Genomic DNA, 57,118 nt, shown 5'->3' on the forward strand with positions numbered 1-57,118 from the left:
GGAGCAGAGGAGGGAGCAGAGGAGGGAGCAGAGGAGGGAGCAGAGGAGGGAGCAGAGGAGGGAGCAGAGGAGGGAGCAGAGGAGGGAGCAGAGGAGGAAGCCGGGGAGGAAGCAGAGGAGGAGGCAGAAGAGGAGCTGGGGGGGGAAGCGTTCAGGGTCAAGGCCTCTCTCCTGGGGCGAGGGCGGGGACGTCGGCCGTGGGGACGGCGGCTCCGAAGGGCAGCGGATGGATGCGGCACAGGGCGGCCACCTCGGCCCGCACCCGGTCGCGCACGGCCGGGTCGGTGCGGAACTCGGTGTCCGACAGCACGGTGGTGGCGGTGAGCACCTCGTGCAGGAGACCGGCGCAGACCCGCATCTCGGCGGGCCCCATGCCGCGCTGCGCCAGGACGTTCGTGCCCAGCCGCAGGCCGCCGGCGACGAGCGGGGGCTTGTCGTCGCCGGGGATGCGGTTGCGGTTCGTGAGGATCGCGCAGTCCTCCAGGGCTCGTTCGGCGACCACGCCGGTCATGCCGTGCCCGGCCATGTCCAGCAGCACCATGTGGTTGTCGGTGCCGCCGGTCAGAACCCGGTGGCCGAGCCCCGCCAGATCGCCGGCGAGGGCCGCGGCGTCGTCGACGACCAGCCGCATGGTCTCCTTGAACGCCGGTTCCGCCACCGCCTTCAGGGCGTGCGCCTTGGCGGCGATCGAGGCCGGGCTCGGGGTGCCCTGCGACTGGGGGAAGACCGCGCGCTGCATCAGCCGGTCGAGCGGGGTGCGGCCGTCCGGGCCCAGGGTGCGGTGCTCCCGTCCGATGAGGATCAGGCCGCCGCGCGGGCCGCCCAGCTGCTTGTAGGTGCTGGTGGTGGTGATGTGGGCGAGGTCGATGGGGCTGGGGTGTTCGCCGGCGGCCACCAGACCGGCGATGTGCGAGATGTCCGCGACCAGAAACGCCCCGACGGAGTCCGCGATCGCCCGGAAACGGGCGAAGTCGAGCGTCCGTGGATAGGCGCTGGCCCCCGCGATGACCACGGTGGGGCGGTGGACCCGGGCCAGTTCGGCCGCCTGGTCGTAGTCGACGAACCCCTGCTCGTCCAGGCCGTAGTGGACCGCCCGGTAGTGGCGCCCGGTCACCGAGGCCGAGGACCCGTGGGTGAGATGACCCCCGGCGTCCAGGTCGAGGGCGAGCAGGGTGCCGCCCGGGGGAAGCAACGCGGCCAGCACGGCCTGGTTCGCCGAGGAGCAGGAGTGCGGCTGGACGTTGGCGTAGCGGGCGCCGAAGGCCTGCCGGGCCCGGTCGGCGGCCAGCCGCTCCACCCCGTCGAAGCGGCCCGCGCCGGGGTGGTAGCGGGCCCCCGGATAGCCCTCGGCCGTCACGTTCGACAACGCGGCGCCGCCCGTCGCCAGGACCGACGGGCTCGCGACGCTGGCGGACGCCACCATCGCCAGCGTCGCGGTCTGCTCCTCCACCTCCCGGTCGAGCAACCCCGCCAGCTCGGGATCGGTCCGGGTCAACAGCTCCGCCCCCCGCCGCAGCAGCAGAGCCTGCGCCGAGCCGGAGCCGGAGCCGGAGCCGGAGCCGGAGCCGGCTCCGGGGACGGTGTTGGGGCCGTTCTGTAGACGGCCCGGGGCCGCGGTTGCGGCCCGCGGGGTCTCAAGCATGCGTACCCGCCGCCTTCTTGGCCTGCGTCAGCCCGTCGACGGCCGAGGCGATGGTGGCGACCGTGGCCCCGCCGTACAGCAGACGGACGTTGACCTTGACGCCGAAGTGCTTGTTCAGCCGGCTCACCACACGCATCGCCTGCAGCGAGTTGCCCCCCAGCTCGAAGAAGCTGCCGTCCGCTCCGACCTGCTCCATGGACAGCACGGCGCCGAAGACCTCGGCCACCTTCTCCTCCGTGGCGGTCCCCGGGGCGACGAAACTCGCCGCGCCGTCCGTCGCGGACACCGGAGCGGGCAGCGCGCTCCGGTTGATCTTGCGGGCCGGGGTCAGCGGGAACTCCGCCAGCTCCACCCAGGCCGTGGGCACCATGTACTCGGGCATCGTGCGGCCCAGGTGCTCGCGCAGCTCGGCCACGGTCGGCGAGGCGTCACCGAGCACCGTGTAGTACGCGACGAGCTGCTTCTCCCCGCCGTCCTCCCGCAGCAGCACCAGAGCCATACGGATCTTCGGGTGCGTCAGCAGCCCCGACTCGATCTCGCCGAGCTCGATCCGCAGCCCGCGCAGCTTGACCTGGTTGTCCAGGCGGCCGATGAAGTCGATCTGCAGATCGCGCGTCCAGCGCACCAGGTCACCCGTGCGGTACACCCGGCCCTCGCCCAGGAACGGGTCGGGGACGAACTTCTCGTCCGTCATCTCCGGCAGGTTCAGATAGCCGCGGGCCAGGCCCTCGTCGCCGCCGATCAGCAGCTCGCCCGGCACGCCGACCGGCACCAGGTTGAAGTCCTTGTCGACCACGTAGTGCAGCCGGCTGAACTCGGGCCGGCCGATGGGCGGCGACGACAGCCACTCCTTGTGCTCACATAGATATTCGGTGGTCGCCACCGACGCCTCGGTCGGACCGTAGAGGTTCACGAACTTGCGGCCCGGCAGGTTCCACTTGTTGACCAGCTCGGCCGGCAGGGCCTCCGCACCGCCCATGATGTACTTCAGATCCGGGTACGGCCCCGCCTCGACCACGGAGAGGATCGCGGGCGACAGACCGGCGTACGTGACCCGCTGGTCCCGGATCAGCGCGCCCAGGGACTCCGGCGACGAGGCGTCCTCCGGCGCCACCAGCACCATCGCCGAACCGCTGATCAGACCGGCGAAGATCTCCCCCTGCGACATGTCGAAGGTCAGCGCCGGCAGCTGCAGCAGCCGGTCCTCGTGGGTCCACTCGCCGAAGCTGCGCCGGTAGGCCTCGATGAACATGCGCAGACCGCGCTGCTCGATCATCACGCCCTTGGGACGCCCGGTCGAGCCCGACGTGTAGAGGACGTACACCAGCGACGTCGGCTCCGCCCACTCCTCCAGCGGCACGTCGTCCGACTGCGCCTCGATGACATCCCAGTCGGCGTCGATCCGCAGGCTCTCCCAACCGCAACTGTCCGGCAGATCGCCCAGTGCGGCCTGCCGCGTGATGACCAGCGGTGTCGCGGTGTCCCGCAGCATGTGGTCCAGCCGGGCGTTGGGGTGCGAGGGGTCGATGATCGTGTACGCGGCGCCGGACACCATCACGCCCAGGATCGCCACCAGGGCGTCCAGGTCGCGGTCCATCGCGATGGCCACGACCTGCTCGCGGCCCACACCCCGGGAGCGGATGTACCGGGCGAGCTTCCCGGCCCGCCGCATCAGCTCGCCGTACGTCATCTCCACCCCGCGGCAGACCGCCGCGACCAGCTCCGGGTGCTCCTCGGCGATCCGCGCGATCGTCGCGTGCACCGGCTCCGTCGGGTACTCGAAGTCGGGGCCGCGTCCGACCGCGAGCAGCTCCTCGCGCTCGGCTTCGGACAGCAGCGGCAGCGCGGAGACCGGGGTGTCCGGGGCGTCCGCCGCGGCCGCGAGCACGGTCTCGAAGTGCCGGACCAGGGCCTCGATGCGCCAACGGTCGTACAGGTCGGTCGCGAACTCGACGATCAGCCGCAGCCGTTCGACGCCCTCGACGAAGCTGAAGGACACATCGAACCGGGAGCGCGTCCCGGCCACCGTGATCGTCTCGGCCGTCAGGCCCGCCAGCTGGAACGCGTCGCCGGTGGTCGTCTCGCCGAGCAGCTGGCAGGCGATCTGGAACAGCGGGTTGCGGCCCGCGTCCCGAACCGGCTGCACCCGGTCCACGACACGGTCGAACGGCACGTCCTGGTTGTCGTACATGTCGAGGTTGGCGTCGGTGATGCGCTCCAGCAGCTCGGCGAAGGTGACCCCGCCGGACAGGTCGGACCGCAGCACCGTCATGTTGATGAACAGGCCTACGACGTCCTCGAGTTCGGGGTCCGTACGGCCGAGCATGGGCACCCCGAGGGCGATGTCGTCCTGGCCGCTGTACCGGCTCAGCACGACGTTCAGCGCCGCGGCGACCACCATGTACAGGGACGCGCCCTGCTCCTGCGCCAAGGCGCGTGCCTTGGTGAGCAGTTCGGTGGGGAAGTCGACCACGAAGGTCTCGCCGCTCTGCGTGGGCTCCGCGGGCCGCAGCCGGTCGGCGGGCAGTTCGAGCGCCTCCAGACCGGCCAGCCGCTCCTGCCAGAACTTGAGCTCCTCCTCCCAGACACCGTCGGCCTGCTGCCGGCGCTGCTCCTGGACGTGGTCGCCGTAGCCGACTGTCAGCTCCGGAAGCGCGGGCGTGCGGCCCGCCGTCAGGTCCCCGTAGGCCTGGGAGATCTCACGGCTGATCACACCGCCGGACCAGCCGTCGGTGACGATGTGATGGAAGCCGAGGCACAGCACATGGTGGTCGGCGGCCAGCCGGAACAGCAGGAACCGGGAGACGGGCCCCGCCGTCAGGTCGAACGGCGTGTCGGCCTCGGTCTGCAGCGCCTCGCGCAGCGCGCTCTCCGCGTCTTCGGGGTCCGGCCGGGAGAGGTCGCGAAGCGGCAGCGGCCGGTCCTGCACCGGTGCGACGACCTGGTAGGGCACACCGTCCGCCGAGTGGAAGGTCACCCGCAGCTGCTCGTGGCGCGCCACCAGCACGTTGAGGGCCTGCTCCAGCGCGGGCACGTCCAGCGGACCGCGCAGCCGGTAGGCCTGGATGACGTTGTAGGTGGTCTCCCCGGGACTCATCTGGTCCAGGAACCACAACTGCTCCTGCCCGAAGGACAGTTGGATGCGTGACTCGTCGGGGAGCGAGGCGCTCATCGTCACAGGACTCCAATCGGCTGTTCACGGTGGTGTTCCAACGGGGCGTTACGGGGACGTCAGCGGTGCGGGCGAGTCGGTGGTGCGGGCGAGTCGGTGGTGCGCAGACGTGAGTGGTTCGCGTCAGTGGTTCGGGGGCGGTGAAGTCGTGCGGGCGTCGGGCCTGAGGACGCTCTCCACGCGGCGCAGTCCTTCGGTCACCGCCTCCGGGGAGCGCGCGAAACAGATCCGGAAACCGTCGCTGGCACCGAGGGTCTCGCCGGGCATCAGCAGAACCCCCAGGTCCAGCGCCCGGCGGCACATCGCCAGCGGCTCCTCCCCGGTCCGGAGCCAGAGCCAGGCGAACGGCGTGCCCTCCGGTTCCACGAGCTCCACCGCGTCCGCGTTGCGCCGGGCGAACTCCCTGACCAGGGACAGCCCCTGCCCGGTGAGCTCGTGATAGGACCGCAGATGGCGCTCACGGTCGGCCAGCACCTCGCGGGCCAGCGTCTCGCACAGCACCGAATTGGAGATGGTGGACAGGAACTTGCGCTCGGCACAGCCCGCCACCACGGACGGCGGACCGTACAGCCAGCCCACCCGCAGCCCCGGGAAGCCGTACACCTTGGACAGGCTGGACACGGAGATCACCCGGTCGCCGTCGAGCGCGGGGGAGCGGGACAGATCGAGCGCGTACTCCTCGTCGAGCAGCAGCCGAGCGCCCGTGCGCGAGGCGAGGGCCACCAGGGCGCGCAGGTCCCGCTCGGCCATGCGCCGACCGGTCGGATTGCACGGGCTGTTGGCCACGATCAGCTTCACGTCGGGCCCGGCGACGGCCTCGGCGGCCTCGACGTCGAAGCTCAGATCCGGACGGAACCCGACGAGATCGACCCGGCAGCCGAGCGCGGCCGGCACGTCCCAGGACTGCTGCCAGCCCGGCCGGAAACCGATCACCCGGTCCCCGGGGCTCAGCAGCGACGCGTACACGAGGTAGAGGGCCTGTTGGGCGCCCTGGGTGATGAGGACCGAGTCGGGCGACCCGCCGTACAGTCCCGCCACCGCCTCGCGCAGCGCGCCCAGGCCGTGGTCGTGGCCGTAGTCCAGCTCCAGGCCGGCCGGCAGGGTGAGGTCGTCGAGGTGTCCGGGGAGCATGTTGCTGTCGCCGAGGTCGATGTCGAAGCGCCCCGCGGCGTCCTCGAACACCCACCGCTGCATCGGGTAGTCGCGGGCGTGCTCGACGGAGACGGTCACAGGGCCGCCCCGGCCGTCGCGGCTCTGGCCCCGGTCGCCGTCGCCGTCGCCAGCCGGCCAAGTCGGGCGCGCAGCGCGGGCGCGAAGGCGCCGACGGCCACCTGCTCGGCGTCTCCGGTCATGGTGACCCGGCCGTCCGCCCCGACGCTGATCTCCACACTGCCCCCCGGCATCCTGACCTCCACCCGCTCGTCGCACAGTCCGAGTTCACGCGCCGCGGAGGCCGCGGCACAGGCGCTGCTCCCGGACGCCGTCACATAACCGGCGCCCCGCTCGAAGACCTCCAGCTCCATCACGTTCCGGCCCGCCATGCGCGCGAACTGCACATTGGTGGCCTGGGGGAAACGGGGGTGCCGGGCGATCTTCGGTCCGAGCAGGCGGGCCAGCCGCGGAGTCGGGTCGTCCACCAGCACCACGGTATGCGGGTTGCCGTTGTACACACAGGTGACGATCAGCCGATCCCCGTCCACCGTCAGCGGCACGGACACCGCCCGGCCGCGGTACGGCGTGTCGTCCTCGTCGAGCAGCGGCAGATCGGCCGCGTCGAAGCTGGGGCGGCCCATGCCGACCTCCACCCGGCCCGCGGCGGCGTCGAGGATCCGCACCGGACACTCGCCCGCGGCTGTGCGCAGCGTGAACTCCCGCCCGTCCGCCCAGCCGCCGGGCTCCTGCGCGGCCAGGTGCAGGGCGAACATCCGCAGTCCGTTGCCGCTGCGGCCGCAGTCGGAACCGTCGGAGTTGTACAGGGCGAGCGGCACCGGCGCCCCGGCGCGGGGCTCCTCCAGCGGCCCGTACAGCACACCGTCCGCCCCGATCCCCCGGTGCCGGTCGCAGACCAGCCGGATCGTCTCGGGGCTGACGGTGAAATCGGTGTGGCGCGGATCGATCACCAGGTAGTCGTTGCCCGCCGCCTGGTACTTGAAGAAGTCGGTCACGGCTGGTCTCCCTCCGCTGCTGGGCGCGGCGGAGCGCCGGGGCGTCGCGTCATGACGGCCCCGGGGCTCCACGGCGTTGCGGTCTACTTCTCGGCGAGGGCGGCGGCGTCGTGCTCCTCGCCGTACCACTTCTCCGCCCACCGCGAGAACGCGACGATGACGATGTCCCGGTGGCCCGGGCCGCCGTCGGCGGAGAGCACGTCGGTGACGTCGTGGGAGAGCGCCCGGTCGTCCAGCAGGACCGCCTGACCCGGTTCGAGCGTGCCCGTCCAGAAGGGTTGGTCGGCCCCCTCGTGCCACAGGCGGGTGGTGCCGCCGGCCACGTTCACCTTGTTGAGGATCGCGATCATCACGAACTCGTGCCCGTCGTGGTGCACGCCCTCCGGGGTGAGCGGGCCCGGCTTGCCGCCGTCCGCACGGGTCCGGTTCTGGTGGACGTTGATCTGCCAGTCCTCGGACCGGTCGAGGCCGAGTTCGCGGATGCCGGCCTCGATCAGCGGGGTGAAGTCCACCTTGATCGGCTCGTAGACCCGGCGGATGCCGCCGCCGACCGAGTTGAACTTCTTGTACGTCGTGTAGTCCCGGTGCGCGAGCCGCTCGAACGACCAGGCCTGGTCGCCCTGCGGGCTCAGCCGGTACTGGGAGAACCGTTTGAAGCGGGTGCCGTTGCCCATGTACTCGTCGACCGGGCAGTCGTCGTAGCTGGGCAGGATGTCGGCCGAGACATCCGGCAGGTCGATGATGACGAACCCTTCACTGCCGAGCGGCATGTTCTGTCCTCCAGACGGAGTGGGTGGTGGGCGTCAGGCGGCGGACGGCATGCGCTCGTCCAGGTATGCGGCGGAGGAGTTGAGCCGCCACAGGATGCCGCGCGCGATGGCGCGGCGCATGTGCGCCGATTCGGCGGCGGGCAGCACCACGTTGTGGAACCATCCCTGGGCGTGCTGGGAATCGATGGTGATGTGCAGCCGGTGGTAGGTGATGCCCACCTCCGGCAGACCGAGGCGCTCCCAGGCGTGCACGACCTGGACGAACCGGTCCGGCGCCATCCACTCGGTCATCCCCAGGAAGCCCACGGCCTCCGGGTACAGCGAGCGGTAGCGGCACAGCATGACCGCGAGGTTCCCGTTGAGCAGCGAGGTGGCGGTGAGCGAGCGCTCCAGCTCCTCCTCCGAGATCTCGAAGACCTCGAAGATCTTGTTGAAGAGGGTGGTGTGGACCTCGGCGGGCTTGCCGTTGCCCATCTCGTCCCAGAAGTTGGAGGCGATCTCCATCTTGGCCTCGCCAGCGGTGCCCACCTGCATCAGCGCCAGCAGGTCGTCGAAGCGGCCGTCGACCACCGACTCCTGCATCACGTAGTTGCGCAGGTCGCTCTCGGTCGCCGTGTTGCGGATGAACTCGTGGTAGTAGGGGTGCTTGTACACCCGGTGGCCACGGGCCATCTGCTTCAGCCAGGACAGGTACTCGCGCGGGTCCGTGGGCGCCTCGTCGAGCAGGGCCGGATCGATGAGCCGGTCCTGGGCCTCGGCGGTGGCGGTCTCCAGCAGCCGGCCTATCTCATAGACGGCGACGGAACCCTCGGCGTTCTCGCCCTGCGGGATCTTGGTGTGCAACTGGTAGATGCGGTCGAGCAGATACTGCTGCGCGTACAGGGCGCTTCGATCGCCCAGGGCAGCGGCTCTGTTGATGTCGGCGACCTCGCCGAGGACACGGTCCCGCTCGCTGCCCGACAGGACGGAGTCGACCTTCCCGGGTGCGGAACCGAGCCATGCGCCGATCGTGTCCACCGTGGACAGGAACGGGTCGCCGGTTGCCGCCCGACCCTTGGCGCTGCCGACTTGTGGCATGAGTTTCCCCTTGGATTCACTGGACGAATTAAGTTTCGTCATGAAGGCATTCACCGTCGTCCGGAAGGCAGCGGGCTCCCTTCCCCCTTTGTCACGCGTGTCGTTCACGTGACGCCGGCCTGCCGATCGCGCGAAGCGGGAGGGCGTTCGACGAGGCGGAAACACAAGGGCGCGAACCGGCCTTTCTTTCCGTCTCTTATGTGTCGCCCGAGCCCGGACGGGGCGGCAGGCCTCGGCTATTCTGCGGCGGCCTCACTGGACGAAGTCTGTATACCGTCTGGATGCCCACAGGCCCTCGTGGACGGCATCATGACGAAGGGCGTGGAGCTCGACGGTATGTGATGATCCGTTACCTTTTGGTAGGGTTCAGAAAAAGTGCGGAGCGTATCATTCCGCCCGCTTTTGGAGGGGGTTGTCATCACAGTGAATTACCATCGAGGCGAACGTGAAATACAGGAGAGGCTGGGCCGTTCAGCCGAGGCCGAACGATCGTCCAGAGTGATCCGGAAAGGTTTGACAGACATTTTAGCGGCCTTTATCGGAATGCAGACTCTGGCAGTGACAGGATCAACCGATTCCGACGGCCTCGTCTGGGCCTCGGCGTTGACCGGCCCCCCAGGATTCGCCAGAGGCACCGGCCCCCATTCACTCTCCTTGGCCGCCGAACCGGAGCGGCTTCCATTACCTCTGCGGCTGGAGGGCGGCTGGGCCGGTACGGGTTGGTCGGGACAGGGTGGGGCTGGGGGCGGCGGGGCCGGGAGCGGCTCGTCCGGGGGGCGCTGGTCCGGGAGCGGTCGGTCCGGGGGCGGTCGGTCCGGGGGCGGGCGCTCTGAGGTGGGCCCGGTTGAGGTCGGGTCCGGGGGCGGTCGGTCCGGGGGCGGGCGCTCTGAGGTGGGCCCGGTTGAGGTCGGGTCCGGGGTCGGTTGCTCTGAGGTCGGTTCGCTGGAGAACCGTCCGCTTGGGGTCGGGCGTCCTGAGGTCGGTTCGCTGGAGAACCGTCCGTTGTCGATCGGTCGGCCTGAGGTCGGTCGGTCCCAGTTCAGTCCGCTGGAGATCAGGCCGTTCGAGATCGGGGTGCTGTTTCCCGACACACGCAGGCGGCTGAGGCTCAGGGTCAACGGGATCGCCCGCCCCACCCGGCGAGGGCTCGCGATCGACACGGCCCAGGTCTTCACCAACTGCCCCGGCCGCCTGCGCCACCGCAGCGGCGAGGCCCGCCCTCCCCTCGCCTCAGGACCGACCGCCTCCGGCGAGTCGCTCAGCCCGGCCCAGCGGGCCTGGATCCGGGAGGCGGACACTTTCTTCATCGCCACGGCCTCGGACACGGGCGCCGCCGACGCCAGTCATCGGGGCGGGGAGCCCGGCTTCGTCGAGGTCGTGTCGCCGACCGAGCTGACCTGGGCGGAGTATCCGGGAAACTCGATGTTCATGACACTCGGCAACCTCGTCCTCAACCCGCGCGCCGGAGTGCTGTTCCTCGACGAGCGCAGCGGCGTGACGCTCCACCTCACCGGCACCGCCCGCGTCCGCCTCACGGACGCGCGGCCGACCGTCCACTTCACGATCACACGGGTCGTGCAGGTGGGAGATGTGGGACAGGTGGGAGCGCCGGGACAGGCAGGAAGGGTGGGGCAGGCTGGAAAGGTGGGGCAGGCTGGAAAGGTGGGGCAGGCGGGGGACGATCCCGATGGAGTCGCTCACCGGGACTGAAGCCGGCCCGGCCGGTCGTCCGGCCACAGCCGACGGCCTGCCTGACGCCGCAGCCGACGGCCTGCCTGACGCCGCAGCCGACGGCCTGCCTGACGCCGCAGCCGACGGCCTGCCTGACGCCGCAGCCGACGGCCTGCCGACGCAATAGCCGACGGCCTGCCGACGCAAGGGCCGGCAGACCGTCGTTGACACATCGCTACCGTCGTAGACACATCGCTCAGGTCAGGGAGCGATGTCCCACTGCTGACAGGTGTTGTCGAGCTGCTGCCACTGGCGCACCGCGGTCCCGTTGGCGGTGCCGCAGTTCGCGACGTCCAGCGTCATGCCGGTGTTGACGTTGGTGATGGTGTAGTGGCTGCCGACGTTGGTGACGTCCCACTGCTGGCAGCGGTTGCCGAGCGAGGCCCACAGCTGGACGGCCGTGCCGTTGGTCTGCCCGCAGTTCTTGTCGTCCAGGACCGTGCCGCTGTTGACGTTGGTGATGGTGTAGTGGCCGTTGCCCGCGGCGGCGAACTTCCACTGCTGGCAGGTGTTGCCGAGCGAGGCCCAGATGTCGATCGAAGTCCCGTTGGCCGTACCGCAGTTGACCGCGTCCAGGACCTTGCCGGAGTTGGTGTTGGTCAGGCGGTAGGCAGTGCCGGCGACGGGGAAGGTGGCGGCCGGGGTCGTGTAGCCGACGGAGGTGACGTTGGCCTGTACGGCGTTGTCGGTGGCGTCGGTCGGGTAGCCGGAGGTCATGACGCCTTCGAAGAAGGAGCCGTCCGACCCGTTGCTGTTGTCACCGCCGGTGCCGAGGACGATGGCGCCCTCCAGGTGCATCGGGGTGTATCCGCCGAGGTTGGGCAGCGCCCCGTTGTACCAGGTGGTCAGTGAGCCCGACTGGGCGTTGCCGCCCTTGATCGCGTAGGTCGTCGTGCCGTTGTTCTTCTCCATGGCGGTGACGTACTCGCTGGAGATGCCGGTGTTGGCCGAGTTGGCGCCGTTCCCTCCGAAGAACAGCCCGTTCTCCAGGTCCGCCTCGACCCAGGGGCCGGATCCGGCACCGGAACACGAGAACCAGCACTCGGTGCCGAAGTTGATCGCGTCCATGTGACCGTTGCCGGTGTCGTTGCCGGACGTCTCGGCGTTGCCGTAGTCGAAGCAGCAACGGTTGTTCACGTGGTGGCCGCTGGTCACCATGTAGGCGCCCTCCGGGTTGCTGCCGGTGGCGATGCCCGTGGTGCTGTTGTTGCGGTAGCCGACGCCGGCCGACACCCAGATGCCGTATGCCTTGTGGCCGCCGACCATGACCGGCAGGGCGTTCGCGATCGCGCCGACGTCCTGGCCGCCGTTGCCGCCCGGCCCTTCGATCGTCAGGTCGTTGTGGTTCGGGCTCTGGTCGTAGATCTTGGTGATGATGCAGGTCGTGCCGGAGCAGAAGGAGTCCTGGGCAGCGGCGTTGGCGTAGCCGCCGGTGCTGAGGAGGCCGATGTTGGTGGTGGCCGAGTCCGAGGCGCGCTTGACCTGGTAAAGACCGCCACTGTAGGAGGCGTAGAGCGCCCGGGTCGTGCTGTGCGCTGCGGCGCACGGCGTTCCGGCGGCGGCGTAGACGTCGCAGGGCAGGGACGAGGCCGCCTGGGCTGTGCCTGCGGTACCCACCAACCCGACCAGGATGCCGGCGAGAAGCGTGAGGACCGCGCCCACGGACAGCGGGAGCCCTCTCAGGTGTCTACGTATCACTGTGAACCTCTTCCGTCGTGCGTTCTTCTCGGCCCCGGCGCCGTGTGCGCAGGGAGGCTGGGCAAGTGATGTGCGGTGCGCGGTGATGCGCGGACACGGGCGACTGCTGCCAGGAGACGGAGTCGGGGGCGCTTGGCGCCGCCTCGGCATCACTCGGCAGACATTTGTTAACGCTCACATGCGTGGGCGCTTGGGTGACGCCGCTGATCCGGAGCTGCGGGGAATCGGGTACGTGCGGTCGGCGGACGCTCTGTTCGAGCGCGGCTGCCGAACGCGAATGCGTCACCGCGCGGCGGTGACCGGTCCTGAGATGGAACGTCGTGCATGCGTCGATCTGACGCGATAAAAGATGATCTTCTGCTATTGCGGCCCTGCCTTTTGTACGCTGACCTCTGGGGATGGTCAACACGGTGGGACGGTCAAGACTGTGGAAACAAACGCTCCGCTTCCGCTTTCGAGACGTGTGACGCGGGGGGTTCCGGCGCCGTCCTCGACGGCGGCTTCTTGAGCGGGGCACCCCGAGTTCCATGACTGACCGTGCCGGTGAAAGAGCCTACGAGCCGTGGGCATCGACGTTTCTCGCCCCTCTTCAAATGTGTGCGCTAACAACCGCCGGCGATGAGGCCGCTGAGGCCTGCTGGGACGGCCGAGCGGTCGCGCGGCGTCGACGGCGCCGACGCCGTCGACGGCGCCGGATGCGGCCAACGGGCCGTCTCGGCCTGACTTCGCATCAGATATCAGGGTTCGACCAGGGTTTGCTCAGGGGCGTTCCCTGATGAGCCGGGCGGCCGGTGCGGAAGAGACTCGTGGCGGGGTCGGTCGATCACCGGTCCGACCACAACGATCATGGAGAGCCCATCGTGAACAGCTCTGCCCGTCGGACCCGTTGGACCACCCTGGCTGTCTGCGGCAGCCTGCTTTTGACCCTGGCCACGGGGGTGGTCGCGCCCGCCTCCGTCGCCGCTTCAGGCCCACCACACGCTGCCGCCACCGTGCCGTTGCCCGGGCTGGACCCTGTCGCGCTCAAGGCGGCCATCGGCGGTCTGCCGGATGCGGACGTCACCGGTGCGCTGCTTCGGATCACTGGTCGTGCGGGCCACTGGTCGGGCACATCGGGTGTGGGCAACCTGGAGACCGGTCAGGGCGTGCCGCCTGACGCGCACATCCGGATCGGCAGTATCTCCAAGGTGTTCACCGCCACGATCGTTCTCCAGCTCGCTGCCGAGCACCGGATCGATCTGGACGAGCCCGTCCAGCGGTACCTGCCGGGCGTCCTGCCTGCCGACCTGCCGCCCGTCACGATCGGCCAGCTGCTCAACCACACCAGCGGCCTTCCACGCGGCGCCGACAGCCCGGACTTCGGCGACGGCAGTCCCGAATGGTTCGCCGCCAACCGCCTGAAGAGCTTCACTCCGCAGCAGGTGATCGACTTGATGGCGGGCCAGTCGATGCAGTTCGCGCCGGGCACCGCGCAGCAGTACAACGGGATGAACTACTACGCTGCCGGTCTGCTGGTCGAGAAGATCACCGGGCACACCTTCGCCCACGAGGTACGGTCCCGGATCACCCGGCCTCTCGCCCTGCGCGACACCTATGTCCCCGACGCAGACGACCCGCGGCTGCCGACCCCGCACTCCGACGGCTACCTGACGGTCAAGTCCTCGGACGGCACCATGCATCCGGTGGACGTCACTGAGCAGAGTCCCTGGCCCTGGGCCGAGGGCGGCATGATCTCCACCGCCGCCGACCTCGACCGTTTCATGACCGCACTCTTCCGTGGCCGCTTCCTTCCGCCGGCCCAGCAGGCCGAGCTCTTCACGGTCCCCGACGTCCCCGGTTTCCACAGCAGCCAGTGCCGTACCGAGGCCGACGCCGGCCGGGCCTGTATGACCATGGGGCTGACGCGGGTCAAGGCCTCCAACGGTGTCGTGGTCTGGGGCAAGACCGGCTCCCGCCCCGGCTACACCAGTGGCGTGTTCGCCACCCGCGACCTCTCCCGCAAGATCGTCTACTCCGTCAACCCCACCAACCTCAACGGCACCGAGATCCGCTACGTCCTGCAGATCGCCGCCGCCTCCTTCGGCACCGTGATCCCGGCCAAGAGCTGACCCTCGACGAGCCGACTGTCCTCGACACCGGCCCCGGGGAACGACGTGACCCCACCGGCCCAGGTGGCCGAGCGGGCCGGGAACAGCATGCCGATGCTGCCGACCACTCCATCCGACACAGCCACCCGCGAAAACCCGGTTACGGCCGGACAGCCCCGGACCTTCCCCTTGACCATCGGGGGAGGGTCCGGGGCATCGCCGCGGCGCGCGAAACGTGCTCTGAGCAGCAAAAACGGATGCTGAGCGCGGAGGTTCGGCGACTTCGACACGCATTCGACATGGCCGGGAGTCGGTCTACGGCCGCCGGTAGGCCGAAGGGTCGACACCCGCTTCCGGCTTCCTGCTGAAGGACACGTAGGCGGGGTGCTCAGAGTCTCCAACCTGCATGAGGGCGAAGAGATCGAGGTCATGGTTCGCGAACCTGTGGAGGTACTGGAGAAACAACTCCAACTCCTCGTCCGACAGCCGCTCATCGTGCCGCTCGTTGCGCATGACGTCACGATACGAGCCGAGGGGTTACGGCATGAGGCGGCCCTGTCCTGCTAGCGGTTGATCGGGATCTCGTAGACGATCTCGCAGTGAGCGGCGGGCACGACGATGTCCGCCGTCTCGACGGGCCGTCCCCCGTCGCTGTAGTACGTCCGCCTGATGTGCGTGACGAGCGCGGCCTTCTGGATGCCGAGTAGCGACGCCTCCTCGGCGGTCGCCTGCCTCGGCTCCGGCTGCTCCACGGCGTGGCCGACAGTGATGCCGATGGCGGCCATGCGGTTCACGACGCCCGCCCCGGCGTGCGGCCCTCCCTCGGGGAGGATGACGAGAGTGCCGGCCGTGAGGTCGTACGGCTCCCAACTCGTCGACAGCTGCACGGGCCTGCCGTCCGCCAGGAACTCGTACCTCGTACGCACGCACAGCTCGCCCTCGGCGATGCCCAGCCGTGCCGCGATCTCCGCCGGTGCCGGCACCTTGGCGTCGGTCCGGCTCTCCCAGTCCCCTTGCCTGCCGACGGCCTTCATGTCCGCGCGGAAGGGTGACCCGTTGGGCTGCTCGCGCGCCGACGAACGGACCACCCGCACTCGCTGCCGGGGCTCGGCGACGTACGTGCCCGATCCGGCACGCCCTTCCAGCACGCCCTGAGAGATCAGCAACTCCTGCGCTCGGCGCACGACGTTCTCACCCACACCGCATTCTTCGCCGATCTGGGCGCGGGAGGGCAGGCGGTCTCCCGGCTCCCACGCGTGCTCCGCGATCCGCCGCCGGAGTTCGTCGGCGATACGGAGATAGGGCGGCTGCTCAGGCATATGGAAAATCTAGTCCACTAGCTCTAATCTAGTTAACTAGCTTTACTCAAAGTGATCGCTGGTGACGGAGGCTGCCCTGTGCCCGCTTCGGGAGTTAGCGCGGCGGACCTCGCCGCCCGGCTGTCCGCCCTGGGGCTTCTCACGCGAGTGGAGGAACACCCCCGGCACACGTCGGTGGAAGCGGAAGTGCCGGATGCGCTCTCCGTCGAGTCGTGGCGGGAGGTCCTGGACGTGGTGGCGGAGGCCGATCGATTCGGGCTTCTGGCCACCAGCATGAACGGCCGCACCCTCTGGGCGGTCGTACGCAAAACGGTCCCCACGACGGGCGATGTCGGGGGACCGGGCCATCAGCGATAGGAGCTGACCAGCGTGCTCAACCGTATCCGCCGTGCCGTCTCGCTCACCAGAGAGCGGTACTTCCCCAGGGGCAGGCACCGTCGCCCCTTAACGACCTCCGGGCCGTCGGCCCCCGCCTCCTCCCTGTCTCCGGACAGGACGACGGCCGCCCGCCGGCGTGCCTCCGACGACGTGGACCACCGACAAACGCTCAGGGGTGAGGACGTCGCGCTCGTCCGCCCGTACGTACTGGCCTGGGAGAAGCGCGTGAGGAAGCGCGAAGTGGTAGTCGCTCCCTATCTGTCGGCCGACGCGTGGTCGACCCTGGTGGGGGTCCACTGATGCCTCCCCGTCGACAGACCCGCGTAACGGACGCCTCGGTCGTTCCCTACCGATCAACCTCATGCCGGATCGGCACCCACGACACCTGCGCGGAGTCCGCCCCGGCCTCGGCGCCGGTAGACCTCCCGGTGGTCTACGAGGCGTGCGACTGCTCGTGTCATTCGGCGCCGGGCCAGATGAAGCCCACGGAGGTGCAGCGGTGAGGGAGCGGGTGCCCGTCGGCACGCTGGCATCCAACGTCGAGGTGACCGCGGCCACCGTGCAGCGCGGCGACATCATTCAACTCGGAGGTCGGGCCTGCCGGGTGCAGGATCTCTTCCAGCTCTCCCAGGGAGCGAAGCAAATCCTCTTCGACTCGGGCGAGTTGCTGACCATACACACGCGCACCCGGCTCGCTGCCGTGCGGATGATGAGGCGGCGGTGACCCGGTCCGTGCCTCCTCGCCACAACGACATCGCCGACGATCTCCGGCACCAGATCTCGACCGGCCACCTCAAGCCCGGCGAACGACTGCCGTCCGAGACCGACTTGGCCGGCCGGTACAAGGTCAGCACTGTGACGCTGCGGAGTGCCCTCGCGGTGCTCCAGGGCGAAGGCCTCGTCGAGAAGCTCCACGGCAAGGGCAACTTCGTTCGTCGCCCTCTCCGCCGGATCATGTACGTCGGTGGCTGGGGGACGCTGGACCCATGGACCGCCGCTGAAGCGGCCCTACGCGTCACGGTTCGCACTGCCACGGTTCGGGCTGACGGACACCTGACGACCCTGCTGAGGGTGCCGACGGGCAGTCCACTCGCGGAGTTCTTCTGCGTCAGCCACGAGGGGGAGTCACCGCACGGACTGGCCCGTATCTACGTCCCGCGCGACTTGGCGCCGACTGGAGTGCTCGACGACGAATCCTCATGCCCGGAGGCCGTCAAGAGGTTCGCCGTACTCGGCCGTACACCGGCTGCTGTCCGGGAATCGGTATGCGCCCGCCCGCCGACACCGGACGAGTCATCGACGCTCCGTACCAACTCCGCCGCGCCGGTTTTGGCGATCACACGCGTGTCGACCGACTTCACCGGCCGAGTGGTCGAGGCGGCCCTTCTGGTCTTCCCAGGGGACCGAGCCGACGCAGTCTTCACCACCCACCACACGCTCGACGAGAGGCAGCCGTCAGCATGACAACACGGAACGAATTGCGCCTCCTCCCGTGGTCAGGCCCGGAGGGCAAGCCCTGCTACCTGAGCACGGATGACAAGGGCGGCTACATGTCCCGCCTGGCGGACAACATCGAAGCGGACCAACTCGATACGGCGGCGATCCTGTTGGAGCATGCCTCGGACACCCTCGACGACCAGGACGCGGACTCGGAGGACCTACGCCGGTTGACGGGGGAACTGACCGGGACCCTTCGGGACGTGCTCCGGGTCGCAACCAGCCGCGGTCACCTCCTGGGGGTGAGCGAACCGCACCGCTTCTGAAACAGCAGCCGCAGACTGGTCCCACGGCCCCGCCGAATTCCCCAGGCGGGGCCCCAACGGTGCCCGGCGTGGCACCATGCCCCCTTCAGCACACCGTTCATGGGGGACACATGCGCACCCGCGCCACCATCGCACTCACCACCGCCCTGCTCGCCACCCTCGCCGCCTGCTCCTCGTCCAGCGACGACAAAGCCGACACCCCGAACAGCAGCCCAACCATGGCCGCCGAGACGCCGACCACCACCCCGACGGCGCCCGACGCCACCGAACTGGAGCGCGTCGCGGACACGTACGTGAACCTCTACTTCGGAGGGGCCGGCGAGGGCGCGTACGCCTTCCTGTCGAAGCGCTGTCGCGCCAAGGCAGACCCGGCCACGTACGCGACCACCGTGGAGCAGGCAGCAAAGAATTACGGGCCTGACCATCCGGCGACGGACGTGCACGCCACCGTCTCAGGGGCCATGGGCCGCGTCTCGTACAAGGTGAAGGGCCTGCCGAAGTTCGACCAGCAGGGACAGCCGTGGACGGTTGAGGGCGGCGCCTGGAAGTACGACGCCTGCTGACCCCGCGCCACCCCGGGCACCGTCGGCGGTGCCCCTATCGTGCCCGGCGGATTGCAGCCCTCAAGATCCTGCCGCGCCCGGCCCGCCGACGACAGCCCGCCACGACGGCGGGTGTGCCGACGGACAGGCGGCCGTATGCCTTCCTGCACCCCCACCGGCCTCAGCCACGCTGCTATGCCGTCGACCAGAGCAAGCCCCGCCGGCAGGGTCGTGCGACGCCTCGGTGTCCACCAACCTCAAGCTCTCAGCTTGGGAAGCTGCGGGCATTTGCGGCTGGTTTTGGCGCTGACCTGCTCGAATGGGCAAGGTAGGGCTTGATGGGGCCTGCTGAATTCACCGTGGTTCCCCGCTGTTCTCCGCTCGATCTGGTGCGCTTGTGGTGCGCGCCGTCGTTGTCCAGCACTCGGTGGTGCCTATCGCTTCTGTGCCCGGTAGCGCTTCGTCAGCGCGGTGATCCGAGCTGGGTCCGACTGACCATTGAGCTCGGCCAGGAGGTCGTCAGGGCACAACTCGTAGAGATCGCCCCACCATCGACGGCCTCGGTTGTCCCAGATGCGGTAGCCGCCCGGTACCCCTCTGGCCACATAGCGTCTCCTGCTCACCGTCCCCCACCTCCCCGCACAGCTCGTGCCGCTGTCAACCTCGGCCCCGGCGCAGACCATACGGAGGGGGGGCCGTCCAGCGAGGCAATATGCGACAGCCGGCGAGCACCCTTCCAACTGTGCTCGTGGGGTGTCGGGCTGTGTCCGGGAGCGTTCACCTGTCATCGGCGGCTGGGCCTTGGTCGGCCCTCAGGCCTTAGTCCCGTCTGAGCGACCGTGAACGTTGCTGAATGAGACGGAAACTGAGACGGCGGCACACGATTTAGCCAGTGCCTTTGCAGCTGGCCGCTGACGGCACGTCGTGGCACAACTGGTCCTGGTGAGCCTGGACCTCACCCCCACTGAAGAAGATCATGAGGATCAAGATGGCCATTACGGCTTGGGTGACAACCGTTACGACGGCGTCGACCCATGCGGCTGTCACGGCCGCCGCAATGGCGAGAACTCCGACTCCGCCGGCGGCGTCCAGGTAGCCCCACAAGGGATCGGTTGTGGCGGTCTTCTCCGGGTCGAGTTCGAAACCGGACAGGAACCAGAGTCCGAAGATCACCGTCAGGGTGATCAGCTCCAGGAGCACGAGACCGCACCCGGCTGCGATGTCGGCACCCCGGTCCACGCGGCGCCGCTGCCTGGAGCCGGTGGTGGCATCGAAGGCCGGAGGGGCAACGGGTAAGTCCATACCCGCCACCCTGCCCACGTGCGTAAGGCAGCACATGAGTACGAGTACTCAGCTCCGCACCAGATGGATCCCGTGATTCACCAGGCACCTTCCCATCGATCCTGCGTCAGCTCCTCAGGAGCGGTTGCCGTCAACCACTGCCGTCAATACAAGAACCAGAGGCCTCATAGATTCCTCCACGGGGCCTCTGACCAGCTGTGCACTCGGCAGGATTCGAACCTGCAGCCCTCTGATCCGTAGCTCTGCAGAGATCGGTCATTGGAGGTCATACAGGCTGCGGGGAGGGGCTTGGCGGCCGGTGCTGGTCTATGCCGGTTGCTGGGGTTGCTGTACCTCGTTGCTGTACAGCAGGATCCCGACCGGGGGTGTGGCCATGGAACGGGAACAGCTCGAACGGCTGCTGGGTGGTGGCGACGACACGTCGTCGTCCGCTCTCGCTGCACTCCGCGCCGGCGCTTCATACGTCGTCTGGGACGGAACGACGTCACCCAGGTCGCTCGCGACGGTCTATGGGCGCCGACTCCGTCACACCCTTCGGAGGGGTATCGAGACCTCCGGCTTGGCCCGGGCTGTGCAACGCCTCGACCTATACAGCCGACCGGTTCGACTGGGGCAGATCAGGACTGCCGATGGGGCTTGGATCTTCATGCTGTTCCTCGACGAGGACGGCAGCACGCTGGTGGCGTGCACCGGCGTCCGGCAGACCCAACCGGGCCCACCACGCCCAGACGCCAGCTGAAGCTCTGCACCGCCAACACGCTTTCCAACTGTGTTGGTGGGGCGGTGGGCTGTGTGCGGGGGCGTTCACCTGGGTTCATGGGCGGTTGACCCCCGCCGCGGTCTTGGCTCTCGGTCTCCTCTGAACAGCCGTGAACGGAGCTGAATGAGACGGAAACTGAGACGGATCACCTGGCACATAGGGTCAGACCAGGTGACGTGCTGCCGGTTGGGCGTCAGCGAGACCAATCCCCTCCTGGCGCAGCCAAGGTGGGGTGCCGGCGGAGCAATCAACCCCGACTCAAGGCCAACCATGCTTCGCCCCAAGGTCGTTGGACAGGACGTCTTGCCCCTCAAAGAGAGGTGGCGAACCTCACAAATCCTTGATCCGGTTGGGATTTTCGGACATTAGTGGGCCAAGCTCCTTGTCTGACGACAAGCCCCCACCGCCGTAGGTGGGGCGGTCTGGGCGTGCGCCGAGTCCTGCCGACGCCTGGATGCCGACCGGGCTGCCGGTGTCCCACCGCTCCAAGTCGGCTTCGATGAGCTGGTACGCGTTCGCGGTCGGGTACGTGGACGCCCGTTGGGCGGAGCTCGGCGGCAACAGCCGCAAGAACACCGCCAAGACCCTGACGGCGGTCACCATCGCGCTGCTGCGTGCCCAGCCGATCCAGTTCGCCCCGGTGGCCGTGCGGACCGCGCTGCGCGAATGGGCGTTCAACGCGACCCGCCGTGCGGACGCCCCGCGAGACGTGGTGACCATCCCCAGGTGGGTGGAGCGCAACTCCCTGCCGGTCTCGGTCTGGGAGGAGCCGGAAAGGGTCGATGAGGTCTTGCGAGCCGTCGACACGCGCCTCGACGGGAAGCAGGCGGCGGCTTGGTCCCGAAAGCGGAACCGCCGGATCCTCAACGTCGTCATGAAGCACGCGATCCGGCGGCGCGTCCTGCGGACCAATCCCCTCCCCAAGGGGAAGGAGGCGACGACTGTCACCAAAACCAGCAACGCCGTGGACAAGCGATCCTTGATGAACGCGGACCAGGCGGCGGCGCTCCTCGACTGGATCCGTCGCCGGCCACGCGGGGGAACGCGGCTGCATGCATTCTTCGCCACGCTGTACTACTGCGCTCTACGGCCGGAGGAAGCCGTGGCCATGCGAGTGCAGGACGTGATGCTTCCTGACCCCGACACCCGAGACGAGTGGTGTGAGCTGCTGATCCACACGGCGACCCCGGAGGTCGGCAAGCAGTGGACCGACACCGGGGAGATCCACGAGGAACGTGACCTGAAGGGCCGCGCCGAGGGTGAGACGCGCACCGTGCCGGGGCATCCCGCCCTGACGCGCATCCTGCGGCAGCACGTCGAGGAGGAGCAGCTCAAGCCCGGTGATCTGCTGTTCCAGGGGGAGACGGGCGGCATTCTCGCCGGCTCGGTCATTCGTCGGGCGTGGCGCAGTGCGCGCAAGGCCGTCCTGCCCGCGCACGTCTTCGAGTCGCCCACGGGGAAGCGCGTGTACGACAACCGGCACACGCGCCTCACCAAGTGGCTCAATGACGGGATCCCGCCCGCTCAGGTCGCCGAATGGGCCGGGAACAGCATGCCGGTCCTGCTGGCCACCTACGCACGGTGTGTCGAGGGGTAGCTGCCTGACCTGAAAAGGCGGCTGGAGGCCGCTGGAGATCTCCCCGAGCCGGCCGACGCGAGTTGAAGGCTTCTCGCCGAAAACTTCGACACGTATTCGACACAGCCACCCGCGAAAACCCGGTTACAGCCGGACAGCCCCGGACCTTCCCCTTGATCATCGGGGGAGTGTCCGGGGCTTCGCCGTGTCGCGTGAAACGTGCTCTGACCAGCAAAAATGCCCTCCCATAGGGAGGGCGGAGACTTGCGCCCCCGGCAGGACTCGAACCTGCGGCCAAGCGCTTAGAAGGCGCCTGCTCTATCCACTGAGCTACGGGGGCCGGGTGTGGTGGCCTCGTACGTGCTGCCCGGGTGTGGGCTGATCCGTGACGTTGCCGGGGACAAGGATAGGGCTCCCGGTTCCTTGTCCCGGTTGCTTCGCCTCCGTGGCTCAATGTGGAGGTTCGGTGAAGCGGTCCTGATAATCGCAGGCAGGTACGAATCGTGCATCGCTTTTGGCGTCCACGGCCACGGGTGTTGTGTACTCGTTATGCCTGGGCTGCGCCTCTGTCCCAGTCGCGCCTTCCGTCCCTTGTGTCCTATCGGCGCGCAGACATGCCTATATGCTTCATAAATCCCCTAAAATTGGGCATTCTTCGCATGTGGTGACCTTGGACGTACGGCCTCAGCTGCTCGACGCACTCTCCGCCCTGCGCGACCGTGTCGCCGCCGCACGCTTCCCGCTGCCCCTTGCGGGGGCCCCACGCGCGCGTGCCAACCGCGACGAACTGCTCGCCCAGCTCGACGACTACTTGGTGCCCCGCCTCAGGCAGCCCGAAGCGCCGCTGCTGGCCGTCGTGGGCGGCTCCACCGGCGCCGGCAAGTCGACCCTGGTCAACTCCCTGGTAGGACGGCGCGTCAGCGAGGCGGGCGTGCTGCGGCCGACGACACGGACACCGGTGCTCGTCTGCCATCCGGAGGACCAGCACTGGTTCAGCGGCATGCGGGTGCTGCCCGGCCTCACGCGCGTGTGGGCGCCCCATCGGGAGTCGGCCGACGACCTGTTGCTCCCCGGCGAGGACGGCAGACGCGTGCTGCGCATCGAGACCGCCGACAGCCTTCCCCCGGGCCTCGCCCTCCTCGACGCGCCCGACATCGACTCCCTCGTCGCCGACAACCGCGTCCTGGCCGCCGAGTTGATCTGCGCCGCCGACATCTGGGTGATGGTCACGACGGCCGCCCGCTACGCCGACGCCGTGCCCTGGCATCTGCTCCGCACCGCCAAGGAGTACGACGCCATGCTCGTGACCGTCCTGGACCGGGTGCCCCACCAGGTCGTCGGAGAGGTATCCCGGCAGTACGGCGCCCTGCTCACCAAGGCCGGGCTGGGCCACGTACCGCGCTTCACGGTGCCCGAGCTGCCCGAGTCCGCCTGGGGCGGCGGGCTGCTCCCGGCGACCGCCGTCGCGTCGTTGCGGACCTGGCTCGTCCACCACGTCCAGGATCCCAACTCCCGCCGCTACGCCCTGACCCGCACGGCACACGGTGTCCTCGACTCCCTCAAGGCCCGGCTGCCCGAGCTGGCCGGGGCCACCGCCGCCCAGTACGCGGCCGCGCTACGGCTCACGTCGGCCGTCGACGGGGCGTACGACAGCGAGTACACGCGCGTGCGGGGCCGTCTGCAGAGCGGTGCCGTGCTCGCCGGCGACGCGCTCAAACGCTGGCGGGCCTTCCCGCTGGACTGCAGCGCCGCCGAACTCCTCGACGCCCTCGTGGAGAGCCTGGGCGCGCTCCTGCTGTGCGCCGTCACCGCCGCCGACGAGCGCGTCGACGAGGCCTGGCGGCGGGAACCGGCGGCGAACGCGCCCTCCCTGTCCGACCGGGACACCTCGCCGGAGAACGCCGAGCACCGCATCGGCCTGGCGGTACGACGGTGGCGGCGCGAGCTGGAGGAGTACGCCGAGGACGAGGTACGCGGCCTGGAACGCGGTGTCGCGCCCGACCCGGAGTCGGTCGCCGCCCTCGTCGCCACCGCCGTGCTGGGCGGCCGCAGGGCCCGCTCGGCGGGCGAGGGGCTCGCCGAGCGGATCGGCGCCCACGGGGCGCTGCGGCTGCGCGACCGGGCCGGACGACTGCTTGCCGAGCATCTCGACCGCGTGATGCACAACGAACGAGAGCGCCGCCTCACCCCCCTCGACGGACTCGACGTCCACCCCGAACCCCAGGCCGAACTCATCGCCGCGCTGTCCGTACTGCAGAAGGAGAGGTGACCGGTGACCGCCGTCACTGACCAGGACCACACGGACAACAGGGACCAGCAGCCACAGCAGGAGCACCAGGACCGTCAGAAACAGCAGGAACAGCAGGAACAGCAGGAACAGCAGGAACAGCAGGAACAGCAGGAACAGCAGGAACAGGAACAGGAACAGGAACAGGAACAGGAACTGGAACTGGAACAGCACGCATCACAGGAGCAGAGGGAGAACGGCACGCCGGGGGAGGAGAACCCGGAGACCGCGACGTCAACCGCGACGTCAACGTCAACGTCAACGTCAAGGGCGGTGTCAAAGGACACCGTCGGAGCCTGGGACGACGGGCTCATCGCTCGCCGCGTGAACGAGGCCACCGCCGTGGACAGCAGGATCGGCGGCCGTGGCCGTGGCGGTGGCGGCGTGGGCGGCGGCGTGGGCGGTGGCGGCGTGGGCGGGGGCGTCGGCAGTGCCCAGCCCGCGCCCCCGCTCACGTACGACGGCCCCCTGCGCTCCCGGCTCGACGCGCTGCGCGAGCTCGTGGGGCTCTCCCGCACCCGGGTCGACAGCAGGACCCTCGCCGAGGCCGGCCGGGTCCTCGACGAGGCGGTGGCCCGGCGCAGGCTCTCCGGGCAGCACACCGTCGTGGCCCTCGCGGGTGCCACCGGAAGCGGCAAGTCGCAGCTGTTCAACGCCCTGGCCGGAGTGACCATCTCGGAGACGGGCGTACGCCGTCCGACCACCGCCGCGCCCATCGCGTGCAGCTGGGGCGACGGCGCGGCGCCCCTCATCGACCGGCTCGGCATTCCGGGCCGGCTGCGCAGACGGCCGGTGCAGAGCCCGGAGGCGGAGGCGCAGCTGCGCGGGCTCGTGCTGATCGACCTGCCGGACCACGACTCGGCGGCCGTGCAGCACCGCGAGCAGGTCGACCGGGTGCTGAGGCTCGTCGACGCCGTCATCTGGGTCGTCGACCCGGAGAAGTACGCCGACGCCGTCCTCCACGAGCGCTATCTGCGGCCCATGGCCGGACACGCGGAGGTCATGTTCGTCGTCCTCAACCAGGTCGACCGGCTGCCCGGCGAGGCCGCCGAGCTGGTCCTCGACGACCTGCGACGCCTGCTCGACGAGGACGGCGTCGCCCTCGGCGAGTACGGCGAACCGGGCGCGACCGTGCTCGCCCTGTCCGCGCTCACCGGGGACGGGATCGGCGAACTGCGTGAGCTGCTCGGCCAGTTCGTGGCGGAGCGCGGCGCCGCGGCACGGCGAGTTTCGGCCGATCTGGAGGCCGCCGCGTGGCGACTGCGGCCCGTCTACGCCACCGGTCGGCGCACCGGGCTCAGCGAGGAGGCGCGGGAGGCGTTCGCCGACCGGCTCGCCGACGCGGTGGGCGCCACCGCGGCGGGCGAGGCCGCCGAACGCGCCTGGCTGCGCCATGCGGGCCGCGCGTGCGGGACGCCGTGGCTGCGGCTGTGGCGCTGGCAGCAGGACCGGCGCGAGCCTCCCACCGGACGGCTGCCGGTCCGTGCCCAGGCCGACGAGGAGGCCACGGCACGGCAGCGCGTCGAGCAGGCGGTGCGCACCGTGTCCGAGCGGGCCTCGGCGGGGCTGCCCGCGCCGTGGGCGCAGGCTGTGCGGGAGGCGGCCGTACGCGGCGCGCAGGGGCTGCCCGAGGCGCTGGACGAGCTGGCGGCGCGGGCCGGGTTGCCGCAGGGGCGGCCGCCGCGGCCGGGCTGGTGGCCGGTGGCCGTGCTGGCGCAGGCGTTCATGACCCTGCTCCAGGTCGTCGGGGGGCTGTGGCTGGTCGGACAGATCGTCGGGGTCATGGCGCCGAACCTCGGGGTTCCGGTGCTGCTGATGGTTGCGGGCATCATCGGCGGCCCGCTCGTCGAGTGGAGCTGTCGGATGGCGGCACGGGGACCGGCCCGGCGGTACGGGCAGGACGCGGAACGCCGGCTGCGGGAGGCGGCGGCCGGGTGCGGCCGGGCACGTGTGCTGGATCCCTTGGCCGCGGAGCTGCTGCGGTACCGGGAGGTCCGGGAGCAGTACGGGCGGGTCACGGGCGCGGAGGCGGGGGCGGCGACGGGGACGGGGGCGCGGTGAGCCGGAGGGCTGTGGGGTCGGGTGTGTCGGTGAGTGTGGAGGCGGGTGTGGAGGCGGTTGTGGAAGTGGGGTGTGGCGGGAGGGGGCTGTGGGACGAGGGGTGATCCACAGGGAAAGGGAGGGTGGTCACTCGTCCGGGTGGCGGAGTTTTCCACAGGCGGACGGTGATCCACAGGGCTCGGCGGGCTCGGCCCGAACGGAGGCAGTCTGGCTTCACGGCGATCGCGGCGATCACGACCGTGACCATCGCGACGGACGCAGCCGTACGGGACGGGCCCGTGCGCGTATCCGGGCGGTACGACCGTCCGGCGAGGGAGGGGTTCGCATGAACGAGACGATGGTCTGCGCGGTCGGCAACGTGGCGACGCGGCCGGTCTACCGAGACCTGGCGGCGGGCGCTTCGGCGAGGTTCCGGCTGGCGGTCACCTCGCGCTACTGGGATCGCGAGAAGAACACCTGGACCGACGGGCACACCAACTTCTTCACGGTGTGGGCCAACCGGCAGCTGGCCGCGAACACGATGGCCTCACTGAACGTCGGCGACCCGGTGATCGTGCAGGGCAGGCTGAAGGTGCGCACGGAGCAGCGCGAGGGACAGCAGAACTGGACGTCGGCGGACATCGACGCAGTGGCGATCGGCCACGACATCGCGCGGGGCACGTCCGCGTTCCGGCGCTCGGGCCGCCCCGAGCCGATGGCCGCGGGCGCACCGGTCCAGCCCGAACCCAACTGGCAGACTTCGGCAGCGACTTCCGCGGGACGGGTATCGGAGCGGGTGCCGGAGCCGGACTGGGGACCGGAACGAGGGCCGGAGCCGGGACCGGAACGAGGGCCGGTACGGGGGTCGGAGCGGGAGCCGGTACGGGGGCCGGAGCGAGAGCGGGAGCCGGGCGGTTCGCCGCGACGCGAACCGGTGGGAGTGACGTGAGCGGACCGGCTGGTGACGGGGCGTCATCAACGCCTGGGAGCCGTCACTGACCGAACTACGGCTTATCGACGGATGCACTCCGAACGACCGAGTGGATTTGTCGATAGGCCGGGTTCGCGGAAACCTCCGTAGACGATCTTGGGGATAACGATTACGAGTCGGATCGGTGATCCGATGAGATGACCGGTAAGCGTGGTGCGCGGCGTCTCTAGGATGCCGGACGTGGTTCACGGGGCTTTTGATTCTGCTGGTGGGACCGTACCCCCCACATCAACGTGTCCTGCTCGAAGGGGAATTGCGTGATTTCTTCGTTCTCCGCGCCGTTCACACGCGGGCGAGGGGTGGTCCGCCTCGCCGCGGCGACGTTGGTGTCCGGCCTCGTCGCCGTGGGCGTGATCGCCGGTGCGGGCACGGCCGTCGCCACCGAGATGACACAGAGTCAGGGCGGAGCCACCGCGACCATAGGCGGCCTCAAGACGTACGGCGCCGCCGTGATCCACGCCGACACCGGGGACCAGGAGGTCCCGGCCGGTCTGTTCGAGATGTCCGTCGAGGGCGGCGGCACCCTGCAGACCTACTGCGTCGACCTCTACAACCCGACGCAGAAGGACGCCAAGTACCACGAGACGCCGTGGGGCGGCACCTCGCTGGGCGCCAACAAGGACGCGGGCCGCATCGGTTGGATCCTGCAGAACTCCTACCCCCAGGTCAATGACCTCGCCTCGCTCGCGGACAAGGCCGGCATCGACGGCGGCCTGACCGAGCAGGACGCGGCGGCCGGCACCCAGGTGGCCGTCTGGCGCTACTCGGACGGCGTGGCCGTCGACGCCGTCGACCCGCAGGCCGAGCGGCTCGCGGACTATCTGCACAAGGCCGCCCGCGCCGTCCCGGAGCCCGCGGCGTCGCTCACCCTCGACGCGCCCGCCGTCTCCGGCCACCCCGGCGAACTGCTCGGCCCGGTTACGGTGCACACCGACGCGAGCGGCGTGACGGTGACACCGCCGCTGCATGCCGCCACCAGCGGGGTACGGATCGTCGGCAAGGACGGCAAGGCGGTCACGTCCGTGACGGACGGCAGCCAGCTCTTCTTCGACGTGCCCGTCGATGCGGCCGCCGGCTCGGCCGAGCTGACCGTCCAGGCCTCGACCACCGTCCCCGTCGGACGGGCCTTCACCTCCGAGAACCGCAGCCAGACCCAGATCCTGGCCGGCTCCAGCGAGTCGACCGTGTCGGCGACGGCGAGCGCGACCTGGGCCAAGCAGGGCGCCATACCGGCGCTGTCCGCGGCGAAGAACTGCGCCGGGAGCGGCGTGGACATCACCGCCGCCAACCAGGGCGACGCCGACTTCACCTTCGAGCTGATGGGCATCCGGCACACCATCCCGGCCGGAGCGTCCCAGACGATGACGATCCCCCTCCAGGAGGACCAGGCCTACGACTTCACGATCAACGGCCTGCAAGGCGTCGAGTACCGCTTCACCGGCGTCCTGGACTGCAGGACGCAGGCCGACGAGACCGCCGGCCTGACCACCCAGACCCTCAGTGAGCCGAGCCCGGCGACGGTCGGCGGCACGTCCGCCGCGAGCGACACCGATCTCGCCGCGACGGGCGGCACCAGCGCCACCCCGCTCATCGCGGGCACCGCCATCGGTCTGGTCGTCATCGGCGGAGCGGCCCTGATCCTCGTGGGCCGAAAGGAGAACGGCGCACGGGACTGACCGGACTTCCGCTCACCGGTCGGCCGATGCCGTTTCGTGATCGTCCGGGCCAGGTCCGGTCACATTGCGAGCCCAGCCTTGCTCACCACGGCCTCTCAGGGGCGGGTACTCGATCATGGGGAGCAAACATGCGACGGCTCGGAACCACACTGGCGGCGCTCGTGTTGGCGGGCGCCGGGCTCGCGGGAACGGTGGGTACGGCGCAGGCCGCCACCGCCGCGTCGGCCACCGCCGCGTCGAAGTCGCAGTCGGCGGTGTGTGAGACCGGGTGGGGAAGCCTCGAGAAGCACCTGTGGTCCGCGGACGACCACAAGCCCCCGCTGACGAACATCAGGACCGGCCGGCACGAGTGCTTCGACCGCATGGTCCTCGATTTCAAGGGCGGCTCGACCGGCGCGACCGGCTACCAGGTCAAGTACGTCGACAAGCTGACGACGCCCGCCACGGGAGAGATCCCCATCGAGGGCGGGGCGATCCTGCAGATCGCCGTGGACCCGAACTACGACCCGGCCACCGGCACGAAGTCCTACCCCGGGCAGCACGGCCAACCGCTGCCCGGAGTGGACGTCACCGGCTACAAGACCTTCAGGGACACCCGCTACGCGGACGCCCTCGAGTCCGAGGCGCGGGTGGGAGTCGGCGTCCGGGCCCGGCTGCCGTTCCGGGTGACGCAGTCGGGCGATCACCTGATCGTCGACGTCGCCCACTCCTGGAACGCCACCTCGTAAGCCCCACCCCTCGCCCCGGTACAGAGCCCGGCCGGGCTGCTCGCGAGACTCCCGGCCGGGGGATCACTTGGGTGGGCCCGTGAGCGTCGCGCAGATGGCAAAAGCGGTGAGCGTCTGGTTCGTCTGGCTTGTGTTGACGGCCACGGCCCTCCACGTGTTCGGCCCCCCTGGTCCACCCGGCCCCGCGCCATAGGACTCGGTCACTTCCAGGGCTGGGCTGATCGTTCCGAAGCCGCCGCCGGTGAGAGTGGTGCCTGCCGGGCACGTGGCATCAGCGCTGCCGAACGAATTGGGCGGCACTACGACGGAGGGCCCTCGACCTGCTGCGTGGTGAAGCCGCCTCCGCCTCCGTCTTCTCCGGCGGCTGCGACTCCAGCGCTCGCGGCGAGCAGGACGCCGACAGCGGCGCCAAGAGCGGCGCCAAGAGCGGCGATCTTGGGCATGCGGGACATGATGGCTCCCTCACAGTGGGTCGAATGGTGGTCGAGACTGCAAGAGAATCGTGTGCGACCCGGCACCCAGCCGCGTACTGGAAGACCTGTCCGGGTGACAGCCCTTCTCCGTACAGGTGACAGCCCTTCTCCGTACGGCTGTGGCGGGCGGGGAGCGCCACCGCTCAGGCGCCCCAGTTCCCGGCGTGCTCCCGTAGGTAGTCGGCGAGTTCGGGCGGATGGAGTTCGAGTGCTCTCAGGGCTGACGCGTCCCACGCGACTCGCACCGGTGAGAAGTCGCCCGTGTCGGGATCGTCGAGCTCAGGGCCGCTGCGGCGGTTTGGATCCATGTCCAGTACATCAGCGCGAAAGTAGTGCTGCACGACGGCCATCCTCGGTGCAGGAACACGAGCTGACCGCCATCGAGCAGAACCGCACGAACGTTGTGACGGACCTTCATCTGCGCGACGATAGTGCGCCCACCGACGAAAAGGCCCGACCCCCCCTGTCCGGCCGCCGCGGCGCGCTCGGACCGACCTCCTGAAGGGGGTGCTCACCTGGGCGCGACACCGCGGAGCCAGTCGGTGATCGCGGAGAAGTCCGCGTCTGCGAGGCCGCGGGCAGGGTCTACGCGATGGAGGAGCGACGGTCCGGGATGTTGGGCAGCGACCCAGAGACGGTCCATGGAGCTGATCTCGTCGTCGACCCAGATGAACGGCCGGCCGTCGGCCTGCTCGACAAGGTGGCGGGTCTTCCAGTGCAGGCCACGCGGGTCTGTCTCGGCCTTGGTGTCGGTGTCCGGCCATTGCGCCACGGGCAGGTTCGGGAGGCCGATCCGTGGGGCGACAACCTCGTTCGCCTTCTCCATCCAGGTCGTGGCCCATACGAGGTGGCAGCCCAAGGCCATGAGGCGCGCCCCGATCCCGGGGGCGAGCCGCTCCAGCAGGGGGTTTCCCTGATCGACAGGCGTCGAGGGGGTGGTAGCCCTGGCTTGTGGGTGGTGGTCGGGCAGCGTCCCGAACGGGATGAGCGGACCATCGACGTCGAGAAACAGGAACGGACGCTCCGCTGCGCTTGCCACATCCGCACGATAGCCCCGCGCAGGAGGGGAGGCCGCTCAAGGGCGACCGGCACTGACAGGCCGACCGTAGCCGTCTGTGTTGAAAGGCCAGGTCAGCCGTCCCCGGGCAATCGGGTTTCCCCCGAGGGGTGGCAGTCCGGCAAGATGGGGTGTATCTGCCCACTGCCTGATTTCAAGCTGCCGGACGGTTTCTCTTGGCTGAGTACATCTACACCATGCGCAAGACGCGCAAGGCACACGGCGACAAGGTCATCCTTGACGACGTAACGCTGAGCTTCCTGCCCGGCGCGAAGATCGGTGTGGTCGGGCCGAACGGCGCCGGTAAGTCCACCGTTCTCAAGATCATGGCGGGGCTCGAGCAGCCCTCCAACGGTGACGCGTTCCTGTCGCCCGGTTACACCGTCGGCATGCTGCTGCAGGAGCCGCCGCTCGACGAGTCCAAGACCGTGCTGCAGAACGTGCAGGACGGCGCCGCCGAGGTCATGGGCAAGCTGAAGCGGTTCAACGAGGTCGCCGAGCTGATGGCGACCGACTACTCGGACGCGCTGCTCGACGAGATGGGCAAGCTGCAGGAGGACCTGGACCACGCCAACGCGTGGGACCTGGACACCCAGCTGGAGCAGGCCATGGACGCCCTGGGCTGCCCGCCCGGCGACTGGCCCGTCACCAACCTCTCCGGTGGTGAGCGCCGCCGGGTCGCGCTGTGCAAGCTGCTGCTGGAGGCCCCCGACCTGCTGCTGCTCGACGAGCCCACCAACCACCTGGACGCCGAGTCCGTGCAGTGGCTGGAGCAGCACCTCGCCAAGTACCCCGGCACCGTCGTCGCCGTCACCCACGACCGGTACTTCCTGGACAACGTCGCCGAGTGGATCCTGGAGCTCGACCGCGGTCGCGCCCACCCCTACGAGGGCAACTACTCCACCTACCTCGACACCAAGGCGAGCCGTCTCAAGGTCGAGGGGGCGAAGGACGCCAAGCGTGCGAAGCGCCTGAAGGAAGAGCTCGAGTGGGTGCGGTCCAACGCCAAGGGGCGTCAGGCCAAGTCCAAGGCGCGTCTCGCTCGCTACGAGGAGATGGCCGCCGAGGCCGACAAGATGCGGAAGCTGGACTTCGAGGAGATCCAGATCCCGCCGGGTCCGCGGCTCGGCTCCATCGTCGTCGAGGTCGACAACCTCTCCAAGGCCTTCGGCGAGAAGGTCCTCATCGACGGTCTCTCCTTCACGCTCCCGCGCAACGGCATCGTCGGGGTCATCGGCCCGAACGGCGCCGGCAAGACCACCCTCTTCAAGATGATCCAGGGGCTCGAGACCCCGGACTCGGGCTCGATCAAGGTCGGCGAGACCGTCAAGATCTCCTACGTCGACCAGAGCCGCGAGAACATCGACCCGAAGAAGACGCTGTGGGCCGTCGTCTCCGACGAGCTGGACTACATCAACGTCGGGCAGGTCGAGATGCCGTCCCGCGCGTACGTCTCGGCCTTCGGGTTCAAGGGGCCGGACCAGCAGAAGCCGGCCGGGGTGCTCTCCGGCGGTGAGCGCAACCGGCTGAACCTCGCGCTCACCCTCAAGCAGGGCGGCAACCTGCTGCTCCTCGACGAGCCGACCAACGACCTCGACGTCGAGACACTCAGCAGCCTGGAGAACGCGCTGCTGGAGTTCCCGGGTGCGGCCGTGGTCGTCTCCCACGACCGGTGGTTCCTCGACCGGGTCGCCACGCACATCCTCGCCTACGAGGGTGACTCCAAGTGGTTCTGGTTCGAGGGCAACTTCGAGTCGTACGAGAAGAACAAGATCGAGCGACTGGGTGCGGACGCCGCGCGTCCGCACCGCGCCACCTACAAGAAGCTGACCCGGGGCTGATCGGTCTTGCGCCACCTCTACCGTTGCCCGCTGCGCTGGTCGGACATGGACGCGTACGGTCACGTCAACAACGCGGTCTTCATCCGCTACCTGGAAGAAGCCCGCATCGATTTCCTGTTCCGCCCGGAGAAGGACTTCAAGCAGGGGTCCGTGGTGGCGCGCCATGAGATCGACTACAAGCGGCAGCTCGTCCACCGGCACACGCCCGTGGACATCGAGCTGTGGATCACGGAGATCAGGGCGGCGTCCTTCACGATCACCTACGAGGTGAAGGACGACGACCAGGTCTACGTCCGGGCCTCGACGGTGGTCGTGCCGTTCGACTTCGAGGCCGAGCGGCCGCGTCGGCTCACCGCCGAGGAGCGGGAGTTCCTCGCCGAGTACCAGGACGACGACGAGGATGCCGACAAGGAGGCCGTCGCCGCATGACGGTGCTCCACCTCGCCGACGAGGGGGAGGCGGCGGACCTCGCGGCCTTCCTCTCCCGGCTGCTCCACTACGACCGTGGAGCCGCGGTGCGCCTGCAGGCGGCCGGCACCGCGCTCGCCGTCTTCGGGCGCCCGCCGTCCTTCGAGGTGCTTGCGATCCGCGCGGTCCGGCTGGCCAAGCCGTACGAGAACGGCCTCGATGTCACGCTGGACGTGACGGTGTCGGCGGGCGAGCTGCTGGAGTCCGTCGACGAGAGCGCCGCCACGGCCGTCGTCCCGGAGTCCGTCACCGGGCCGCCGTGGGCCGGAGTGCTGCCGCCGCGCGGCGGGTGGCGGCCCGAGCCGGGACTGCCCGCACCGGACGCGCTACGGGCGCTGGTCGGGGCGGCCGTCGGTGAATTCCGGTCCCGTACCGAGGAGTTGGCGGACGAGCTGCGCACGCGCGGCGAACTCGACCGGATCGGCCGGGAGATCTGGTCCCGGACGGTCGGGGACACCGGCCTTCCCGTGCGGGCCGTGCACGCGGCCCAGTCGCTCGGATTCCTGCGGCCCTCGGCGAGCGCGGGCGACCTCGCGCTGCTCTCGCTCGGCGGCTGGCTGCGGCTGCGCACCCCCTACGGGTCGATCGCCGTACGGCGCACCGGACGGCTGGGGATGCTCGACGTCAGCGTCCGCTGACCCGACCCCGGGCCGACCCCGGCGGACACCGGCCGAAACGGTCCGCACCGGCTGAAACCGGTCCGCACCGGACGAAACCGGTCCACGCGCGCCGAGACCGTCACTCCGGGGTGTTCACCATCGACGCCGCCGCGTACGTCAGGTAGTTCCACAGCGTCTGCTCGTGCTCCTCGGACAGGCCGAGCTCGTCGACCGCGTCCCGCATGTGCTTCAGCCAGGCGTCGTGCGCGGCCCGGTCCACGACGAACGGGGCGTGACGCATGCGCAGGCGCGGATGGCCGCGGTTGTCGCTGTACGTCGTCGGACCGCCCCAGTACTGCATGAGGAACAGCGCGAACCGCTCCTCGGCGGGACCCAGGTCCTCCTCCGGGTACATGGGCCGCAGGATCGGGTCCTCGGCGACTCCCTGGTAGAAACGGTGGACCAGCCGGCGGAAGGTCTCCTCCCCACCGACCTGCTCGTAGAAGGTCTGCTCCTGAAGCGTGCCGCGCCGAATCTCTTTCACGTCTCCCATGGTCTCAGACGGGTGGACGGAGGACTGAAGGCTTAGGACCACAGGGCCCGGCACCGCGCGGCCCGGTCCCGGTACCACCACGTTCGCCTCGGGGCGGGTTCCGCCGCACAGTGGAGGCATGGGCGCCCACGTAGTGGACAGGGAGCTGGAGGACCTCGCCGTCTCGGCGCGGGCCGCGCTGGTCCGTGAGATCGAGGCGAGCGGGGCGTTCGCGGCCGACCCGGGCTGGCGGGCGGCTTTCGCGACGGTCCCGCGCCACCTCTTCGTGCCGTACTACTACGTCAGCGGCGGCGGCGTCGGCGGCTGCGACCGGCGCTGGGGCGAGAGCCCCGACCCGCGCACCAGGGAACGCTGGGTGCGCGGCGCCTACGAGGACGTGCCGCTGGCCACCCGGCTGCGCGACGGCGTGCTGCTCTCCTCCAGCAGCCAGCCCTCGCTGATGGCGCTGATGCTGGCCGAGCTGCGGGTCGAGGGCGGCGAGAAGGTCCTGGAGATCGGGGCGGGGACGGGGTACAACGCGGCGCTGCTGTCGTACCGGCTCGGCGAGGAGAACGTCACCACCGTCGACCTCGACCCCGAGATCACCGAGTCCGCCCGCCGACACCTCGCCGCCGCCGGATACCGGCCGACCGTCGTCACCGGGGACGGGGCGCGCGGGGTTCCCGAACGCGCCCCCTTCGACCGGATCATCGCGACGTGCACGCTGACGTCGATCCCGCGCGCCTGGCTCGCCCAGTGCACCCCCGGCGCCCTGATCCTGGCGCCGCTGGCCACCGGGCTGATCGCGCTGACCGTGCGGGACGCCGGATACGGCGAGGGGCGCTTCCTGCCCACCGCGGCCTACTTCGTGCCACTGCGTGGATCGGAGCAGCCCGAGCCGGAGCCGGTGGCGCTCGCCGGGGTGCCGAGCCGGGCCCGGGAGAACGAGCTGTTCCGCTTCCTGCTGGCCCTGACCCGGGGCACCCTCGACCCCCAGGAGGCCTTCGCCCTGTGGGAGCGCGAGGGCAGGCCGGGACGGGAGCGCTACGGCATCACGGTCGGCGCCGAGCACGCGTGGGCGTGGCTGGACGAACCGGAGGGCGCGTACGCCTGGCCCCTGCCGGGTTCGTCGGCCCCCGGCCTCGTCGGGGTCTAGGCGTACTGACCCGCAGCGTTTTTCACCCGCAGCGTTGTTCACGTGCCTGATCGGTGGCAGGCCACCGTGCGCCGGACACGTGGCTCAGCCGCGGCGAATCGTGATCGTCGTCCAGGCGCCCACGTGCACCTGGTCGCCGTCCTGCAGCGGTACCGGGACGAACGGCTGGATCGGTTCTTCCGAGCCGTTGACCGTCGTGCCGTTCGTCGAGTTCTGGTCGACGACCGCCCAGCTGCCGTCCGGCTGCTGGACCAGCACCGCGTGCTGGTGCGAGACGCCCGGGTCCTCCGGCGGCACCGACAGGTCTATGTCGGGGGTCTCGCCGGTGGAGTGGCGGCGGCGGCCGATGGTGATCTGGTTGCCGGTGAGGGGGCGCTGCTGCTCGGGCGAGTACGCGGGCAGGTTCAGGCCCGCGGCCTCGGGGCCCGAGCGGTGCATCATCGCCATGAAGTACGAGCGGTCCGGGCCGATGGTCGCCGTCCAGGTCGCCGGCTGCTGCGGGAACGCCGGGCCGGGCGGGGGCGGGGCCTGTGTGGCGCCGGGCTGCGGGTAGCCGTAGCCACCGCCGCCCTGGGCGTTGCCGGGGCCGCCGGGGCTTCTGGGGTCGCCCTGCCCGGGGCCGGTGTTCGACGGAGGGGAGATCACCCAGTCGTCGTCACCGCCGCCGAAGGGCTGACCGCCCTGCTGCGGACGGCCCGTCTCCTGCGGGTACCCGGACGGGGCCGACGGACCGGACGGCTGGAACGCCTGCGGAGCCTGAGGCCCACCCTGCCCTCCGGGCCCACCCTGCCCTCCGGGACGCCCCTGACCCCCGGGGCCACCAGGGCCCCCAGGACCTCCGGGGCCGCCGAAGCCTTGCTGGCCCGGGAAGCCGGGGCCGGCCGTGGGCGTGGGCCCGGGCGGCGGCGGAACCGGCCGCGACGGGTCGCCGCCGAAGCCGGACGGACCACCGGGGCCCCCGGGACCTCCAGGGCCACCGGGACCCGACGGGCCGGGACCCGACGGGCCGGGGCCGGGCGGGCCCGGAGGGCGGCCACCGGGGCCGGACGGCTCGCGTCCGAACGGGTCGCCGGACGTACCCGACGGCTCGCGCCCGAAGGGATCGGAGGACGGACCGGACGGTTCGCGTCCGAAGGGGTCGGAGGACTGCCCGTTCTGCTCACGCCGGTAGGGATCCCCGGGCGGGCCGGGGGGACGGCCACCAGGACCGGAAGGCGGCCCGAAGGGGTCGCCGCCCGGACCCGCCGGACCGGAAGGGTCACGTCCGAAGGCACCCGGCGGGGGACCGCCGGGCCTGCCCTGGCCACCAGGACCGCCCTGCCCGCCAGGACCACCGGTCCGCCCCGACGGGTCGCCGCCGAAGGGCGGGCCCGGGATCGGCTCGGCAGGACGATTCACCTGTGACGGACGGGAGCTCTGGTAATCGAACGCATCACTGCCCCCGTACGACGGAGGCGGCGGCTGGAAGCGCGCGTCAGGACCGCCACCCGGACCCGGCCCTCCGGGCCCCGGGCCGAAACCCTGCCCCGCACCAGGACCGGGACCCGGGCCGGGCGCCGGCGGGCGCGGTGCGGCCGGGGTGTACGAGGTCGCCGTGTTGGTCAGGAAGTTCCACCGGCACTCCTCGCAGAACGGCGCACCGCCCTCACGGGGCGTACGGCACTGCGGGCAGAGTTCGGGCTCGTGATCCGGTACGGAGGACAGGTGCCGTCCGCCGGGCGGCCCGGGCTGACCGCCCTGGCCGGGGCCCTGCGGGGGCGGCGGGAAGCCGTAGCCGCCGCCGGCGGTGGGGGGCGGCGGGGGAGGGGGCGGAGGTACGGCACCGGCCATGCGGTGACCGCAGACCTCGCACCAGTCGTCGGAACCCGACTGGTGTCCGTTCGGGCAGGTCGGCATGTCGGCGCGTCCCCCTCTCTCCTTCGGTGTCCCAAAAGCGCTTTCAGGTCACTTCTTTACACGAACAGTCTTTGTGGACCGGGTCTCGAGCGTCATCTCGTCGGCGTCCGCGACCTTCGCCTTCAGTCGCACAGTACCTGTCGTGGCATCGACCACGTCCACCACCTTCGCAAGCAGTTTCGCAGTATCCGCGTTCCCCGAGACGCTCGCGAGCTGAACGGCCCGGCCCAGTTTGGCCGTTGCTCCATCCATATCGCCCGCTTTGCGCAGGTCGAGCCCCTGTTGGATGACCTGTGCCAGTTCGGCCTGCCCCGTGTAGTGGGCGACCTGCGGGTTGATCGACGTGGAGGCGGCCATGTCGTCGGTCCACACGGCCCGTACGAGACCCTGCGCGCCCAGGTTCTGGACGCTGCCGTCGGACTGCGGAATGACCAGGGACACCCGTGCGGCCAGCATCTCCTGGCCGATGTTCGCCGTCGGGACCTCGACGCACACGTGGTAGTCGCGGGACTCGTCGCCCCAGGATCCGGTGGGGTAGTCGCCCGCGCGCGGGCCCGCCTCCGTGCGGCGTCCGGTCAGTTCCTCGACCGTCGGCGCGACCTGCTTGACGAACTTGATGGTGGTGCCGACCGGGGTCCACAGCCGCAGGGCGACGTCCGCGACCTCCTTGCCCATCGCCGTCTCCATCATCTGCGTGAAGTCGGTGGCGAGGCCGGCCGGGTCGGCGACGATGTCGGCGGTGCCGAGCAGCGCGGAGGCGATCCCTGTGACTTCTTTCACTTCCCAGTCGGTGCCCACGCCACGGGCGTCACAGGTGAAACGTCCGGCGCAGTCGTCGAGGGCGGCCTTGAGATCCTGCGGCGCCTCGTGCTCGTTGCGGCCGTCGGTGAGCAGGATGCCGTGCCGGATGGCGACGTCGGCGGTGGACAGCAGCCGGTCGGCCAGGCGCAGCCAGGTGCCGATCGCCGTGCCGCCGCCCGCGCTGAGCCGGCGCAGCGCCTGCTTGGCCTGCTCGCGGGTGGTCGCGTCGGCGACCGCCAGCCGGCCGCCGCCCGGGTAGACCTCCTTGGCGACGTGCGTTCCGCCGATCACCGCGAAGTGCACGCCGTCGCGCAGGGTGTCGACGGCGGCGGCGGTGGCGTCGCGGGCGTTGCGCATCTTGGCCGGCGGGTAGTCCATCGAGCCGGAACAGTCCACCATGATCGCCACGGCGGCGGACGGGCCCTGGCCCGGCGAGTAGAGGTGCGGCGCGGCGACCGCGCTGCCCACCGTGCCGCCGCCGGTGGCGGTCACCGTGACGATCGCGTTGACCTCACGCCCGCCCTCCGGCAGATACTCGTTCTGATAGACGTCCATCGAGAACTGCGGCACGTTCGACTTCGAGAAAATGGCCATGCCTGCTCAAATCCCCCTCGGAAACCCCACCCTCGTGGAGTGATGTCTGGATACGGACCGGTCCCCACCGGTCCGTACGCGTGCTTCCCCGTGTTGCCTGTGTTTTCCCGTGTTTCCGGTTTGCGGCCCTCAGGCCGATCCTGCCCCATGTGCGGGGGCGGGGAACGGCACGACGGCCACTGTTACGTTGTCGTGGCCCCCGCCGTCCAGGGCGTGACCGACGAGAACGCGCGCGCTGTGCAGGGGGCGTGCGGAGGCGTCCGGCGGGACGACCTCGGCCATCTCCTCCGCCGCCTCGGCGTAGTTCCACAGGCCGTCCGTGCAGACCACCACCACACCGGGCCGGTCGGGTTTGAAGGAGGCGGTGTGCGGCTCCAGTTCGTAGGCGTCGGCGCCGAGCCAGCCGGTGATCGCGTGGGCGCGCTCGTCGGCGTACGCCTCCGCCTCGTTCATCAGGCCCGCGGCGACCATCTGGGCGGCCCACGAGTCGTCCTCGGTGAGCCGGGCCGGGGGTGAGCTGCGGTCTTCCGGGACCCAGTAGGCGCGGCTGTCGCCGACCCAGCCGACGACCAGCAGCCCGGGTGTGACGACCGACCCGACCAGGGTGCAGGCGGGGGCGTTCTGGTGCGGGGCGTGCTCGCGGGCGGTGGCAGGCTCGTCGGCCAGCGCGTTGACCGCGTACGAGGCGGCGACGATCGCCTCGTACATGGCCTGCTGCGGGTGCGTGCCCTGCGGCAGGGCCGCGAGCAGCGACTGGCTGGCCGCCTTCGACGCGGCGAGGGAGGCGTCGTCGGGGCGGGTCGCGGAGGACACGCCGTCACAGACGATCGCGACGAGCGCGGGGGAGCCGTCGGGCAGGGCGGTGCGGCCGAGGCCGAAGGCGTCCTCGTTGCGGTGGTGGCGCAGCCCGCGGTCGCTGACGGCGGCCAGCGGGCCCGACTCCAGTTCCATGTGGTCGCGTTCGCGGGGTTGGGCGTGCCCGCAGTTCTCGCAGTAGCCGTCGTCGTCGACCCGGCCCGCGCGGCAGGCCACGCACACCTTGGCGGTCTCGGCCACCGCGGCGGCCTCGGCGGCCACCCGGGGGTCCGGCGCCTGCAGGGCGTACTCGTCCGGCTCCGAGGGCCGGTCGAACCGCACCCCGGAGACACCGCCGGCACCGAAGCCACCGCTGCCACCGCCTGCGCCGGAGTCACCACCGACGCCGGGTACGGCACCGACGCCGGGTACGGCACCGACGCCAGGCACGCCGCCCACGCCGGGGACGGTGCTCACACCGGTGCCCGACACGGTCGTACCGCTCACCGGGGTCCCCTCCGCAGGAGCCGGTTCGGTCGAGCCGTTCATCGTGAGGGTCGGATGGTCGTCCGGGCCGGGCGGCACGGCGGACAGGTCGTATCCGCACGCACCGCAGAAACGGTCAGCCGCGTCGAGCGGCTCCGCGCAGCTCGGACACGTCGGCAGGGCGGCCTGCCGGGGCATCTGCGACATCAACTACACCCACGTCCGGGGGCGGTAACGATTGGCACGTTCCACCAGGTCGATCCTCTCCTCACCGCCGGTCGCCAGCCGGGCCAGCGTGCGGTACGAGCGCTCCAGGCCGAAGCGCAGCCCCCGCTCGTCCAGTTCGCTGCCGAGCAGCGCCCGCCGGGCGTCCGGTCCCGCGCCCCGGCCACCGGAGAGTATCCAGTCGAGGGCGCAGCCGAGGACTTCGGCGGACAGCTGCTCGCGCCGCTGCGGATCCAGACCGTACGCGTCCAGCGCCTCGACCTGGGCCGCGGCGGCGGTGAGGTCCTCCAGGAAGGGTACGTCGGAGGCGAGCGCCGTCCGCTGCCGGAGCCGGGCGCGCACGGCCGCCACCCGGGCCGCCGTGTAGTGGATGGAGGACTCCGGCACCGACTCCAGCGTCCGTACGGCGCTCTTGCGGTCCCCGGCGGCGAGCTGGACGCGCGCCAGGCCGAACGCGGAGCTCACATAGCTGGGGTCGGTCGACCACACCAGGCGGTAGTACTCGGCGGCGTTGTCGAGCTGGCCCAGCACCTCCGCGCACAGGCCGAGCGCCAGCTTGGGCGCGGGTTCGCCGGGGAAGGCGTCGTAGATCGCGTCGAAGGCGAGCGCGGCGCCCTCGTGATCGCCGGTGACCAGCGAGGCCACGCCCCGGTACCAGACCACCCGCCAGTCGTCGGGCCGTTCGTCCTCCAGTTTCTGGAGGGACATGAGGGCGGCCTGGTGGTCGCCGTTCTCCAGCCAGGCGCGGATCTGCCGCAGCCGGGTCTCGACCGACGGCGCCGGCGCGGCGGCGAGCGCCGTGATCAGCTCGCCGGGCGCGGACGTCAACAGGCCTGCGAGGAAGCCCGCGTTGGGGTCGGAGGGGTCGACGTGCGGCACGGGCAGTGCCAGGGCCGCGGCGGGCGCCGGGACGGTCTTCACCAGGCCACCGGGAACGACGCCGGACCCGCCGCCGGACGACACCGGGACACCGCCGGTACCCATACCTGTACCCGTACCCATGCCCGTACCGGCTATCGGCAGCGCGCCGCCGGGGGCGCCCGCGAAGGCGAGGGCAGGGACGGCGCCGCCGGACGGCGCAAGCGCACCCCCCGCACCACCCGTCCCGCCGGTACCACCGGTCCCGCCTGTAGCTCCGCCCGTGCCGCCGCCGAGGGCCGCCGTTGCTCCCGAACTCCCGAACAGCCGCCGGGACTTGACCGCGACCCGGCTCCCCAGCCGGGACACCTCGCCGTCCAGCTTCGGGAACAGCTCGGTGTCCGTGACCTTGATCTCTGGCCCGAACAGGGTCGACAGCGCGGGCCGCGCCCGGCCGCTCTGCAGCGAGACGACCTCGCGCAGCACGCCCGTCAGCTGCTCCGCCATCTCCTGCGCGGAGGCGAACCTGCGGGCCGGGTCGGGGTCGGTGGCGCGGACGAGAAGCCGGTAGAAGGACTCGTACTGGCGGAAGACCTCGATGTTGTCGGGGTCGGGCAGGGAGTCGACGAAGACGGTCGTGTAGCCCTGGAAGTCGAACGTCAGGACGGCGAGCGTACGGCCCACCGTGTACAGGTCGGAGGCGACGGACGGGCCGACCTCCGCGACCTCCGGGGCCTGGTAGCCGACCGTGCCGTAGATGGCCGACTCGTCGTCGTCCATGCGCCGGACCGCGCCCATGTCGATCAGCTTGAGCTCGTCCTGGCTCTGGATCGCGTTGTCGACCTTGAAGTCGCAGTACAGCAGGTTGCGGCTGTGCAGGTGGCCGAGCGCCTCGAGTGCCTCGATGCCGAACGCGCAGGCCTGCTCGACGGGGAGCGGATCCCGCTTGCCGTGCGGTGTGCGGCGGTCGTTGGCGATCTCCTTCAGGGACTTGCCGCCGATGTACTCCATGACGATGTAGCCGTCGAGCGAGCCGGTGCGCTGGTCGAGGTGCTCGACGAAGCTGTAGATCCGCACGATGCTGGCGTGCTCGATCTCGGCGAGGAAGCGCCGCTCGGAGATGGCCGCGGCCATCGCGTCCTGGTCACCGGTGTCCAGGAGACCCTTCAGGACGACCCACCGGTCGCCCACCGGGCGGTCGATGGCCAGGTAGATCCAGCCGAGACCGCCGTGCGCGAGGCAGCCCACGACCTCGTACTGGCCGTGCACGACATCGCCGGCCTTCAGCTTCGGCACGAAGGAGTACGGCTGACCGCACTTGGTGCAGAAGCCCTCCGTGCGCCCCTTCTGCTCGCCGCGCGAACGCCCCACCGGCGCACCGCAGTCGGAACGCGAGCAGAACCGCTTGCGCTCGGGCACCTCGGGGTTGTCGAGGACCATCGCGCGCGGGTCGGGACGCGGCACCTGCGGCACCGAGACCAGGCCGGCGCCGAGCCGGGCCCGCCCGGAGGAGCCGGCCGCGGAGCCGGAGGAGCGCACCGACACCGAGCGGCCCGTCGACTTGCCCGACAGCGAGCGCGACAGCCGCCCCGACACCGAGCGCCGCGACTTCGCCGACTGCGACGACGTACGGGAACTTCGGGCACTGCGGGCGCTGTGCGCGCCGGAGCGTGAACTCCCGCTGTCCGACGAGCCCTTGCCGCCCGCGGTCACCCCGGTCGGCGGTGAGCCGACCATGCCGCTCTTGGAGACGACCGGCGCCAGACCGCAGGTGTCGCAGTACAGCTCACCGCCGCCCACGTCCTCGTACGACCCCTCGCAGCCCGGCCGCTGACACGACTGCCCTGCCTGACTCATGGCTACTGCTCCCCCCTACGGTCCTCGAAGCCGCCCTGATCCGGCACACGTGGGGCGGCCAGCAGTTCGGCGACGGCCTGCTGGTAGCGCAGGACGGCCTGTCCGGCGACGCGCAGATCGCAGGGCGCGCTCCACAGCATGCGGCGCGCCGCGTCGTAGCGCTCGATGAGGAACGGGTCTTCGGCGAGCCCGTGCCGGGCGACCTTCGCCTTGTACGCGTCGAGGCGGCCGCGCAGCTCCGCGCGGACCGCCAGCGGCTGGGTGACCGCGGTCAACGACTCGCGGGCACGCAGCAGTTCGTCCTCGGCCTTCTGCTCCAGGGTCTCCAGGAGCGGCGACAGACGGTGCCACTGGGCCTGCCTGCGGTACTCGGCGGCCGTCGCGAGCTGCTCCTGCAGCACGGTCGGCGGGCCGCTGACCACCGGCACCTCGGTCGCGGCGATCTTCGCGAGCACCTCGCCGCGCGCGGTGCGCGCCTCGGCGAGTGTGCGGTCGGCGCGGCTGAGGATGTCCCGCAGCTTCACCAGCCGCTGCTCGGCGTCCTGACGGACCGTCAGGACAGCGTCGATCTCCCGGCGTACGTCCTCCAGGGCGCGCGCCTCACGGTCGTACACCGTGGTGTCGGGACGGCCGCCGCCCGGGGCCGAACTGCCCTGCGCGCGCATCCAGTACGCGAGCGGGTCCGACACCACCTGCTCGCGCAGGGCGGTCAGCGTGTGCGTGATGCGTTCCAGGTCGTCGCCCGCCGGGTGCTCGCCCGGGCGCACGCCCACGGAGTGGGCGAGCCGGCGGGTGCGCTGGAGCTCCGCGGCCAGTAAATCTATCCGCGCGGGCAGCGCCGACCACACCGCGTCGGCGGCGACGACCATGTCCAGCGACGAGGCGTACAGCTCGTTCATGCGGTCGACGAGGGTGGTGAGGGAGAAGCTCTGGCTGAGCCTGCCCGAGCCGTGCAGCGTCGGCGCGCCGGCCAGGGCGGCGGCCGACCCGGCCAGCGGCCCGGCGAGGGACCCCGCGATCGATCCGGCGACGGTGACGGACTCCCCGCGCAGCAGCTCCGTCAGCTCCACCAGGTCCTCACGGCTGGACCAGCGGCGGCGCGAACGGATCTCGCGGGCGCCGCGCAGCGCGTCCGTGTACGCGTCGAAGTACGCCCACAGCAGCGTGATCGACGCCTCCGCGGACGCCCAGCGCTCCTTGGTGACGCCGGTGAGTTCGGCGCCCTCCAGCAGCCTGCGGCCCGCGTGGTCCTGCAGGGCGAGAAGCGAGGTCTCGATCGCCTCGTGCTCCGCGCCGAGCCGCGCCAGCGCACGGTCGACCTCGTCCCGGTCCATCACCGGCCCGGGGGGTCCCGTGACGCCCATCGATCACCTCTCGCTGCCTTGTCGGTTCTACGCTCGGTACTCTGCCTGCCCGTCGGTCCGTCAACTCGTGCGCAGGTACTGCGGCGGCGTGGGCGGCTTCGACGTCGTCGCGTCACTGCCCAGTGTCGCCGACAGCCACTTGTCGTACGAGGCCTGCCAGCCGCTCGCGCGGTACTCCACCAGGATCTGGTTGACCCGGCGTACCAGATCGCTCGCGTCCTTCTTCATCGCCACGCCGTAGTACTCGACGGTGAACGGGGCGCCCTTGAGCTCGACCGTGGGGTCCTGGGCCGCCTGACTGGCCGCGAGCGCGCCGTCGGTGACGACCGCGTCGACCTCGCCGAGCTGCAACCGGACCAGGCAGTCGAGCTGGTTGGGGACGGTGGTGGCGATGTCGACGGTGGCGGGCAGCCGGTTCGCCTTCTTGTCGTCATCGAGCTTGGTGTTGGCCGTCGAACCGGTCGCCGTGCAGATCCTCTTCTTCGCCAGCGTGTCGTTGTAGCCGGTGATCGTCGAGGACTTGGGGGCGAGGACCTGCTGGCCCGTCTTGAAGTACGGCGCGGAGAACGCGACGTCGGAGAGACGGCCGCAGGAGATCGTCATCGTGCGCACGACCATGTCGACCCGGCCCTCCTGGATGGCCGGGATGCGCTGGTTGGTCGGGATGGCCTTGAACTGGACGGCTTCCGGGTCGCCGAGGAGGTCCTGGGCGATCCGGTGGACCAGGTCGATGTCGAAGCCCTCCAGCTCCGCGCCGGTGTTGTTGGGGTCGCGGTAGCCCCAGCGGTAGCTGTTCTGGTCGACGCCGACGATCAGCTTGCGCTTCTCGCCCTGTCGGGCCTTGATCGCGGCGATCGTCGGGCCGTCCGCGCTCGACGGCGCCAGCGTCTGCTTCTCGGGGGCCGTGCAGGCGGCGTCGGCCACCGGGCTGCCCTCGGCGGCGCCCCGCCCGCCCCGCCCCGCACTGGCGTCGCCGTGGGAGTGCGCCCACGGCAGCAGCAGCACGAAGGCCAGCGCGAGGGCGCAGACGGCCGCCATGGCCCCCACGCCGCCCCAGCCCTTCAGGCTGTCCCGCACACGTTGCGCACGCATCGCCACGCCCCCTTTCACCGGTACTCCGACAGCCTGCGGCCGATGCCGAGGACCGCGCCCGCGGCGCCCAGCACGGCGAGCACGGCGGCGCCGACCGCCAGGCCGGTCATCGCGTCCAGACCGTCCCCGGCCGCCTGCTGGAACTCGACCTGCTCGTGCGCCAGCGCGTCCGCGAGGTTCTGGTCGACGTTGTCGAAGCACGCACCGGTCGCGTCCTTGCCGCCGATGACCAGGGCCAGCGCCTGCTCGTAGTTGCCGTTGTCGTCCTGCGAGCGGGCCTCGGTGTGGCGCTTCTTCCACTCCGCCATGTTGCTCTCGGCCGAGGCGACCGGCTTCTCGCCCGACTGGTCGTCGGCGAGCTTCGCCGCCAGGGTGAGGCCCTTGCCGAGGGCGGTCATGTCGGTGGCGAAGTCGTGGTCGTACTTGTCGAGCGTGACCTCCGCGCCGTCGGCCGTCACCTTCACCGTCTCGGCGCCGCGGGCCACCAGCGTCAGGTTCTCGTTGCCGCGCGCCTTGAGGGAGGCGATCCGGGCGTCGTGCAGCACGTTCAGCGAACGGACGCCGTTGTCGTAGGAGTCGTTCAGACCCGCGCGGGCCACGCTGTGGCCGACGACCAGCCAGAGCAGGACGACAGCGGTGGCCCCCGACGCGGCGACCAGGCCGTGGTTCAGGACCCGGTTCGTGCGGCGGTAGTTGCGGTGCTGCGCCCAGGCGAGACCGGCCAGTGCGAGGACGCCCAGCGCGATCGCCGCCCACGGGTAGGGGGTGGCGTGGCCGTAGTCGTCCTGGAGGCGCTGGTTCTCCTTCGTGTAGAGATCCTCGGCCGCCGGGAGCATCTCCTGCTGCATCTTCTGGTTGGCGTACCGCAGATAGGCGCCGCCGACCGGGAAGCCCTGCCGGTTGTACGTCCGCGCGCGCTCCACCAGGCCCTTGTACTCGGGCAGCAGCTTGTTCAGCTTGGTGATGACCGCCGTGGAGGGGGAGCCGGGGTCGGCGTTGTTGGCCGCGGTGACGAGCTTGGAGGCGGCCTTGTCGATGTCGTCCTCGTAGCGCTGCCGGGACTCCGCCGTCTCCTGGCCGCCCGCCAGGAAGCCGCTGGAGGCGGCCGTGTTGGCGTCGGCGAGGGAGCGGTAGATGTCGGCGGCGGCCGCGCTCAGCGGCTGGCTCTTGTGCAGCACGTCGTCGGCGGCGGCCTCGCGGTCGGTCGTCTGCCAGGCCGTCACGGCGCCGAAGGCGAGGACGAGCAGGGCGAGGAAGGCGCCGATGATGCGCAGTCGCCCCGGCTCCGTGGTCGCCACGGCGCGCGCCTTGTCGACGCCCTCGGCGAATGCCGTACGGCGTGTCGGCGGTGGTGTCGTACTGGTCGGCGGGTTCGCCAGGCTTGCCACTGTTTGACCTCCCCCATGGTCAGCTCCCGCCGGTAAGTATCGCTGGCGGGAGGTGTTGTGCGCACCGGCCTTCACTGGATCTTGATCAGATCGCAGTCACCCCTGTTCATGAATACGTCGTGGGCGCACATTCGGTTCCCTGAGGGCGGCAGGGCCGGGCCGCTCGAAGTAGGCCCGCACCGACCGCTGCACCTGGGCCGCGGCGCCGAGTCGGTCGAGACCCAGCAGGGCCGCCCCCAGCACGGGACGTGCGCGCACCACGTTCGGCACCGCCTTCGGCGCCCTGACCGCGAGCAGTTCCCGCACCCGGTCGTCGAGTTGCTCGTGGCCCGCCGTCAGGACTCCTCCGCCCAGCAGCACCGGCGTTTCCTCCTCCAGCAGTTCCAGTCGGGTCAGCGCCACCGTCGCCATGGTGACCACCTCCTCCGCCAGGCGGTCGACGAGCGTCCGGGCCACGGGGTCGCCCGCGGTCGCCGTCGCGAACAGGACAGGGGTCAGTTCGTGGCGGCTGGACGGCGGGATGTGCTCCAGGTGCAGGGACTCGATCAGGGCGTACATGGACGGCAGGCCGAAGTGGGCCGGGAGCGTGCGGGCCAGGGCCGTGGGGGCGCCCCTGCCGTCCTCCGCCCGTGCCCCGTGCCAGACGGCCTCCTCGGCCAGCCCCCAGCCGCCGCCCCAGTCGCCGGAGAGGCGGCCCAGCGCCGGGAAGCGGGCGGTGCGGCCGTCGGGGCGCATGCCCACGCAGTTGATGCCGGCGCCGCAGACGACGGCCACGCCCAGGGGGTCGGCCACGCCCGCCCGCAGGATCGCGAAGGTGTCGTTGCGGACGTCCACGGACCCGCCCCACGCGCGCGCGTGCAGGGCCGCCGCCAACTGTTCCTCCTCGACCGGCAGGTCGGCGTTGGCCAGGCAGGCGGAGACATGGGTCGCCGTGCTGACGCCGGCTGTCCGGTACGCGCGCGTGACGGTGTCGGCCAGGGCGTCGACGGCCCGTTCCACGCCCACCGCGGGCGGGCGGAAGCCGCCGCCGCGAGCCGTGCCGAGGACCGCTCCGTCGGCCGCCACGACCGCGACGTCGGTCTTGCTGTTGCCCGCGTCGATGGCGAGCACACTTGCCGTCAGGCCCACGCGAGGTGCTCCCGGTTGTGTGCGATCAGTCGGTCGGTCAGTTGCTCGGCGTACTCGTACTGGGCGACCAGCGGGTGGGAGAGAAGCGCCTTGAAGACGCGGTTGCGGCCGCCGTGCAGGGCCGCGTCCAGGGCCAGGTCCTCATAGGCCGTCACGTTCGCCATCAGGCCCGCGAACAGGGGGTTCACCGGCGTTACGGGGAGGGGGGAGGCGCCCTTGGGGCCCACCGCCGCCTGGACCTCGATCACCGCGTCGTCCGGGAGGAAGGCCAGCGTGCCGTTGTTGCGGGTGTTCACCACCTGGTACGGGCTGCCGGAGCCGGTGAGCAGGGCCGCCGCCAGATCCACGGCCGCCTCCGAGTAGTACGCGCCGCCGCGCTTCGCCAGCAGGGCCGGCTTCCCGGCCAGCGCCGGGTCGGCGTACAGCGCCAGCAACTCGCGTTCCATCGCCGCGACTTCGGCCGCCCGCGACGGCTTGGTGCGCAGTTCCCGTACGACCTCGTCGTGCGCGTAGTAGTAGCGCAGGTAGTACGACGGGACCACGCCGAGGCGGTCCAGGACCTCGCGGGGCAGCCGCAGGTCGGCGGCGATCGCGTCGGCGTGGGTGGTCAGGAGGTCCGGCAGGACGTCCTCGCCCTCGGGGCCGTCCAGGCGGACCCCCGTCTCCCAGGTGAGGTGGTTGAGGCCCACGTGGTCCAGGTGGAGGTCGGCCGGGGTGACGTCGAGCAGGCCGGCGAACTTGCGCTGGAGGCCGATGGCCACGTTGCACAGGCCGACCGCCTTGTGGCCGGCCCCCAGCAGGGCCCGGGTGACGATGCCGACCGGGTTGGTGAAGTCGATGATCCAGGCGTGCGGGTTGGTGCGCCGGACGCGTTCGGCGATGTCCAGGACCACGGGAACGGTGCGCAGCGCCTTCGCCAGGCCGCCCGCGCCGGTCGTCTCCTGTCCGACGCAGCCGCACTCCAGGGGCCAGGTCTCGTCCTGCTCGCGGGCCGCCTGGCCGCCGACACGGAGTTGCAGCAGGACGGCGTCGGCGCCCTCGACGGCCGCGTCCAGGTCGGACGTCGTGACGATCCGGCCGGGGTGGCCCTGGCGGGCGAAGATGCGGCGGGCCAACCCGCCCACCAGCTCCAGGCGTTCCGCCGCCGGGTCGACGAGGACCAACTCCTCGACGGGGAGCGTGTCGCGCAGGCGTGCGAAGCCGTCGATCAGTTCGGGTGTGTAGGTCGAGCCGCCGCCGACCACGGTGAGTTTCATCGAGGCTCTCCTTTGTGGATACCCCGGCCTTCAGGCCGGGGTGGGGGTACCTGTCGACTCGTCTCGTCCGTGAGAACCAAACGGTCGTGATCGAGGACGTCACCGTCCGCAACCTGCTGAAGAACGGCAAGCTCGCGCGCGCCGTCTCCGATGCGTCGTGGACGGAGCTGCGCTCCATGCTGGAGTACAAGTGCGCCTGGTACGGGCGTGAACTCGTCGTGGTCGACCGCTTCTTCCCCAGCTCGAAGCTGTGCGGGGCCTGCGGCACGGTCCGCGAGAAGCTGCCGTTGAACGTCCGGGAGTGGACGTGCGACAACTGCGGTGCCGTGCATGACCGCGACGTGAACGCGGCGCGCAACATCCTGGCCGCCGGGCTGGCGGCGTCTGCCTGTGGAGACGGTGTAAGACCTCAACGGGAGTCCTCCCGGACGGGGCGGTCGTCGGTGAAGCAGGAACCCCAGCGGGCGACCGCTGGAATCCCTCGCCTTTAGAGCGGGGGAGGAAGCCAAGCCTTGTTAACCCTTCACGCCGGTGAGGGTGACACCTTCGACGAACGCCTTCTGGGCGAAGAAGAACACGAGGATCACGGGGGCCATGACCAGCACGGTGGCCGCCATGGTGAGGTTCCAGTCGGTGTGGTGCGCGCCCTTGAAGGACTCCAGGCCGTAGGACAGGGTCCAGGCGGCCGGGTTCTCCGAGGTGTAGATCTGCGGGCCGAAGTAGTCGTTCCAGGCGGCGAAGAACTGGAAGAGCGCGATCGCCGCGATGCCGGGCTTGGCCATCGGCAGGACCACCTTCAGCAGGGTGCGCAGGTCACCGCAGCCGTCCACCTTCGCCGCGTCCACGTACTCGTTGGGGATCGTCATCAGGAACTGGCGCAACAGGAAGATCGAGAACGCGTCGCCGAACGCCAGCGGGATGATCATCGGCCACAGGGTGCCCGACAGGTCCAGTTGCTTCGCCCAGAAGAGGTACATCGGGATGACGACCACCTGCGGAGGCAGCATCATCATCGAGATCACCAGCATCAGCGTCAGATTGCGGCCCCGGAAGCGGAACTTGGCGAGCGCGTACGCCACGGGGACCGAGGACACGACGGTAAGGACCGTTCCCAGTCCGGCGTAGATCAGCGTGTTCTTCCACCAGGTCAGGAAACCGAAGGTGTCGAAGACCTTCCGGTAGTTGGCCCATTCCCAGGTATGCGGGATCAGGTCCCGGCTGAGCGCCTGCGAGTCGCTCATCAGGGAGGTCAGGAAGACGAACACGAAGGGGAGCGTGAAGAACAGGGCCGCTGCGACGCCGAGGGAGTGGACCGCGATCCATTCCAGGAGCGCCTTGCGGCGGGCCGTGCGCTCGGCGGGCGAGGCGGGCGCCTTCGACTCCACCTGCCGCCCCGGTACTCGGGCCGTGCGCCGGGTCGTGCGCTGGGTCGTGCCCCGGGCCCTGTCGTGGGCCGTGTCCTGGGCCATGTCAGTCACCTGCCTGGATGAGGCCGCCCCGGCGCCGCATCAACAGCGCGGTGAACGCCATCGACAGGGCGAACAGGACCAGGGCGACGACACAGGCGGAGCCGTAGTCGAAGCGCTGGAAGCCGAGGTTGTAGACGAGTTGGGGGAGGGTGAGCGTGGAGTGCTCGGGGTAGCCGGGCTCGAACAGGGTGCCCGCGCCCTGGATCACTCCCGAGGCGACCTTTCCGGCGACGAGCGGCTGGGTGTAGCACTGCATCGCCGCGATCACCCCGGTGACGACCGCGAACATGATGATCGGCGAGATGTTGGGAAGGGTGACGAACCGGAACCGCTGCAAGGCCGACGCGCCGTCCAGCTCCGCCGCCTCGTACTGCTCCCTGGGCACGTCGAGCAGCGCGGCCATGAAGATGACCATCAGGTCGCCGACGCCCCACAGGAACATCAGCGTGAGGGCCGGCTTGGACCAGTCCGGGTCGTTGAACCAGGCCGGCGCCGGGATGCCGATCTTCTCCAGGATCGAGTTGACCGGGCCCGTACCGGGGTTGAGGAGGAACGCGAACGCCATCGTCGCGGCGACCGGCGGGGCGAGGTAGGGCAGGTAGAACAGGGTCCGGAAGACACCCGTACCCGTCTTGATCTTCGTGATCAGCATGCCGATCCCGAGCCCGAACAGGACCCGCAGGCTCACCATGATCACGACGAGCCAGAGGGTGTTGCGCAGGGCCGGCCAGAAGAACGGATAGTGCTCGAAGACGTACGTCCAGTTCTTCGTGCCGCTCCACGTCGGCGGCCGGAAGCCGTCGTAGTGCATGAACGAGAAGTAGACCGTCGAGATCATCGGGTACGCGAAGAAGACCGCGAAGCCGATCAGCCAGGGGGAGAGGAAGGCGAGGGTGCGCAGCGTCGAGCGACGGTGCTTCGCCCGCAACGTGTGGGTGGCCGCCATCGCTACTTCGCCTGCGCGATGTCCGTGTCGATCTGCGCGGCCGCCTTCTTCAGGCCCGCCTGCAGGTCGGTGACCTTGCCGCTCTCGTAGTCGTAGCCGAGCTGCTGGACGGTGGCGAGGTAGACGCCGCCGTTGATCGAGGCCGGGGAGGTGGTCGAGTTCGGGTTGGCGGCGATGTCGAGGAAGGTCTTGAAGCGCGGGTCGTACTTCAGGTCGGGGGACTTCAGGGCGGCCAGCGTGGAGGGCACGTTGTGGATGGCGTTGGAGAAGGCGACGACCGCGGACGTGTCGGTGGTCATGTACTTCACCAGTTCCCAGGCCGCGTTCTGCTTCTTGCTGGTGGCGGCGATGCCGGCGATGGTGCCGGTGATGTAGCCCTTGCCGTACTGGGCCGCCTGGTCGTCAGGGACGGGCAGCGGGGCGACGCCGATCTCGAAGTCCGGCTTGGCGTCCAGGGCCATGCCCAGACGCCACTCGCCGTCGAGCTGCATGGCGACCTGGCCGGTCTGGAAGGGATGCTTCGGGCCCCACTCGTCGCCGAGCGTCGACCGGAAGGTCTCCAGCTTCTTGAAGCCGCCGAGCTCGTCGACGAGCTTCTTCTGGAGGGTGAAGGCGGCTGCCACGGCCGGGTCGGTGGCGATGGTCGACTTGCCCGCCGTGTCGAAGTACGTCGGGGAGAACTGGCCGAGGTAGTGCTCGGTGGTGGTCTCCCAGCCGTGGTAGTCCGGCATGAAGCCGAGCTGCTTGAACGTGTTCCCCTCGGGGATCGTCAGCTTCTTGGCGTCGGCCTCGAACTCGGTCCAGGTCCTGGGCGGGGAGGTGATGCCCGCCTTCTTGAACGCCGTCTTGTTGTAGTAGAGGCCGTACGCGTCGCCCAGCAGGGGGACGGCGCAGCGGTTGCCGTCGTACTGGGTGTACTGGTTCATCGCCTTCGGGAAGGTCGTGGACGGGTCGATGTCCGCCTTCTTGAAGTACGGGTTGAGGTCGATCAGGGCGCCCGACGAGCAGAACTTGCCGACGTTGTTGGTGGTGAACGACGAGATCACGTCCGGCGCCTTGCTGCCGCCCGCGCGCAGCGCCTGGTTGATCTTGTCGTCGGTCATGTTGCCGACGACGTTCACATGGATGTTGGGGTGCGTCTTCTCGAAGCCCGAGATCAGCGACTGGACGGCCTTGACCTCGTTCGGCGCGCTCCAGGCGTGCCAGAAGGTAAGGGTTGTTTCCTTTGACGCGTCGTCGTCGGCGCCGGCCGCGGACTGGCCGGTGCAGGCGGTGGTGCTCAGCAGGAGGGCCGTGGAGGCGGTCAGGGCAAAAGCCGCCTTTCGTACGACTTCGGATATGCGTGTGGGCATGGCGGAGCCTTCCAGGGACAGGGCAGGACAGGGTGAGGTGTGAGGTGTGAGGTGTGAGGTGTGACGCGAGGTGAGGTGACGCTCGGGGTGTGGTTAAGGGGAGCTGCGGGAGCGGGTGCTGCTAGCGCGAGGTGTCGAAGACCTCGTCGCGGGTGGCGGCCAGCGCGCTCTCCAGTGCGCCGCGCAGGACGGGCCGTTCGGTGACGTCGCCCATGACCAGCTTCGGCCGGGACGCGGCCAGCTCCTCCAGCTCGGCCTGGACGAGGGCGCGCAGTGTCTCGCCGCCGGCGGTCAGGCTGGCGCCGCTGAGGACGACGAGTTCGGGGTCGAGCACGGAGACGAGCGAGGCGAGACCGGTCGCGAGCCGGGTCGCGTACGTCTGGAGCAGCAGCCGGTTCAGGACCGTGTCCTCGGCGGCGGCCCGCTCGACGAGCCCGGCTGCGACCTCGGCGTACGGTCCGGACGGGATGCCGGTCATGCCGAGCTCCCGGGCCAGCTGGGGGATGGCCTGCGAGCCCGCCAGTTCCTGGTAGCCGCCGCTGTTGGCTTTGGTCACCTGCCGGACCAGGGGTGCGCCGGGAACCGGCAGGAAACCCACCTCGCCCGCGCCGCCGGTCCAGCCGCGGTGCAGCCGGCCGCCGAGGACGAGGGCCGCGCCGAGACCGCCCTCGTTCCACAGCAGGACGAAGTCCTCGTGGTCGCGGGCGGCGCCGAGCCGTTGTTCGGCGACGGCGGCGAGGTTGACGTCGTTCTCGTACTCGACCGGCATCGGCAGGGCTGCGGCGAGGTCGTCGAGCAGCGTCGGGGAGTGCCAGCCGGGCAGGTGGGAGGCGTAGCGCAGACGGCCGGTGGTGGGGTCGAAGGCGCCGGGGGTGGCGACGACGAGCCGCCGCACGTCGTCCCGGGTGAGGTGTGCGGCCTTCACCGCGCCGTCGAGGGCGTCGGTGACCTGCCGTACGACGGCCCCCGCGGTCTTGCGGCCGGGCGTGGGCACCTCGTACGTGCCCACGGTGCGGCCGGTGACGTCGGCGACGGCGGCGAGGACGCGTTCGGGGGTGACGTCCAGACCGGCGGCGTAGGCGGCGGCCGGGTTGACCTCGTACAGCTGGGCGTTGGGGCCCGGGCGTCCCTCGGTGGTGCCGGTGGCCAGGACCAGTCCCGCCGCCTCCAGGCGGGCCAGGAGCTGTGAGGCGGTGGGCTTGGACAGGCCGGTGAGCTTGCCGATGCGGGTGCGCGACAGGGGGCCGTGCGCCAGCAGGAGGTCGAGGGCGGCGCGGTCGTTCATGGCGCGCAGGACGCGCGGCGTGCCCGGCGTACCGGCGGTTCCTGCCATGGGTCGACACCTGCCTTTCTGAACTGCACAGCTTTTCAGTGACGCGGGACACAAGTCCACTTCCGGCCACTGTTAGGAAAGTTTCCTATCGGCTGGCAGGAACGTAAGCCCGGCACGAAGGGGGCGTCAAGGCGCGAAACGGCAAACGCCCCCGAGGCAACAGAGTCGTTACCTCGGGGGCGTGGGGCGGATGCCCGCGCGGGTTGTCTCTTACTTCGCCTGAGGCGTCGTCGCCCGCTGCGGAGTGATCGGTGTCGCCGCCTCGTGCTGCGGGGAGTCCGCGTTGGAGAACACGGACGGCGCCGCGACCGCGTCCGTCGGGTCGGCCGGGTCCGCCGTGAGGAGGGCGGTCTCGCCGCCCACGATGCGGATGTCGGCCGCGTCGAAGGCGCGCTTGACGCGCCAGCGCAGCTCCCGCTCGACCGAGAGGGCCTTGCCCGGCATCGTCTTCGCAGAGACGCGGACCACCATCGAGTCCAGCAGGACGCTGTCCAGGCCGAGGACCTCGATCGGGCTCCACAGGAGCTCGTTCCAGGGCTCTTCCTTGCTCATCTTCTCGGCGACCTCGTCCAGCGTGGCCTTGAGCCGGTCGAGGTCCTCGGACGCCTTGACGGTGACGTCGACGCCGGCCGTCGCCCAGCCCTGCGAGAGGTTGCCGATCCGCTTGACCTCGCCGTTGCGGACGTACCAGATCTCACCGTTGGCGCCGCGCAGCTTGGTCACGCGCAGGCCCACCTCTATGACCTCGCCGGTGGCCACGCCCGCGTCGATCTGGTCGCCGACGCCGTACTGGTCCTCAAGGATCATGAAGACGCCGGAGAGGAAGTCCGTGACCAGGTTGCGCGCGCCGAAACCGATCGCCACGCCCGCGACACCCGCGGAGGCCAGCAGCGGGGCGAGGTTGATCTCGAATGTGGCCAGAACCATCAGTGCGGCCGTGCCGAGGATCAGGAAACTCGCCACCGAACGCAGCACCGAGCCGATCGCCTGCGAGCGCTGACGACGCCGCTCGGTGTTGACCAGCAGCCCGCCCAGCGCCGTCCCGTCGACCGACGCCACGGTGCGGTTCATCCGGTCGATCAGCTTGGTGATCGCCCGCTGCACCACCACTCTCAGCACCACGGCGATGGCGAGGATCAGCAGGACCCTCAGGCCGATCGCCAGCCACGTCGACCAGTTCTGCTCGACCCAGCTGGCCGCGTTCGTCGCGCTCTCCTGGGCGTCCTGAAGGGACGGGACCGTCACCGCGGTCGGCGACTCCGAGGGAGTCGGCGACGGAGAGGCGTCGGCGGCCAGTAGGACGGCGGGCAAGGACACGGCAGGTACCTCCAGGTGCTGCACTGCTCCATCCGGTGCGGCGGTCAAGGGCGACACGCGCTGCGAGGTCACGGAAAGGTCACCGGAAAGGCAGAACCACCACACTAACGGGGCATTGTGAGTGGTTCGGCGAGATACGTGAAGGAGAGACGGTCCTCACCTGCGCTTGAACCGGCCATGATCCTGGGGAGAAATCAGGGTGTGGTCGAAAACACTCCCAGCCCGTTACCGGGACATGGTGGCGCGTCCACCAGGCAAGAGGAGAGACTGACTGCAGATCGTCCCGGCGCGAGCCACGCGCCGCCGACGCCCAAGGAGGCATCCGTGCCGCATGTCCTGGTCCTCAACGCGTCGTACGAGCCGCTCGGCGTCGTACCGCTCCGCCGCGCGCTCATCCTCGTCCTGGAGAACAAGGCAGTCTCCCTGGAGGAATCCGGCGCCTTCATGCACAGCGCGACCGTCACAGTCCCCGCACCCAGCGTGGTCCGGCTCAAGCGATTCGTCCGGGTTCCCTATCGGGGGCCCGTTCCTCTCACCCGTCGGGCGCTGTTCGCCCGGGACGGGGGCCGGTGCATGTACTGCGGTGGCGTCGCAACCAGCGTCGACCACGTCATCCCGCGCAGCCGCGGGGGCAAACACGTGTGGGACAACGTCGTGGCGTCCTGCCGTCGCTGCAACCACGTCAAGGCCGACCGGCACCTCGTCGAGATCGGCTGGCGGCTGCGCCACAAACCCGCTCCCCCCTCCGGCCTCGCCTGGCGCATCATCGGCACGGGCCATAGGGATCCGCGCTGGCTGCCGTACTTGCAGCCGTACGGCGCGGACGACGCCCTGGCCCGGATCGACGGCATCTCCGCCTAGCGATCCGGGCTTTTGCATGCCCCGTGGCGCCGCCCACAGACCGGCACGGCCACGGGGCCCTTCGGGACGCGCCGGCCTCATGAGCAGACCGCGGCTCTCTCGGCGCGGGCCGTCTCCGGGAGCCCGTCCAGCAGGTCGTCCTGGAACGGCTCTCAGTGCCAGTCAGCCACCGGCGACCTCGCGGTGCGCCGCGCGGACGATCTCCCCGGCTTCGCGGATGGCGCGGTCACGTACGTCGGGGTCCGGATCGCTGACGGCCTGCTCAGCGGT

At 70.4% G+C, this 57,118-nt stretch carries 48 protein-coding genes, 1 tRNA gene and 2 pseudogenes (1 of these 51 running past the window's edge); 20 read left to right on the forward strand and 31 right to left on the reverse strand.

Features of this window, described 5'->3' with window-relative positions; genetic code table 11:
- Positions 1-157 precede the first annotated feature (157 nt).
- The 6 genes from glyA to ACIBTS_RS17900 form a co-directional block, all read right to left on the reverse strand.
- Complete coding sequence (gene glyA, locus ACIBTS_RS17875) at positions 158-1,642, reverse strand: serine hydroxymethyltransferase (RefSeq protein WP_399320363.1); 1,485 nt, start codon at positions 1,640-1,642, stop codon at positions 158-160.
- The gene (locus ACIBTS_RS17880) at positions 1,635-4,814 is read right to left on the reverse strand and encodes an amino acid adenylation domain-containing protein (protein WP_399320364.1); all 3,180 of its coding nucleotides are present in this window, start codon (positions 4,812-4,814) and stop codon (positions 1,635-1,637) included. Before ACIBTS_RS17880 ends, glyA begins: the two co-directional genes overlap by 8 nt.
- Positions 4,815-4,937: 123 nt before the next feature.
- The gene (locus ACIBTS_RS17885; protein ID WP_399320366.1) at positions 4,938-6,044 is read right to left on the reverse strand and encodes an aminotransferase class I/II-fold pyridoxal phosphate-dependent enzyme; all 1,107 of its coding nucleotides are present in this window, start codon (positions 6,042-6,044) and stop codon (positions 4,938-4,940) included.
- Positions 6,041-6,979: a diaminopimelate epimerase gene (dapF, locus tag ACIBTS_RS17890; protein ID WP_399320368.1), complete on the reverse strand. Its 939-nt coding sequence runs from the start codon at positions 6,977-6,979 to the stop codon at positions 6,041-6,043. The genes ACIBTS_RS17885 and dapF overlap by 4 nt, the downstream gene beginning before the upstream one ends.
- An 83-nt stretch (positions 6,980-7,062) precedes the next feature.
- The gene (locus ACIBTS_RS17895) at positions 7,063-7,749 is read right to left on the reverse strand and encodes a 2OG-Fe dioxygenase family protein (protein WP_319675315.1); all 687 of its coding nucleotides are present in this window, start codon (positions 7,747-7,749) and stop codon (positions 7,063-7,065) included.
- Between the two features lie 33 nt (positions 7,750-7,782).
- Positions 7,783-8,826, reverse strand: coding sequence for an iron-containing redox enzyme family protein (locus ACIBTS_RS17900; protein WP_319675316.1), 1,044 nt, complete (start codon positions 8,824-8,826; stop codon positions 7,783-7,785).
- A 1,002-nt stretch (positions 8,827-9,828) separates the two neighbouring features.
- On the opposite strand from ACIBTS_RS17900, the gene ACIBTS_RS17905 reads away from it, so the two are divergent.
- Positions 9,829-10,536 carry a pyridoxamine 5'-phosphate oxidase family protein gene (locus tag ACIBTS_RS17905; protein ID WP_399320371.1) on the forward strand — a complete coding sequence of 236 codons (708 nt, stop codon included), beginning with the start codon at positions 9,829-9,831 and terminating at the stop codon, positions 10,534-10,536.
- Positions 10,537-10,758: 222 nt separating this feature from the next.
- On the opposite strand, the gene ACIBTS_RS17910 is transcribed toward ACIBTS_RS17905, so the two are convergent.
- Complete coding sequence (locus ACIBTS_RS17910) at positions 10,759-12,255, reverse strand: arabinofuranosidase catalytic domain-containing protein (protein ID WP_399320373.1); 1,497 nt, start codon at positions 12,253-12,255, stop codon at positions 10,759-10,761.
- Positions 12,256-13,115: 860 nt separating this feature from the next.
- Between ACIBTS_RS17910 and ACIBTS_RS17915 the strand changes: the two genes are divergently transcribed.
- Positions 13,116-14,363 (forward strand): serine hydrolase domain-containing protein, encoded by a 1,248-nt coding sequence (locus ACIBTS_RS17915; protein WP_399320375.1) that lies wholly within the window; start codon positions 13,116-13,118, stop codon positions 14,361-14,363.
- Positions 14,364-14,657: 294 nt separating this feature from the next.
- Here ACIBTS_RS17915 and ACIBTS_RS17920 read toward each other — a convergent pair whose 3' ends face one another.
- Positions 14,658-14,855 (reverse strand): hypothetical protein, encoded by a 198-nt coding sequence (locus ACIBTS_RS17920; protein WP_266717861.1) that lies wholly within the window; start codon positions 14,853-14,855, stop codon positions 14,658-14,660.
- 50 nt (positions 14,856-14,905) lie between these two features.
- Positions 14,906-15,661, reverse strand: coding sequence for a GntR family transcriptional regulator (locus ACIBTS_RS17925; protein ID WP_399320377.1), 756 nt, complete (start codon positions 15,659-15,661; stop codon positions 14,906-14,908).
- 78 nt (positions 15,662-15,739) lie between these two features.
- Between ACIBTS_RS17925 and ACIBTS_RS17930 the strand changes: the two genes are divergently transcribed.
- The 6 genes from ACIBTS_RS17930 to ACIBTS_RS17955 all read left to right on the forward strand — a co-directional run bounded on the left by ACIBTS_RS17930 (position 15,740) and on the right by ACIBTS_RS17955 (position 18,365).
- Entirely contained in the window at positions 15,740-16,018 is a 279-nt protein-coding gene (locus tag ACIBTS_RS17930; RefSeq protein WP_399320379.1) for a hypothetical protein, read from the forward strand.
- A 12-nt stretch (positions 16,019-16,030) separates the two neighbouring features.
- Positions 16,031-16,339, forward strand: a complete 309-nt coding sequence (locus ACIBTS_RS17935; RefSeq protein ID WP_399320381.1) for a hypothetical protein — start codon at positions 16,031-16,033, stop codon at positions 16,337-16,339.
- 199 nt (positions 16,340-16,538) lie between these two features.
- Complete coding sequence (locus tag ACIBTS_RS17940) at positions 16,539-16,763, forward strand: hypothetical protein (protein WP_319194703.1); 225 nt, start codon at positions 16,539-16,541, stop codon at positions 16,761-16,763.
- Positions 16,760-17,503: a GntR family transcriptional regulator gene (locus tag ACIBTS_RS17945; protein ID WP_399320384.1), complete on the forward strand. Its 744-nt coding sequence runs from the start codon at positions 16,760-16,762 to the stop codon at positions 17,501-17,503. Before ACIBTS_RS17940 ends, ACIBTS_RS17945 begins: the two co-directional genes overlap by 4 nt.
- A complete protein-coding gene (locus ACIBTS_RS17950) occupies positions 17,500-17,802 on the forward strand; it encodes a hypothetical protein (protein ID WP_399320386.1) in 303 nt (100 codons plus the stop codon). Before ACIBTS_RS17945 ends, ACIBTS_RS17950 begins: the two co-directional genes overlap by 4 nt.
- A 110-nt stretch (positions 17,803-17,912) precedes the next feature.
- Positions 17,913-18,365, forward strand: a complete 453-nt coding sequence (locus ACIBTS_RS17955; RefSeq protein ID WP_399320388.1) for a hypothetical protein — start codon at positions 17,913-17,915, stop codon at positions 18,363-18,365.
- Positions 18,366-18,778: 413 nt separating this feature from the next.
- Here the strand turns inward: ACIBTS_RS17955 and ACIBTS_RS17960 are convergent, their stop codons facing one another.
- Both ACIBTS_RS17960 and ACIBTS_RS17965 read right to left on the reverse strand, forming a co-directional pair.
- Positions 18,779-18,967: a hypothetical protein gene (locus tag ACIBTS_RS17960; protein WP_399320390.1), complete on the reverse strand. Its 189-nt coding sequence runs from the start codon at positions 18,965-18,967 to the stop codon at positions 18,779-18,781.
- 262 nt (positions 18,968-19,229) lie between these two features.
- Positions 19,230-19,646, reverse strand: a complete 417-nt coding sequence (locus ACIBTS_RS17965) for a DUF6234 family protein (protein WP_399320392.1) — start codon at positions 19,644-19,646, stop codon at positions 19,230-19,232.
- A gap of 1,214 nt (positions 19,647-20,860) precedes the next feature.
- On the opposite strand from ACIBTS_RS17965, the gene ACIBTS_RS17970 reads away from it, so the two are divergent.
- Entirely contained in the window at positions 20,861-22,003 is a 1,143-nt protein-coding gene (locus tag ACIBTS_RS17970) for a tyrosine-type recombinase/integrase (protein ID WP_399320395.1), read from the forward strand.
- A 246-nt stretch (positions 22,004-22,249) separates the two neighbouring features.
- On the opposite strand, the gene ACIBTS_RS17975 is transcribed toward ACIBTS_RS17970, so the two are convergent.
- Positions 22,250-22,322 (reverse strand) — tRNA-Arg (locus tag ACIBTS_RS17975).
- A 321-nt stretch (positions 22,323-22,643) separates the two neighbouring features.
- Here ACIBTS_RS17975 and ACIBTS_RS17980 point away from each other — a divergent pair.
- The 5 genes and pseudogenes from ACIBTS_RS17980 to ACIBTS_RS18000 all read left to right on the forward strand — a co-directional run bounded on the left by ACIBTS_RS17980 (position 22,644) and on the right by ACIBTS_RS18000 (position 29,704).
- Positions 22,644-24,251, forward strand: coding sequence for a dynamin family protein (locus ACIBTS_RS17980; RefSeq protein WP_399320397.1), 1,608 nt, complete (start codon positions 22,644-22,646; stop codon positions 24,249-24,251).
- A gap of 3 nt (positions 24,252-24,254) precedes the next feature.
- Positions 24,255-26,330, forward strand: a complete 2,076-nt coding sequence (locus ACIBTS_RS17985) for a GTPase (RefSeq protein ID WP_399320399.1) — start codon at positions 24,255-24,257, stop codon at positions 26,328-26,330.
- Between the two features lie 325 nt (positions 26,331-26,655).
- Positions 26,656-27,117, forward strand: a pseudogene (locus ACIBTS_RS17990) (single-stranded DNA-binding protein); the annotation flags it as partial.
- A gap of 440 nt (positions 27,118-27,557) precedes the next feature.
- On the forward strand, positions 27,558-28,976 hold the full coding sequence (locus tag ACIBTS_RS17995; protein WP_399320401.1) for a TQXA domain-containing protein: 1,419 nt from the start codon (positions 27,558-27,560) through the stop codon (positions 28,974-28,976).
- Between the two features lie 128 nt (positions 28,977-29,104).
- Positions 29,105-29,704 carry a hypothetical protein gene (locus ACIBTS_RS18000; RefSeq protein ID WP_399320403.1) on the forward strand — a complete coding sequence of 200 codons (600 nt, stop codon included), beginning with the start codon at positions 29,105-29,107 and terminating at the stop codon, positions 29,702-29,704.
- Positions 29,705-30,003: 299 nt separating this feature from the next.
- Here ACIBTS_RS18000 and ACIBTS_RS18005 read toward each other — a convergent pair whose 3' ends face one another.
- From ACIBTS_RS18005 to ACIBTS_RS18015, 3 genes are all read right to left on the reverse strand, one after another.
- On the reverse strand, positions 30,004-30,156 hold the full coding sequence (locus ACIBTS_RS18005) for a hypothetical protein (protein ID WP_399320405.1): 153 nt from the start codon (positions 30,154-30,156) through the stop codon (positions 30,004-30,006).
- Positions 30,157-30,320: 164 nt separating this feature from the next.
- Entirely contained in the window at positions 30,321-30,485 is a 165-nt protein-coding gene (locus ACIBTS_RS18010; protein WP_399320407.1) for a hypothetical protein, read from the reverse strand.
- A gap of 203 nt (positions 30,486-30,688) precedes the next feature.
- Complete coding sequence (locus tag ACIBTS_RS18015; protein ID WP_399320409.1) at positions 30,689-31,216, reverse strand: HAD domain-containing protein; 528 nt, start codon at positions 31,214-31,216, stop codon at positions 30,689-30,691.
- A gap of 194 nt (positions 31,217-31,410) precedes the next feature.
- Here ACIBTS_RS18015 and ettA point away from each other — a divergent pair, with 194 nt between their 5' ends.
- Genes ettA through ACIBTS_RS18030 form a run of 3 tightly spaced genes read left to right on the forward strand, consistent with a single transcriptional unit; the run spans position 31,411 to position 34,181 of the window.
- Positions 31,411-33,075 (forward strand): energy-dependent translational throttle protein EttA, encoded by a 1,665-nt coding sequence (gene ettA, locus ACIBTS_RS18020; protein WP_399320410.1) that lies wholly within the window; start codon positions 31,411-31,413, stop codon positions 33,073-33,075.
- 6 nt (positions 33,076-33,081) lie between these two features.
- A complete protein-coding gene (locus tag ACIBTS_RS18025) occupies positions 33,082-33,504 on the forward strand; it encodes an acyl-CoA thioesterase (RefSeq protein WP_399320411.1) in 423 nt (140 codons plus the stop codon).
- Positions 33,501-34,181 carry a hypothetical protein gene (locus ACIBTS_RS18030; RefSeq protein WP_399320413.1) on the forward strand — a complete coding sequence of 227 codons (681 nt, stop codon included), beginning with the start codon at positions 33,501-33,503 and terminating at the stop codon, positions 34,179-34,181. Before ACIBTS_RS18025 ends, ACIBTS_RS18030 begins: the two co-directional genes overlap by 4 nt.
- A gap of 100 nt (positions 34,182-34,281) precedes the next feature.
- Here ACIBTS_RS18030 and ACIBTS_RS18035 read toward each other — a convergent pair whose 3' ends face one another.
- A complete protein-coding gene (locus tag ACIBTS_RS18035; RefSeq protein ID WP_319676372.1) occupies positions 34,282-34,695 on the reverse strand; it encodes a globin in 414 nt (137 codons plus the stop codon).
- A gap of 118 nt (positions 34,696-34,813) precedes the next feature.
- Between ACIBTS_RS18035 and ACIBTS_RS18040 the strand changes: the two genes are divergently transcribed.
- Entirely contained in the window at positions 34,814-35,830 is a 1,017-nt protein-coding gene (locus tag ACIBTS_RS18040) for a methyltransferase domain-containing protein (RefSeq protein WP_399320415.1), read from the forward strand.
- Positions 35,831-35,914: 84 nt separating this feature from the next.
- Here ACIBTS_RS18040 and ACIBTS_RS18045 read toward each other — a convergent pair whose 3' ends face one another.
- The 9 genes from ACIBTS_RS18045 to ACIBTS_RS18085 form a co-directional block, all read right to left on the reverse strand.
- Positions 35,915-37,726 (reverse strand): FHA domain-containing protein, encoded by a 1,812-nt coding sequence (locus ACIBTS_RS18045; RefSeq protein WP_399320417.1) that lies wholly within the window; start codon positions 37,724-37,726, stop codon positions 35,915-35,917.
- Positions 37,727-37,774: 48 nt separating this feature from the next.
- Positions 37,775-39,121: a VWA domain-containing protein gene (locus ACIBTS_RS18050; RefSeq protein ID WP_399320419.1), complete on the reverse strand. Its 1,347-nt coding sequence runs from the start codon at positions 39,119-39,121 to the stop codon at positions 37,775-37,777.
- Positions 39,122-39,250: 129 nt separating this feature from the next.
- Entirely contained in the window at positions 39,251-40,612 is a 1,362-nt protein-coding gene (locus ACIBTS_RS18055; protein ID WP_399320421.1) for a PP2C family serine/threonine-protein phosphatase, read from the reverse strand.
- Positions 40,613-43,342 carry a tetratricopeptide repeat protein gene (locus ACIBTS_RS18060; RefSeq protein WP_399320423.1) on the reverse strand — a complete coding sequence of 910 codons (2,730 nt, stop codon included), beginning with the start codon at positions 43,340-43,342 and terminating at the stop codon, positions 40,613-40,615. It lies immediately after the preceding gene.
- A gap of 2 nt (positions 43,343-43,344) precedes the next feature.
- The gene (locus ACIBTS_RS18065; protein WP_399320425.1) at positions 43,345-44,706 is read right to left on the reverse strand and encodes a hypothetical protein; all 1,362 of its coding nucleotides are present in this window, start codon (positions 44,704-44,706) and stop codon (positions 43,345-43,347) included.
- Positions 44,707-44,766: 60 nt separating this feature from the next.
- A complete protein-coding gene (locus ACIBTS_RS18070; protein ID WP_399320427.1) occupies positions 44,767-45,798 on the reverse strand; it encodes a glutamate ABC transporter substrate-binding protein in 1,032 nt (343 codons plus the stop codon).
- Positions 45,799-45,812: 14 nt separating this feature from the next.
- Positions 45,813-47,186: a hypothetical protein gene (locus ACIBTS_RS18075; RefSeq protein WP_399320429.1), complete on the reverse strand. Its 1,374-nt coding sequence runs from the start codon at positions 47,184-47,186 to the stop codon at positions 45,813-45,815.
- A gap of 96 nt (positions 47,187-47,282) precedes the next feature.
- Positions 47,283-48,314: an N-acetylglucosamine kinase gene (locus tag ACIBTS_RS18080; RefSeq protein ID WP_399320431.1), complete on the reverse strand. Its 1,032-nt coding sequence runs from the start codon at positions 48,312-48,314 to the stop codon at positions 47,283-47,285.
- Entirely contained in the window at positions 48,305-49,570 is a 1,266-nt protein-coding gene (locus ACIBTS_RS18085) for a 6-phospho-beta-glucosidase (protein WP_399320433.1), read from the reverse strand. The genes ACIBTS_RS18080 and ACIBTS_RS18085 overlap by 10 nt, the downstream gene beginning before the upstream one ends.
- Before the next feature lie 50 nt (positions 49,571-49,620).
- Here ACIBTS_RS18085 and ACIBTS_RS18090 point away from each other — a divergent pair.
- A pseudogene (locus ACIBTS_RS18090) lies at positions 49,621-50,061 on the forward strand (RNA-guided endonuclease TnpB family protein); the annotation flags it as partial.
- 24 nt (positions 50,062-50,085) lie between these two features.
- On the opposite strand, the gene ACIBTS_RS18095 reads toward ACIBTS_RS18090, so the two are convergent.
- From ACIBTS_RS18095 to ACIBTS_RS18115, 5 genes are all read right to left on the reverse strand, one after another.
- A complete protein-coding gene (locus ACIBTS_RS18095) occupies positions 50,086-51,039 on the reverse strand; it encodes a carbohydrate ABC transporter permease (RefSeq protein ID WP_399320435.1) in 954 nt (317 codons plus the stop codon).
- Position 51,040: 1 nt separating this feature from the next.
- The gene (locus tag ACIBTS_RS18100; RefSeq protein ID WP_399320437.1) at positions 51,041-51,985 is read right to left on the reverse strand and encodes a carbohydrate ABC transporter permease; all 945 of its coding nucleotides are present in this window, start codon (positions 51,983-51,985) and stop codon (positions 51,041-51,043) included.
- Between the two features lie 2 nt (positions 51,986-51,987).
- Entirely contained in the window at positions 51,988-53,337 is a 1,350-nt protein-coding gene (locus tag ACIBTS_RS18105; RefSeq protein WP_319674716.1) for an ABC transporter substrate-binding protein, read from the reverse strand.
- Positions 53,338-53,458: 121 nt separating this feature from the next.
- A complete protein-coding gene (locus tag ACIBTS_RS18110; protein ID WP_399320440.1) occupies positions 53,459-54,670 on the reverse strand; it encodes an ROK family transcriptional regulator in 1,212 nt (403 codons plus the stop codon).
- A 210-nt stretch (positions 54,671-54,880) separates the two neighbouring features.
- Positions 54,881-55,987: a mechanosensitive ion channel family protein gene (locus tag ACIBTS_RS18115; protein WP_399320442.1), complete on the reverse strand. Its 1,107-nt coding sequence runs from the start codon at positions 55,985-55,987 to the stop codon at positions 54,881-54,883.
- A 324-nt stretch (positions 55,988-56,311) separates the two neighbouring features.
- Here ACIBTS_RS18115 and ACIBTS_RS18120 point away from each other — a divergent pair, with 324 nt between their 5' ends.
- On the forward strand, positions 56,312-56,848 hold the full coding sequence (locus ACIBTS_RS18120; protein ID WP_069772758.1) for an HNH endonuclease: 537 nt from the start codon (positions 56,312-56,314) through the stop codon (positions 56,846-56,848).
- Positions 56,849-57,010: 162 nt separating this feature from the next.
- Here ACIBTS_RS18120 and ACIBTS_RS18125 read toward each other — a convergent pair whose 3' ends face one another.
- Positions 57,011-57,118 carry the final stretch of a hypothetical protein gene (locus tag ACIBTS_RS18125; protein ID WP_399320444.1) on the reverse strand. 246 nt of this gene lie beyond the right edge of the window, so the window shows 108 of its 354 coding nt (coding positions 247-354); its start codon lies off the right edge, out of view; its stop codon occupies positions 57,011-57,013.

This window comes from Streptomyces sp. NPDC050121, assembly GCF_044460385.1.
In the GTDB taxonomy this organism is placed as follows: Bacteria; Actinomycetota; Actinomycetes; order Streptomycetales; family Streptomycetaceae; genus Streptomyces; species Streptomyces soliscabiei.

Coding starts and splice junctions, on each gene's coding strand:
- glyA (WP_399320363.1), bottom strand. CDS start 1,642: ATGCTTGAGACCCCGCGGGCCGCAACCGCGGCCCCGGGCCGTCTACAG.
- ACIBTS_RS17880 (WP_399320364.1), bottom strand. CDS start 4,814: ATGAGCGCCTCGCTCCCCGACGAGTCACGCATCCAACTGTCCTTCGGG.
- ACIBTS_RS17895 (WP_319675315.1), bottom strand. CDS start 7,749: ATGCCGCTCGGCAGTGAAGGGTTCGTCATCATCGACCTGCCGGATGTC.
- ACIBTS_RS17900 (WP_319675316.1), bottom strand. CDS start 8,826: ATGCCACAAGTCGGCAGCGCCAAGGGTCGGGCGGCAACCGGCGACCCG.
- ACIBTS_RS17920 (WP_266717861.1), bottom strand. CDS start 14,855: ATGCGCAACGAGCGGCACGATGAGCGGCTGTCGGACGAGGAGTTGGAG.
- ACIBTS_RS17925 (WP_399320377.1), bottom strand. CDS start 15,661: ATGCCTGAGCAGCCGCCCTATCTCCGTATCGCCGACGAACTCCGGCGG.
- ACIBTS_RS17950 (WP_399320386.1), top strand. CDS start 17,500: ATGACAACACGGAACGAATTGCGCCTCCTCCCGTGGTCAGGCCCGGAG.
- ACIBTS_RS17955 (WP_399320388.1), top strand. CDS start 17,913: ATGCGCACCCGCGCCACCATCGCACTCACCACCGCCCTGCTCGCCACC.
- ACIBTS_RS17965 (WP_399320392.1), bottom strand. CDS start 19,646: ATGGACTTACCCGTTGCCCCTCCGGCCTTCGATGCCACCACCGGCTCC.
- ACIBTS_RS17970 (WP_399320395.1), top strand. CDS start 20,861: ATGCCGACCGGGCTGCCGGTGTCCCACCGCTCCAAGTCGGCTTCGATG.
- ACIBTS_RS18000 (WP_399320403.1), top strand. CDS start 29,105: ATGCGACGGCTCGGAACCACACTGGCGGCGCTCGTGTTGGCGGGCGCC.
- ACIBTS_RS18005 (WP_399320405.1), bottom strand. CDS start 30,156: ATGTCCCGCATGCCCAAGATCGCCGCTCTTGGCGCCGCTCTTGGCGCC.
- ACIBTS_RS18010 (WP_399320407.1), bottom strand. CDS start 30,485: ATGGATCCAAACCGCCGCAGCGGCCCTGAGCTCGACGATCCCGACACG.
- ACIBTS_RS18030 (WP_399320413.1), top strand. CDS start 33,501: ATGACGGTGCTCCACCTCGCCGACGAGGGGGAGGCGGCGGACCTCGCG.
- ACIBTS_RS18035 (WP_319676372.1), bottom strand. CDS start 34,695: ATGGGAGACGTGAAAGAGATTCGGCGCGGCACGCTTCAGGAGCAGACC.
- ACIBTS_RS18040 (WP_399320415.1), top strand. CDS start 34,814: ATGGGCGCCCACGTAGTGGACAGGGAGCTGGAGGACCTCGCCGTCTCG.
- ACIBTS_RS18045 (WP_399320417.1), bottom strand. CDS start 37,726: ATGCCGACCTGCCCGAACGGACACCAGTCGGGTTCCGACGACTGGTGC.
- ACIBTS_RS18050 (WP_399320419.1), bottom strand. CDS start 39,121: ATGGCCATTTTCTCGAAGTCGAACGTGCCGCAGTTCTCGATGGACGTC.
- ACIBTS_RS18060 (WP_399320423.1), bottom strand. CDS start 43,342: ATGAGTCAGGCAGGGCAGTCGTGTCAGCGGCCGGGCTGCGAGGGGTCG.
- ACIBTS_RS18065 (WP_399320425.1), bottom strand. CDS start 44,706: ATGGGCGTCACGGGACCCCCCGGGCCGGTGATGGACCGGGACGAGGTC.
- ACIBTS_RS18070 (WP_399320427.1), bottom strand. CDS start 45,798: ATGCGTGCGCAACGTGTGCGGGACAGCCTGAAGGGCTGGGGCGGCGTG.
- ACIBTS_RS18085 (WP_399320433.1), bottom strand. CDS start 49,570: ATGAAACTCACCGTGGTCGGCGGCGGCTCGACCTACACACCCGAACTG.
- ACIBTS_RS18095 (WP_399320435.1), bottom strand. CDS start 51,039: ATGGCCCAGGACACGGCCCACGACAGGGCCCGGGGCACGACCCAGCGC.
- ACIBTS_RS18100 (WP_399320437.1), bottom strand. CDS start 51,985: ATGGCGGCCACCCACACGTTGCGGGCGAAGCACCGTCGCTCGACGCTG.
- ACIBTS_RS18105 (WP_319674716.1), bottom strand. CDS start 53,337: ATGCCCACACGCATATCCGAAGTCGTACGAAAGGCGGCTTTTGCCCTG.
- ACIBTS_RS18110 (WP_399320440.1), bottom strand. CDS start 54,670: ATGGCAGGAACCGCCGGTACGCCGGGCACGCCGCGCGTCCTGCGCGCC.